The organism is Rhizobium binae, from assembly GCF_017357225.1.
In the GTDB taxonomy this organism is placed as follows: Bacteria; Pseudomonadota; Alphaproteobacteria; order Rhizobiales; family Rhizobiaceae; genus Rhizobium; species Rhizobium binae.
Map to the genome: position 1 here is coordinate 1,920,161 of NZ_CP071604.1, position 56,047 is coordinate 1,976,207.

Consider the following 56,047-nt stretch of genomic DNA (forward strand, 5'->3'; position numbering starts at 1 on the left):
CAACTCTTTCCCGACCTGCGGCATCAATTTTACGGCCCAGGAAATCATGGGGCAGACCAAAGAGAACCAATAGCAGCCTTCCTCGGATATGGTTGCGGGTGTTCGCACCCGCAATCTTGGCCACGACAGGGCGAACGGAGGCTGGGCGCATGACTTTGTCCGAACCGATTTTCCGCATGGAAGGCATATCGAAGCGGTATGGCGGAGCCGTCGCGCTTAAGGATGCCAATATCGCCATTCGGCCAGGGGCGATTCATGCCGTCCTTGGCGAGAACGGCGCCGGCAAGTCCACACTGATCAAGATCATGGCGGGCGTCGTGGCGCCGGACGAAGGGCGCATGCTGCTTGATGGCAAGGAGGTTACCTTTGCCTCGCCGGCGGCCGCCAATGCCGTGGGCATCGTCTGCGTTTTCCAGGAGCTTTCGCTCATTCCCGATCTGTCTGTCGCCGACAACATTGTCATCAGCCATCCGCCACAGAGGTTCGGTATGATAGACCGGCGCAAGCAGCGCAAGATCGCCGAGGAAGCGCTGGCTCGTGCCGGCGCGTCCGATATCCATCCGTCGGTACTGGTCAAAGAGCTACCCTTGTCTCGGCGGCAGATGGTGGAGATTGCCAAGGCACTTGCCCGTAAGCCGCGATTGATGATCCTCGACGAGGCAACATCGGCGCTGACGCAGGCGGATGTCGAAAAGGTCTTCGCCGTACTGAAGCGCCTGCGCGCCGAAGGGATGGCGCTGATCTACATCTCTCACCGCATGCACGAAATTGCCCAACTGGCCGATGACTGCACGGTTTTCCGCAACGGCCGTAGCATCGAATCCTACCCCGCGGGCACCAAGAGCGATCAGCAGGTAGTCGAACTGATGATCGGTCGTGAATATACCAATGTCTTCCCGCCGAAGCCCACGCATCCACTGGAGAAGAAACCGATCCTTTCCTGCCGCGATCTTTGCTGGGGCGATCGGCTGTCGGGCATCACTTTCGACATCCGGCCCGGCGAGATCATCGGCCTCGGCGGACTGGACGGGCAGGGGCAGCGCGATTTGCTGCTGGCCTTCTTCGGCGTACTGCGTGACCTGAAAGGGGAGATCGCGATCGACGGCATGCCGGTCAGACTGAAGAGTCCCCGTCAAGCCAAGTCTGACGGCATATCCATGGCGTTGATCCCCGAGGACAGGAAAACCGAAGGGTTGATGCTGTCGATGACCGTGCGCGAGAACCTCTCCATCGCAGCCCTCGACCGCATATCGCGCAGTGGCGTCATTGATCGGACGACCGAGCGTCGCGAAATCGACGAACTGTTCAAGCTTCTGGCAATCAAGGCTGCGACGATCGACATGCCCGTTGCCGGCCTTTCCGGCGGCAACCAGCAGAAGGTGGTCATTGCCAAATGGCTGATGAACCGGCCGCGCATTATCCTGCTCAACGATCCGACGCGCGGCATAGACGTCGGCACAAAGCAGGAAATCTATCTGCTGCTGCGCAAGCTTGCGGATTCCGGAGCGGCGATCATCTTCTACTCCACCGACTATGACGAACTGATCGGATGCTGCGACCGGGTACTCGTCATGTATGATGGAAGCATTGTCCGCGAGCTTGAAGGCGCCGATATCAACGAACATGAGTTGATCGGCGCCGCGCTCAATATCGGCGGCGACTACGCACAACAAAAGGCAGCGCCATGACCGGACTGGCTTTCGGCGAACGACGGTTTTGGTATGCGCAACAGAAAGGCACGTTGTTTGCCGCACTGCTCTTCGCCACCATGTTCGCTCTCTACGTTTCGAACCACCCGGCGGGTTTTACCCCCAACGTCGTGCAGACGGCATCGAACAAGGCGACGCTGCTTGCGTTTGTTGCGATGGCCCAATGCCTGGTCGTCATCACCGCCGGCATTGACCTTTCAGCCGGCATGGTTTTGGTCCTCTGCAATTGCCTTGCCTCCTGGCTGGTCGTCGGAACGCCGCTGGAGACGGCGGCGGGCATCTTCGTGGTGCTGCTTGCCGGGCTCGGCTGCGGCATGCTGAACGGGCTCATCATTATCTTCGGCCGGCTGCAGCCGATTGTCACGACGATTGCAACTAGCGCGATTTTCTACGGCTTAGCGCTATTGCTGAGGCCGACTCCCGGAGGCTCGGTCAACGAGGATCTGGCCGATGCGTTTACCTCCAAGCTTTTCGGGGTCGTTCCGGCTAGCCTCAGCGTCCTTCTTGCAGTTATCCTCGTCATCTGGATACCGTTCAGCCGCTCGACGATAGGCAGGGCAGCCTATGCCGTCGGTTCGGCCGAGAATGCCGCCTTCATGTCGGCGATGCCAGTCAAGCGGGCAAAATTTGCCGCCTATGCCTTGGCTGGACTTCTTTCGGCAATCGGCGGGCTCTACCTCACCTTTTTCTCGTATACCGGCGAAGCGGCTCTGGCGAGTGGCAACGCCTACACACTCTATTCGATTGCGGCGGTGGTGCTCGGCGGCGTTTCCCTTGCGGGCGGCAAGGGAAGTGCCGTCGGCGCCGTCTTCGGCGCCTTGGCATTTCGAACGATCGGCGATTTGCTGTTCGTGTTCGATTTCGATCCGCTTTGGCAGCCGCTGTTCCAGGGCGTAGTTTTGATGCTGGCGATCAGCATCGGCTGCATCGGCCTTTCACGGGTTCGCAATCGGCTGGAGTGGTTTCAATGAGCGAGGAAGCGTCCTCCATGCGCCAGCTTCGAGTGCCTGCACGCCTGCGCGGCGTCGATCCGGCCGTGGCAACCGCTTTCGGCTGCATTGTCGTGCTTTTGCTCGCAGGATCAATCTATTCGCCGAATTTCCTCTCGCCTGATTATCTGTTGCAGCAGTTGAAGGTGGCTTCGTTCCTCGGCGTCATCGCCACCGGCATGATGGCCGTTATCCTGCTCGGCCAGATCGACCTGTCAGTGCCGTGGATCGTAACGACCGGCGCGATGATGGCCTGTGCTGCGACCGCTTATGGTACGGCAGGCTCGGTGATAGCAATTCCGTTCGGCATCCTCTGCGGCGCCGCGATCGGTCTCGTTAATGGTTTGGCGGTCGGCTATCTCCGCATTCCCTCGATGATCATTACGCTGGCGACCAACGCCGTCGCGCAAGGTCTGATGGTCGTCTACACGGGCGGCTTTTCTCCGCAGGACTCGGCTTCATCGGCCATGCGGTTCCTGGCCACAGGCTACACGGTATCCGGACTTCCTAACGGCGTTCTCGTATGGCTGGCCGTCGGCTTGGCTGCGGTCTTCGTCCTGACACGCACGACATTTGGGCGGTCGCTCTATGCAATCGGGAACCGGGAGCGCGCCGCCTATCTGTCCGGCATCGACACCCGGCGCGTGACCTTGTTAGCTTTCGTCATGTCAGGCGGGCTGAGCGCACTCGGCGGCGTTCTGCTGGCCGGCTATGCATCAAAGGCATCGCAGTCGATGGGTGACGCCTATCTCCTGCCTTCGATTGCCGCCGTGGTCCTCGGCGGGACGCATGTGCTCGGAGGCAAGGGTTCCTACCTCGGAACCGTGGCAGGGGTCATCCTGATCACGCTCCTTCAATCGATCCTTTCGGTGATGCAGATCGAAGAGGCTGGCCGCCAGCTCATCTACGGCGCCGTCATCATCGGCATGCTTCTGCTCTATGGTCGTCAGAAGTTGGCCTGATTCCGTCGGCCCCGCGAAACTCTTCTGCGCGTCGCGGAAGCCGTGTGCAGGCCGACCCTCCTTTCAACCATGTGAGAGACCCGGCCGCGTCTGTTGAGGCGGCCTTGGCAAGATCGATTTTCGCCGCTGCAGTCTCCGAAGCGACGGTAACGTTGGTCTTGTCATCGCGCCGGCGTACCTGGAAAAATAATGCCGGCGCAGGCCGCAAATCGAAAGAGCGTACCTTCGGTTATCGTGGTATATAGCTTAGAGAAATGCAGCGAAAACCGTGGGATGGGAGAGCTTTTCGCTCGCAGCTGATGCTATCCGGACGATTGCAATTTGTCACGACTGCGGCAGGCAGTCCCATGGCCGCCGTCTTGAGATAATGAAAACCAACAACGGCTTTGGAGGGCCGACCATGAGCTTACGTATCAACGATATCGCTCCCGACTTTACCGCCGACACCACGCAGGGACCGATCAGCTTCCATGACTGGATCGGCAACGGCTGGGCCGTGCTGTTTTCGCATCCGAAGAATTTCACGCCGGTCTGCACAACCGAGCTCGGCGCGATGGCAGGCCTGGCGGGCGAATTTTCCAAGCGCGGCGTCAAGATCATCGGCATCTCGGTCGATCCGGTCGAAAGCCATGCCAAGTGGAAGGGTGACATCAAGACGGCAACCGGCTTCGACGTCGACTATCCGCTGATCGGTGATAAGGATCTCAAGGTCGCCAAGCTCTACGACATGCTGCCGGCAGGCGCCGGCGAGAGCTCTGAGGGCCGCACGCCCGCCGACAATGCGACGGTACGTTCGGTGTTCATCATCGGCCCGGATAAGAAGATCAAGCTGATCCTGACCTATCCGATGACGACGGGCCGCAACTTCAACGAGATCCTGCGCGCCATCGATTCCATCCAGCTGACGGCAAAACACCAGGTGGCGACGCCGGCAAACTGGAATCAGGGCGAGGATGTCATCATCACCGCCGCGGTCTCCAACGAAGACGCGATCACGCGTTTCGGTTCCTTCGATACGGTTTTGCCTTATCTCCGGAAGACGAGACAGCCGACGGCCTGACCGGCGCTTTCATGCCTGTCCCGAAGCCGCCGCGGCCATCCAGCCCGGCGGCTCTTTCGCGCCGGCATTGCGGAAATGGGGAAGCGTCGCACCTCGATCAATGGTATCTAAGATGAGCGTCGCGATGATAGTCGAACCTGCTGAGATCCGATGAGAGGGCGAAAGCGTCAGTCCGATAGAGCGAGGAGATCGGCGAAGGCCATGCTTTCGCTCTGTTTCCTGCTTTCCACGACGGACACGCCAAAGGCTCGGCCGGAAGAGAGGGCTGCCGAGCCGGCTTGCCTCTATTCGGGACCCTCGGCCTCGGGATCAGGCGAGACGCTCTGCATCCGCAAGGACAGTTTCAATCGCGATCTCTGCGCCGCGATTGAGCATTTCGCCGAGGCCAACCAGTTGCCGCCGGATTATTTCGCCCGTCTCATCTGGCGCGAAAGCACCTTTCGCCCCGACGCGGTGAGTTTCAAAGGGGCGCAGGGCATTGCGCAGTTCATGCCTGGAACGGCGAAACTGCGCGGTCTCGAAGATAGCTACCAGGTATTGGAAGCCCTGCGGAAATCGGCGCAGTATCTCGACGAGTTACGCGATCGCTTCGGCAATCTCGGCCTTGCCGCCGCCGCCTACAATGCCGGCGAAAACCGCCTCGCCACTTACCTCACCTCGGGCAGATTACCTTACGAGACGCGGAGCTATGTGATGGCGGTCACCGCTCATACGGTCGAGGAATGGAAGGATAAGCCGCCGGAAATTGCGGCAGCCCCGCTCGACAAGGACAAGCCTTTTCTCGATGGCTGCGTGGCCCTCGCCGAAAGGCGGAGGTTGAAGGACCCGCCCTGGCGTCAGGAGGGCAACTGGGCGCCCTGGGGCGTTCAGCTGGCCGCGAATGCCGATGTGGCGGTGGCACGGCGCCTGTTTCTCGATGCCGTGCAGGTTCTGCCTTCGCCTTTGGATGCGGAGCAGCCGCTGATCCTGCGCCAGCGCGACCGCAGCTTCGGTTTCCGCCCGCGTTATGTCGCCCGCATCGCCCGGCAGACGCGTGTGGAAGCCAACGACCTCTGCAACCAGATCCGCCGGCACGGCGGCACCTGTCTTGTTTTCAAGAATCAATAGCCGGCCGGCTAGCTATTCTCGGCGAAAACTCCGCTTGCATGATCTTCGCCCGGCGCAGCATAGTCGGTGCGGATCATGCCAAAGGAGGAACGACGATGCGGGTTTTGATCATCGGGGCGACGGGCCATGTCGGAACCTATCTCGTTCCGCGTCTGGTGGAGGCAGGTCACGACGTCGTCACCATCAGCCGCGGCGCCGCAAAGCCTTATACAGAAAACCGCGCCTGGGCTTCCGTCGACCAGCGCCGGATGGATCGGGCCGAGATGGAGCGGGTCGGCGAATTCGGCAAAGCCGTTCGCGATTTGAAAGCCGATACCGTCATCGACATGATCTGCTTCACACTCGAAAGTGCCGAGCAGCTGGTGACGGCCTTGTCCGGGCATGTCGGCCACTTCCTGCACACCGGCACGATCTGGACACATGGTTACGCCACGACAGTGCCGACACGCGAGGAAGCGCCGAAGTCCCCTTTCGGTGACTACGGTATCCAGAAGGCGGCGATCGAAACCTATCTGCTGCAGCAGGCGAGGCTGCAAGGCTTCCCGGCAACCATCATCCACCCCGGCCATATCGTCGGCACCGGATGGGCGCCGCTCAATCCGGCCGGCAATTTCAACCCGGAGGTCTTCTCGATCCTCGCTCGGGGCGAAACCCTGGCTTTGCCCAATTTCGGCCTGGAGACCGTTCATCACGTCCACGCCGATGACGTGGCAAAGATGTTCATGGATGCAATTGCCCACTGGAACGCGTCGATCGGTGAAAGTTTCCACGCGGTTTCGGAGCAGGCCCTCACCCTTCGCGGTTATGCGGAGGCTATGTCGCGCTGGTTCGGGCGGGAGCCGAACCTCACCTTTGCCCCGTTCGACGCCTGGGCCGAAGGCCAGACGGCCGAGGATGCTAGGGCGACATGGGAGCATGTCGCCCGCAGTCCGAATTGCTCGATTGCCAAAGCCAGACGCCTGCTCGGTTATGCGCCGCGATATACGTCGCTGCAGGCAGTGCAGGAATCGGTCGGCTGGCTTGCCGGGCAGGGGCGGATCACGACCTGATCCCGTCAACTCTTAGAGCCTTTCCTGGTTAGATTGCAGCATTCTGCCGGAGCAGGTTTTCGTTGGAGCAGAGGGATTGGCGACGGGCATCCCCCAAGGTATGTCCGAGCCGATCGCCTCTGATCCTGGCTAGAGACGCCCGGCCCACCGGCCGCACCGCTTCGCCGTGACGAAGCGAGCAGTGCGTCCGGCGATCACTAAGTCTTGCAGATTTGCCGGGCAAATCTGCGGGGGTGGCTGAAACGGACCGGCTGATCGACCGGCCGGCTTGGCCGTGGAGCCGGGCTACGACGCGCACCGGCCGGTCGACCATCCGACTCCGTTTGAGCCACAGAATATTCCAATCTAACCAGGAGAGGCTCTATCGAATCAGGATGGCCCTGAAATCATTGACATTGGTTCCGGTCGGGCCTGTCTCGAAGAGGTCGCCGACGGCAGCAAAGCCCGAATAGCTGTCATTGCCGTCGAGCAGCCGGCGCGCATCGAGCCCGGCGGCGCGAAGGCGCCTGACCGTGCCGCCATCGGCAAAGGCGCCGGCATTGTCCTCCGAGCCGTCGATGCCGTCCGTGTCGGCGGCAAGGAGATGAATGCCTTCCTGTCCGTCGATTGCGAGCGCCACGGCGAGGGCGAATTCGCCGTTGCGCCCGCCCTTGCCGCCCTTGGCCCGAAGCGTCACCGTCGTCTCGCCGCCGGATAGGATGACGACCGGCTTCGAAAAAGGCCTGTTCCGGCCGAGCACTTCGCAGGCGATCGCCGCATGCACCAGCGCCACGTCGCGCGCTTCACCCTCGATCGCATCCGAAAGGATTGCCGGTTCGATCCCTTGCTTTTTCGCCTCGGCGGCCGCGGCCTCCAGCGATACGCCGGCCGACGCAATGATGTGATGCTCGTGCCGTGAAAACACCGGATCGTCCGGCCGCGGCGCATCGGCTTTCGGCGAGTTCAGATGATCGAGGGCAGCCTGCGGCAGCTGCAATCCGTATTGTCTGATAATATCGAGGGCTTCGTGCCGAGTTGAACCGTCGGGCACCGTCGGTCCGGAGGCGACATGGGCGGGATTGTCGCCAGGGATGTCGGAAACGATCAGGCTGACCACCTTCGCTTTCGTCGCCGCGGCAAGTCTGCCGCCTTTGATGGTGGAGAGATGCTTGCGCACGATATTCATCGCCGAGATCGGCGCGCCCGAAGCCAGCAGTATTTCATTGAGTGCGATCTCGTCTTCAAGGGTCAGCCCCTCCGGCGGGGCGGGTAGCAGTGCCGAGCCGCCGCCGCAGATGAGCGCAATCACCAGATCGTCTTCCGTCAGCCGGGTCACCTTTTCCATCAATCGTCTTGCGGCCGCCAGCCCCGCCGCATCGGGCACCGGGTGGGCCGCCTCGATGATCTCGGTGTGGCGCGTTTCGCAGCCATAGCCGTATCGGGTGACCACCAATCCCTCCAGCGGTCCGTCCCAGACGCTTTCGAGCGCCTGCGCCATCTGCGCTGCGCCCTTGCCGGCGCCGATCACCACGGTTCTGCCTTTCGGCTTCTCCGGCAGGCGGGCCTTTATGCCGGTCAGCGGATCGGCGGCGCGAACCGCCGCGTCGAACAGGCTTTTCAGGAAATCGCGGTGGGCGACGGTCGTTGTCATCATTGGTCTCTGCTGGCTGAGGTGTCGATCACGATGGGGACTGTCGGCGCATCGGCGTGCCGCCGTCAAGGTCGAAGGCAGTGCGATGTGACCAGCTGGCGCCAAGTCTTGCCGTCGAACCGGGCAAACGAATAGAAAGCATTAACCATCGTCCCGTAGACAACACATAGGATCAAAGGAAACCTGTGTTCGATGGCCATTGAAACGACCCGCCGCTCTGCCGCCTCTCATGAAGGCAAGGTTATTGCCTTTGCCTCCGGAACCGGAATCGCCAATATCGAGCGCTGCGCCCGAGAACTCGGCCGTCGTCACGGTGCGGACGCGATCGAATTCTGGAAGGCGGAATGCCGCAGGCTGGCCGACCAGCTGTTGGCCGCGGGCATTGCGGAGAGCGACGTCCGGCAGCAAGTGCTGGAGTTTCAGCAGGATGTCCAGATCGAGCTCGTCCTTAGCCATCAAAAGCGGGCCGTCACCAGATCTCAAAAACGTTGATGTTGCCGCCCGAAAATATGCGGCCGTTCAGGAAAATAATATAAAACAACAAGTTAAACCGTGCTTCATGGCTGAATTCCGCGCTGTGCGCCTGAGTGGCAATCTGGCGAATTGAGGATGCCGTCGGCCGCCTGGAACGACCGGGAACTTCCGCGCAGATGTGGCGTTGATGTTGTCGATTGACAGCATTGACGCTGCGGGAGCCTTCTTAAATGTCCAACAAATCCAACTTCTTCTCTTCCTTCGCAACCGCCGTCGCCGAGTTGTCCGGGAGGCCGTTCACCTTTGTCGCGGCGCTGATGCTCGTGCTGGTCTGGGCGGTTTCCGGTCCCTTTTTCGACTATTCCGAAACCTGGCAGCTGGTGATCAACACGACGACCACAATCATCACCTTCCTGATGGTGTTTGTGTTGCAGAATAGCCAGAACCGCGACGGAAAGGCTCTGCAGGCCAAGCTCGATGAGCTCATTCTGACGAGCCAGGCTGCCAATAAATTTGTCGGTATCGAAAAGCTGGACGAGGGCGAACTCCGAGAGATGAGCAATGCCCTTGCTGAAAAGGCCGAGCACATCGAGGAGAAAGCGGAAGAAAAATCCGCCGCAGAGACCTCAATATAAACGCATCTCTCTCACGCCCGCTTTCTCCGAAATCTCGTCTTGATGATGCTGCTGGCGCATGCCTTCGACCGCCTCGGCGTCTTTCTTTTCGGCCGCAATCCAGTGGTTTCCTGCCTCGCTCGATCGGATCAGTTCATCGAGCTTGGTGTGAAGCGCCTTCATGTCCCGATTTTGAGAGTGTTGCAGCAGCAGCAAAATAAAGAATGTGACGAGCGTCCCGGCCATGTTTGTCAGCAGAAACCACTGGCGTGGAAAGGAAAAGCTCAGGCCCACCGCCGTCCATGTGACAGCCAATGTGATCAGCGCGACCGGGATCGCACGATGCCCTGTCCAGGACACGACCAGGTCAGAAATCCATCGAAAGCGCCAGCGCATACGGCTCTCCACAGCTCCTGCAGGAGAAGATGGCGCAGATTTGAGCAGTGTCCATTGCTGCGAAAGTCTCGTTTTTTGCGTGTCTTTACGGAATAACCGCCGCCCGCTTTTGTCCTTCAAGGCCAAACCAATCGGTGGCATGCCGGCATGCTGCAAAATCGAGCCATTTCATGAAGGAGGTCGCCGTGATCGCCGCAGCCAAACCGGTTCTGCCACATAAACGGGGGCGCAGCGTCGAGCTCGCCCCCGTCCGATTCGTTCTTAGATCCTGGAGGTAACGATGAGATCTTCCTCTTCGTCGCGTTGCGATCCCCCGAAAGCGGCGGCCGCGGCGGCGATAAAAGCGCCGATCAGAAGTGACAGGGATCCGAGCAGGGCCGTGGTGGAAGCGGCCTTGCGTGCCTCATCGGCAGCTTTCTGGGTGGCGACTTTGGCGTCTTCGATACGCTTCAGCACCGTGTCGACGCGCGCGCGCGCATCGGCCTCGGAAAGGCCGGTCCTCGCAGAGACGATGGTGGCAAGATAGGCCTTGTCGTCATCAGGAATTTGCCCCTCGGCGGCGCCGTTGAGGAGGATGCGTGAGACTTCCGACGTTGCCGCGGCGTCGTTCGATGGCGCCGCCGCACGCGCCTGATCAGGACGCAGCAAGGCGTCGGTGAAATAGGCGGTGGAAAGATCGAGCGGCGATGTTGCCGATGACGCTGCTGCCGTGCCGGCGGTAGCGGCGATCGAGCCGACGGCTTGCGCGGTCGATCCCACCGCCTGTGCGCCGGCGCCGGCGAGCGACGTCAGAGACGACGCCAGGAAACCGGCAACGAAGATCGTCGCCAGAGCCCAGCTTATGAAACCATGGGCGGTGTCACGGAAGAAAATTTCATCGGTGTGGACCGCCGCCCATCTTGTGCGCAGGCGTCCCGTAACATAGCCCCCGAGTGCGGAGGAGAGCCATTGCACGACCACGAGCCAGATCGCCGCCGTGATGCCAAGTGTGCCAAGCGAACTGCTTTGCCCCGACCAGGGCGACACCATCGTCAGCCCGAGCCCGGATCCCAGAAGCAGAAGGATGAGGGTCACGCCGATGGCGGCGGCCGCGCCGCCAAAGATAGGTCCCCATGTCATGGCGGATTTGGAGGATTCAACCGGAGCAGCAACCTCTCCGGGACCTGTCATTGAGACCGACATGATCTGCTCCTATCGCATAAACAAAGCCAGAAGAATGATGATAGGCAGTGGGACACCGAGCAGCCAAAGTAGAATACCGCGACCCATGAGAGACCTCCTGTCAAAGTCGACGTTACGTGGTTGGTGCCACACAACCTTTCTGCACGGTGTTTGTTCCCGGCCGACGCCGGAGTGACCTTGGAACGCGCGGTCTCTTCAATCGCGGGGCAGCGTCTCAAGGAACAGCAGATTGCCGAAACGGGCCGCACCGCCGGCATTTGAGGCGCTTGGCGAGCTCAGCGAGCGAAATCTCCCGGCCACAGCGCCAGGCTACTTTCCGCCGCTCGATGAGCGTTTGGTGCCGGCATGCGCGGCAACAGGCGTAAATGACGGACCACTGCGGTAAGGTCGTCAGCGTTACCGTGTCGATTTCGACAGCATGGTGATCAGGGGGGGGCAGCCCGATGCCGCGACGATGTTTCATGGTCCTTCGACATCGGTCGTCGGCTCCGTCACGCTGCGGCTCATGCCCTTATCGCTGAGGGCAAGCTGAAGTCGCAGATGATGGCAATCCAGCAGCAGCGTCGTAATGGCGGCACGAATGTCGCCATCGTGAAAAGCGACGACTGCGTCGACTTCTCCGCTCAACGCTTCTTCTGCCAATTTCTCAGCTGTCTGCGGACGCACGACCTCGATCTCCTTCACAACTCCAGCCAGGTTTTTGTCTGCCGTCACGCCGATGTTCCTATTATGTTCTAGGTAGCCTCCGAGTCAAGCAGGACTCGCGTTGCCGCAGAGCAGCCAATTGCGGCGGTTCGCACGCAAATGTCTGACGGTGACGAGAATCTGCGCGGCTGGAACTAACGTCGGTTGAGATAGCGCCTATATCTTTAGGCGCAGGATGGTTCGGGGCGCGGCCATGAGTCCTGGAAACTCTCAGGTTATTCCTGGGGGGAAGCTCTCGCGGCTCGGTGAAGTGGGAGAAACATTGATGAACAGATTTCGGGCATTTGCAACCGCCGGAGCAATCGCTCTTGCCGCTATTGCCTCCGCCTGCTCGACGCCGCCGAATTCCTATGGCTCGGCGTCCGGATATCAACCGGGAGACTCGATGAACCCGGCCTGTGCCGACGGCTTCCGACCTGGCGACGGCCGTTCGTGCAGCTATTAGCGGCTGTACCGTGGACGAATGTCGGTTCGGCAATGATTGGCGGCCCGACGGAGCGGAACACTTATCGCTCGTCTCCGTTCCTCTAATCTCACAATAGGAGGAAATAACCATGGATTGGAATCGCGTCGAAGGCAGCTGGAAGCAAATGAAAGGCAAGGTCAAGGAGCAGTGGGGCAAGCTGACGGACGATGACCTTGACGTCATCGATGGCAAGCGCGATCAGCTCGAAGGCAAGATTCAGGAGCGCTACGGCTACGGGAAAGACCGTGCCAGAAAAGATATCGATGACTGGTACAGTCGCCAGACGTGGTAATTGCATGCACCGGGCAGGGGACACCGTCGGTCTCCGGTCCGGTGATTTGGCATGTATGTTTCAATAACGATAAAAGGAGTCCGCCACGGGGTAAGCAGCGGGCTCCAAAAGCTCAGGTGCCGGAATAGGTATGAAGCGGACCAAGCCCCATACTAGGCTCACGTCCGGCATACATCAGCGAATCAATTCGGCTGATCCTGAGTTATGTCGTTATTTGATGAAGCCGATCCAAACGCCCGTGCATACTGCGTCCTGGATCTTCGCTCGAAGACGGTCTCTTCCGGCTTTACCTTTGGCTATGCACTCGGAGAGCGCTGGTTTTTCGTCCGTTTGATTGGCCGGAAAGCTCTCTGGCTACGGTCATTCATTGAATACCTCCCTGCGTCATGAAAATAGAGCCCATCGGCTCCAGGGCACCAGGTATCGGAACAGGACCTAACCACAGATGGGGCACGCAGGGACATCGATCACATCCGCGTACGGGTAAGTGACCTTGGCCTCCGCTGTCGACCCACCATAAGCCTTAACCGGCTCAGATCATGGGTACGGTAACGATCAGAACGCCAATTAACCCAGCTGTAAGGACCGATGTTTCGATAAAAAAGACAACGATTTGCCTCGGAATTAGGCCCGGAAAAAAATGTTGCATGACTTTTCCTCACTGAAAATCAATTCTACGCGAGCACGTATAGCATCATTTGAGGAAGAATATTTTTTTATTTATGAAATACTACATATTTAAGATATGGGATGATTCTTCCCCGATGCTCGGCTTCTATCATCTCGGTGAACTCAGCATCTCGGCGAAAACCTGCTTGCTGATGAAGGTTGGAAGCCAAAGCCCGTATTTCGATCTGCATCGCTGTGTGGAACGATTTCGTAGCTTCCTCCTAAGTGGTCCTTCCTTGCGGCGGTGCATTCGGCCGGCGCGGGTCTCCATCGCCTGCAGCGGGTCGCTAAAGTACGGCTTCATCGTTTTCCCATCACCAAGAAAGCGCTGGCAGTATACGGTGATGAAGGGGAGGGTGCCAGAAGATCCCAGCCGATCGCAGTTATCGACAGGCGTCGAACAGCAGAAAACGCGTTTCAAAAGCGGAGAGGGACGGCGGGGAAGAAAGCGCCTTCTTCGGAATATCCAGGGAAAATAAGGCACTTATCTTGAAAGATGGCTCCCCGGGCCGGATTCGAACCGGCGACCTGTCGATTAACAGTCGAATGCTCTACCGCTGAGCTACCAGGGATCACTGCTTGGCGCGGTGTGAGTGGGCTAATACAAATGCTTGCCCGATTTGCCAAGCGGTTTTTTCAAAAAAATGAAATGAACTTGTATTTGGGCAGCCTATGCCCATCTCTGGCAAATGACAAATTGGAATGATCGTCAGGCCTCGGGCAGTGAGAAACGCAGGGTGCGGACACGGCGCTTCGGCATCGATCACGCAAAACACAGGCTGGTGCTCGGTTCCTGCAGCATCGGCATGCCGCGTTCGCGCATCGGGCGGATGGCAATCGGCGTGGCGCTGGTCTTGTGCGGTTTCCTGGGCTTTCTTCCGATCCTGGGTTTCTGGATGCTGCCGCTCGGCCTCCTGGTGCTCTCGCATGATCTTCCCATAGCGCGCAGGCTTCGGCGCCGGCTGGCAGTCTGGTGGCACAGGCGACGATGGCCGGCCGGGTAACGGTGATCGCCGCAGAGCCCGCGGAACTGGGGATGGCTTTTCGCATTCGTGGTTGATGGAGCGCCAAACGCGCCACTTTCGTCCGGGGTGAGGTAATGAAGGTGTTCTTGATTGTCGTGCTGTCAGCGGCGGCGATTCTTTCGGCGGGGTCCGCCGGAGCCCAAGCCGTCGACAGCCGCGGATTTGATGCCAGCGGTATCTGCCACCGTCCGGAAGGCTGCGTCATCGACCAGGGTCAGGGCGGCGGCTATAGCGGGCCTCGCAACTATCGCAATTTCAACGGCCGCAATGAGCGCGACGGCGAGAACGACCGTGGCCGGGATGATCGTCGCTACCGCTCCCGGATCAGGACCTCGCTTGCGACGGTCAGCGTCGCTGCCTGATTGCGCCTTGCCGGTTGTCGGGATCGAGACGCATGGATCCGGGCGAATGCGGTGCTAATTCGATCTCAGTTCGCTTTCTTCGAAAATACCGCCATGGCCGGTATCGAGGTCGGTCGCCATCAGCAGGCTGCAGGCGGCCAGAAGCAACACCAGCTTCAGCCCGTAGGAGATCATCGAGATCGGGCCTCGACGAGCCGGTGAGACGCGCGATGGCGCGATATAGTACTGGTAATAGAAATGTGGATCGTTCGTTTCCGACAAGTTCTGGTAGACATGCGGCGGAATGTTGGCATGTCGTACTGGCGCGGAGCCAGAGAATTTTACGTGGAGATCGCCGGTTTCGGCGTCGTACGCCGCACGTCCCTGCTTTAATTTGAGGGCAGCCCATTCCATCAGCAGCTCCTATACCCTCCCAAGGCGGAAGATGGCAGGCAGACGTCCGAAGTCAAGGTAAGGGTTCGTTCGAATGGTGTCGTTCGTTCGAAACGGGGAACGATCGCCGAGAGGAAGTCTCATCCCGGCCGCTGCCCGTCCCGCGATGGAAGATGGTCTTCTCGGCTGCCGGGGAACGGCGTTTTTGCAAAATGCCCTCTTGCGATTTTCTTCCGATCATTCTAAACGCTCGCCACGGCTCAGATCGTGAGCAGATGAGGCCTCGTGGCGGAGTGGTGACGCAGAGGACTGCAAATCCTTGTACCCCGGTTCAATTCCGGGCGAGGCCTCCAATATCTCACCAAAGCTGATAAGCATTTGTAGAACCTCGATAGTTCGAGAAGACAACGCCGATCGCAGCCGCCGTTCGGTCCAGCGCGCGTCCGTCCGCACGAGATCGGGGCGGCGCCGTCCGGGCCATGCCGGCGCGCCCGCTCCTCAGGTCGTTTCACCGTCCAGCAACCCGCAGCAGAAGATGCCGATAAGCGCTGCGAGGATGAAGAAATCGAATAGCGTGAGATATTGGAAAATCGCAGACATGGCCTGCTCCTCCTGTTTCCTCCGCTGTAAATCATAGCATGAAGGGGCAGGGGATTCCACGTTTGGGCTGCAGCATCTTGTCCCTGCTGTGGCGCGAAAGAGGCGTCCGCCGGATTCTTTTCGCCGGCTGCTGCCAAGCCTTGAAAGCATCCGTGTCGGGGATTAAGAGACGGGTGACAGGAACCGCTTTCAAGAGCGAGAGGACATGATGGATTTCGAAGCAGCGCGCGCAAAGATGGTCGACAACCAGGTTCGCACGACGGACGTTACCTCGCATTCCGTGCTGACGGCGTTTCTCACGGTGCCGCGTGAGGCTTTCGTGCCGGAGAAGGCAAAGCTTCTGGCCTATGTCGACAACGACGTCGAGATCTCCGCTGCCGCACCGGGCAAACCGGCCCGCTTCCTGATGGAGGCTTCGCCACTCGCCAAGCTGCTGCAACTGGCGGCCATCAGCAAGGATGATTTCGTGCTCGAAGTCGGTTGCGGCACTGGTTACACATCGGCGCTGTTGTCGATCATCGCCGGCTCCGTCATCGCGTTGGAATGCGACGAGGATCTGGCCGCCGAGGCGAAGGCACGGCTTGCCGGCTACGCCAAGGTGGAGGTTGTCACCGGTCCGCTCGAAAAGGGCTACGCTGCCGGTGCTCCCTATGATCTGATCTTCATCAATGGGGCGGTCGAGGAAGTTCCGGCCGCTCTTCTCGGTCAATTGCGCGATGGCGGCCGTCTGGTCACGGTGGAAGGTCATGGCAATGCCGCCCGCGCCAAAGTCTTCGTCGCCGAGCGCGGCGCCATTTCGGAGAATGTCTTCTTCAATGCTTCGGTCAAGCCGCTGCCGGGTTTCGCCAAGGCGCGCGAATTCGTTTTCTGACGCTCTTCTCCTCGGTGAATTCGCAACGGGCGCCGATGGCGCCCGTTGTCTTTTCGGGCGTGCAAACGACGCTGCGACAGGCTGGATCGGCGCATCCGCCCTCAAGATCGATTCCGATCTCCGGGCAGATTCGTTGACGCCGCCGGAAACCCTTCACAAACATAATTTGCCCTGACGCCTTGGCCGCGAATTGCAGACGGCAATCTTTGGGTAACAAAACTGTGCATGGCCGCATTCATTTGATTCGCGATGATTTTTTTCACGTCTGGGGTATTCTAAGGTCGTGGTGATTCGGATGAACGCTCCACACCATCCGGTCGTTGTTTTGGGATAACGGGGATAGATATGGCTCAGCCAAGTGTAGCGCGTGAACCGTCCATGGAAGAAATTCTGGCGTCCATCCGCCAGATTATCGAAAGCAATGAGCCCGGCGCCGGCAAGGCGATTTCCGCATCCCTGCCGCCGGTTTACGGCGCCGAAGAGGACGTAAACGGCTCCGAGATTCATCTGACTGTGGATGACACCTATGCCGGCGTGGAGTTCCCCGAACCGGCCATGCGCTCTTCCGACCCGCGTTTCGTCGCCGCCAATTCAGCCGGGACCGCCCCCGAGACGGAAACGCCGGCGCGCGCTCTGTCGCTTGCCGATGTCGCCGCCCGCGTGCGCGCCGCCTCCGAGCGCAGCGCCGTGCAGGCCGGTCAGGCCCTGCGGGAAATTCCGAGCGGCTTCCGCCAGCCCGAACCGCAGCCGGCCATGGCGCCGGAACCGCCGCGCGCTACGGCGCCGCAGCCGCAGCCGGCCCAGCCTGATTTCCCGGCCTCCGCCCCACCCGTTCCCCCGCTTGGCACCGGGCCGCTGGCCGAGCCAGCGGTTGTCGAAACGCCACCGGTCGCCGTCGCCGAGCAGGTCCCCGTCGTCGAAACGGCGCCGCCTGCCCTGGAGCCCGCTGGCTCGTCGACCCAGCGCTTGTTGCCGAGCGTCGTCGATGAGGTCCAGCCGACGCTTCTCTCCGAAGATGCCGGTCTGCAGATCAGCCGTTCCTTCGAGGAGCTTGCTGCGGCGATTGACGGTGCGGAGCGCCGCTCGCTGGATGAGATCGCAGAGGACATGCTGCGTCCGATGCTGCGCGAGTGGCTTGACGATAATCTGCCGACGCTGGTCGAGCGGTTGGTGCGCGAGGAAATCGAGCGCGTGGCGCGCGGCCCGCGCCGCTAATTGGATTACTTTTTCTTGAAAAAGCCGCTCCGGTCTCTGGGGCGGCTTTTTTATTGACTTGGCCGTGGCCATCCTATTTACAAACGCCCATCCTCGAACCTCGAAATTGGTCAGAAAATGCTCGACAAGACCTATGATTCCGCTGCCGTCGAACCGAAAATCGCCGCCAAATGGGATGAAGCGGACGCTTTCCGCGCCGGCGCGAACGCCAAGCCCGGGGCCGAGACCTTCACCATCGTGATCCCGCCGCCGAACGTCACCGGTTCGCTGCACATGGGTCACGCGTTGAACAACACGCTGCAGGACATCCTGGTGCGCTTCGAGCGCATGCGCGGGAAGGACGTTCTCTGGCAGCCGGGTATGGATCACGCCGGCATCGCAACCCAGATGGTCGTCGAGCGCAAGCTGATGGAGCAGCAGCTGCCTGGCCGCCGCGAGATGGGCCGCGAAGCCTTTATCGACAAGATCTGGGAGTGGAAGGCGGAATCGGGCGGCCTGATCTTCAACCAGCTGAAGCGCCTGGGCGCCTCCTGCGACTGGTCCCGCGAACGCTTCACCATGGATGAAGGACTGTCACAGGCCGTTCTTGAGGTTTTCGTCACGCTCTATAAGGAAGGTTTGATCTATAAGGACAAGCGCCTGGTCAATTGGGATCCCAAACTGCTGACGGCGATCTCCGACATGGAAGTCGAGCAGCACGAGGTGAAGGGTCATCTCTGGCATCTGCGTTATCCGCTGGAGCCGGGTGTCACCTATCAACACCCGATTGCTTTCGACGAGGAAGGCAAGCCGACCGAATTCGAGACGCGCGACTACATCGTCGTTGCGACGACGCGGCCGGAGACGATGCTCGGCGATACCGGGGTTGCCGTGAACCCCGAAGACGGGCGTTACAAACCGATCGTGGGCAAACATGTCATCCTGCCGATCGTTGGCCGCAAGATTCCGATCGTCACCGATTCCTATGCGGATCCGAGCGCCGGCACGGGCGCGGTAAAGATCACACCTGCCCATGATTTCAATGACTTCGATGTCGGCAAGCGCACCAAGCTGCGCGCCATCAACGTTATGAACGTCGACGGCACCATCGCCATCAAGGATAATGAGGATTTCCTCGAGGGCCTCGACAATCCCGCCGCACTCCACGGCGCCTGGGACCGCCTGGAAGGCCAGGATCGGTTCTATGCCCGCAAGGTCATCGTCGAGATCTTCGAAGAGGCCGGCCTGCTCGACAAGATCGAACCGCATAAGCATATGGTCCCGCATGGTGACCGAGGCGGCGTGCCGATCGAGCCGCGGCTGACAGAACAATGGTTTGTCGATAACAAGACATTGGGGCAGCCCGCCCTGGAATCTGTTCGCGAGGGAAGAACCCGGTTTATTCCCAGGAACTGGGAAAACACCTATTTCAACTGGCTGGAGAACATCGAGCCGTGGTGCATTTCCCGCCAGCTCTGGTGGGGACACCAGATTCCCGCATGGTATGGTCCCGACGGTCAGGTCTTCGTCGAAAAGACCGAGGAAGAGGCGCTACAGGCGGCGATCCAGCACTACCTCTCTCACGAAGGGCCGATGAAGGCCTATGTCGAGGACCTGCTCGAAAACTTCAAGCCCGGCGAAATCCTGACGCGTGACGAGGACGTCCTCGACACGTGGTTCTCCTCTGCGCTCTGGCCTTTCTCGACTCTCGGCTGGCCCGACGAGACGCCGGAACTTGCACGCTATTACCCGACGAATGTTCTGGTCACCGGCTTCGATATTATTCCGTTCTGGGTGGTTCGCATGATGCAGATGGGTCTGCATTTCATGAAGGACGATAATGGCGATCCGGTCGAACCCTTCCATACCGTCTACATTCACGCACTGGTGCGCGACAAGAATGGGCAGAAGATGTCGAAGTCGAAGGGCAACGTCATCGACCCCCTGGAACTGATCGACGAATACGGCGCCGACGCGCTGCGCTTCACTCTGGCGATCATGGCCGCGCAGGGCCGCGACGTGAAGCTCGATCCGGCCCGCATCGCCGGCTACCGCAATTTCGGCACCAAGCTCTGGAATGCCACGCGCTTTGCCGAGATGAACGGTGCGAAGAGCGATCCGCATTTCGTGCCGGAGGCGGCCGAACTCACCATCAACCGCTGGATCCTGACGGAACTTGCCCGCACGGAACGTGACGTTACGGAAGCGCTCGAAGCCTTCCGGTTCAACGATGCCGCCGGCGCGCTTTACCGTTTCGTCTGGAACGAGGTTTGCGACTGGTATCTCGAACTTCTGAAGCCGGTCTTCAGCGGTGAGGACGCGGGCGCCAAGGCCGAAGCCCAAGCCTGCAGCGCCTATATTCTCGAAGAGATCTACAAGCTGCTGCATCCCTTCATGCCCTTCATGACCGAAGAGCTCTGGGCGCATACGGCAGGTGAAGGCAAAGAGCGCGACACGTTGGTCTGCCATGCCGAATGGCCGTCGCCGTCCTATGCCGACGATGCGGCTGCCGACGAGATCAACTGGCTGATCGACCTCGTTTCCGGCATCCGCTCGGTGCGCGCCGAAATGAACGTGCCGCCATCGGCAACCGCGCCGCTCGTCGTCGTCAAGGCCAACAACCTGACGCGCGAAAGGCTGTTCCGCCACGACGCCGCCATCAAGCGGCTCGCGCGTGTGGAGGCGATATCGCTGGCCGACGATGCGCCCAAGGGTGCAGCTCAGATCGTCGTCGCCGAGGCCACCGCCTGCCTGCCGCTCGGCAATCTGATCGACCTCTCCGCCGAGAAGGCCCGTCTCGAAAAGGCGATTGCCAAGATGGAAGGCGAGATGTCGCGCATCGACGGCAAGCTCTCCAACGAGAAGTTCGTCGCCAACGCCAATCCTGAAGTGGTCGAGGCCGAGCGCGACCGCCTCGAGGAACTGAAGGGTCAGATGGCCAGCTTGAAGATCGCCCTTTCCAGGGTGAGCGAAGCAGGATAAATTTCGTCGGCCATTTTGGTAAGTTATTTCAAAGACGCGTCCGTCCTCGGGCGCGTCTTTTGTCTTCCGGGCGGCCACGTGATTCGGTCTGAAAACGCCTGATTTCAGACGCTGAGCCTGTGGATTGTGGCTCTGCCGGCATCCCAAGGGCGAAAACTGCCACTGTTGTCGGATTGATACAGCTTCCGCGATGTTTGGAATGAAAGCCCAAAATCTCGACTGAAACCTGATGGTTTCGGAATAAAATTTTATTAACCAGATTTTTTGACGTGTCCGTCAATTTCTTTACGTAAGTTGGCCGCTGCAATGCCCGGAAGCGCTGCCGTGGGGCGCGTTGCCATGTCAGGCGACCACTTACTAGAGTGGTGTCACATCAATTGCTGGAGTGGGGGAGACACAATGGCATCGCGTATGTTTTCCAAGGGCGTAACGTCGCTCGTTCTTCTTTCGTCGCTCGCATCGCCGTCCTTCGCCGGCGGTCTGGAGCGTGGCGGATACAATATCGACCTTCTTTTCGACAATTCGCGGTTCGCCGTCCAGTCCGGCGCGGTCTATGTCATGCCGCAACGCAAGCTGAAGAACGTCAGCGACACCGATGTCACCGACGGCCTCGGCACCAATGGCATCGGCGGCGGTTCGACCACGGCGGACGATACCGAGGACTACTGGGTCCCCTATCTCGGGGTGAAGGTCGGTTTCGGCGACGCCATCGACTGCATGGGCGATTATTCGACACCTTTCGGCGCGCACACCAATCCCGGCGCTAACTGGCTGGGCGTCAACGATAACATCGAGACCAAGATCAGCACCCGCAACTACGGCCTCACCTGCTCCTATCGTTTCGATATGGGCCCCGGCCAGCTTCGTCTGATCGGCGGCGGCTTCTATCAGACGGTCGAGGGTTTTAAGACGCGCCTCGTCGCTCCGATCACGGGGGCGGCCGCGCTGATCTATGACGGCACCGGCCGTCTGGAACTTGCCGACCAAGCCATGGGATGGCGGGCGGGCATCGCCTATGAGATCGAGGAATATGCTTTCCGCGCCAGCCTAGTCTATAACAGCAAGGTCAAGTATGACGATCTCAGCGGCACGGTCGACCTGACGGAGGTGCCGAAGGCCGTCAATCCCGCCAATCCTTACCTCGGCGTCGTGACGCCGGTCTACGGCTCGGCCGAGGCGCCCGATTCCGTCGAGCTCAAGCTGCAAAGCGGCATTGCGCCCGACTGGCTCGCCTTCGGTTCGGTCAAGTGGACGAACTGGAGCGTGCTGCAGTCGATCGCCTTCTGCCCGAAGGCCACCAAGGGTGTCGTCGCCTGTACCGCCAACAGCCAACTCACCTCGCTCGACCTGTTCTATCGCGACGGCTGGACGATTGGCGGCGGCGTCGGCCACAAGTTCAACGAACACTGGGCGGGTGCCGTCAGCTTGACCTGGGATCGAGGCACGAGCCAGGGCTATGGCGCCCAGACCGACACATGGACGCTCGGTGCAGGTGTTTCCTACACCCCCGTCGAGAATGTCGAATGGCGTCTGGCCGGCGCGCTCGGCATCATGACGGGCGGGGATTCCGGCACCTACGTCTATAACGGGCGGACTTACGGCAACGACGTCTCCTATTCCTTCGGCGACGATCTGGTTGCGGCCCTCTCGACCAGCGTAAAAGTCAAGTTCTGATCTTGTGGTCCAAGTAGAAGTCTTAAAGCCCGGCAGTTCGCCGGGTTTTTCTTTGGCAATCGGCAAGACAAGTCGACGGTCTATTTTGTGACGATTCAGCAACACTTTTTTACGACGTTTGGCGTATGATGGCTCCGGGGGCAATTTGTCTATTTCCCGCCACAAAGAGAGCGCAGCGCTATTGGCAGACGAGAAGACGGCAGACGTAGGGTGCGTGTAAAGAGTAGCATGGGTCGATTTTTTTCCGGCAACAGCAGGTCATGCGGCGCGATCGGCGACAGTCGTTCAATTGCCGCCGTTTCGCTTTTTGGACAAGGCTGTTCCGGCAGTGGATCCGGCCTTTCAACGACGTTGTCGATCTGTCCAATGCCGGATTTTTCGACCTCTGCGCCTGAGCGGCGCGGCTTTGGCGGAGAAGCCGATACAGGTTTCGTCACATTTGCTGTTTACGAAAGTAATAAAGGCGGGAAGGCGGATGCCGCGCCTGCCGAAGGAATGCCAGACAGGTTGCAACCGAGCCATGCCGGGAGCCGGGTGGTTCGAGATGACATACTGAAAATTCGGCCTTTCGGAAAAGGCCACTGGGCTGGATGCGACGCGGGCAAAGGGGCCATGGAACTCACCGCGGGATCGCTCGCCTCGAATGAATACATCCACCGTCTGCCCGGCGCCGGCGCCGGCTGCGTGCGATGAACGAAAGAAATCGGTTGAAATGGTAACGTCCGAGTTCAAATTGTTCAAATTCATGCTGATGAGCATGGGGATAGCGCTGGCAATGTCCGGCCCGGTTCGCGCTTTCGACATCAAGAGCGACGTCAGCAAGGAATCCGGTCCCTTCGACCTCTTCAAGTTCGGCTTCAAGGCCTATAAAAACGGACAGAAGGAGGAGGCGGTCGAAGCTTACAAATACGCCGCCGAAAAGGGCCATACCGGTTCGCGTTGGGCGCTCGCCAATATGTATGCTGACGGCGACGGTGTCACCCAGGATGATTTCGCAGCCTTCAAGATCTACAGCGAGATTGCCCAGCAGGGTGTCGAACCCGGCTCGGAAGACACAGGCTTCTTCGTCAACGCGCTTCTCTCGCTCGCCAATTACTACAAGCACGGCATATCCGGCAGCCCGGTCAAGATCGATCTCACCCAGGCACGTCAGCTCTATTTTCAGGTGGCCTCGACCTTTGGCGTCCCCGAAGCGCAGTTCCAGCTTGCGCAGATGATGCTGGCCGGCGAGGGCGGCAATGCCAGCCCGCAGCAGGCGAAGAAATGGTTGAACCAGGCCCGCAAGAGTGGCCATCCCGGCGCCATGGCGGTTTTCGGAAATATTCTCTTCGACGAAGGCCAGACGGCCCGCGGCCTCGCGCTGATGACCGCCGCGCTCGATCGCTGCAAGCCGAAAGACTGCAGCTGGATGGAAGCGCTGCAGGAGCAGGCTTTCTCGGTTGCCAACGAGGCCGACCGCCGCACGGCGGTATCGCTCTCGCACGCCATCGCGAGCGGCTCCGACGACTAAAGCCTGGCATGCAGGCCCCTGTCGCGCGCTTGCGGTGACGCGGTGCTAGGGCTGCGGACGTCAGGCCGCTAAATCGAAATAGGCGATGACAGGAACGTGGTCGGACGGCTTTTCCCACGCCCGCACATGTTTTTCGATCGCCGCGGACGTCATCCGGTCGGCAGCCTCCGGTGAGAGCAGCAGGTGGTCGATGCGGATGCCGTTGTTCTTCGGCCACGCACCTGCCTGATAGTCCCAGAAGGAATAGAGCCGCGTCGCATCCGTCGTCGCACGCACCGCATCGGTCAGCCCGAGATTTTCGAGCCTGCGGAATGCCTCCCGCGTCTGCGGCAGAAACAGCGCGTCGTTTTCCCAGGCCTTGGGGTCGAAGCAGTCGTGCGGCTCGGGGATGACGTTGTAGTCGCCGGCAAGCACCAGCATCTCCTCATAGGCGAGGCGCTCTGCCGCGAAGCTCCGCAGACGCTCCATCCAGGCGAGCTTATAGGGATATTTCTCCGTTTCGACGGGATTGCCGTTCGGCAGGTAGATGCAGCAGACGCGCAGGATGCTGGTATCCGGCAGCGTGAACACCGCCTCGAGGAAACGCGCCTGTTCGTCCAGCGCATCACCGGGCAGGCCGCGGTTGACTTCGGAGGGCGAACTCTTGGAGAGAATCGCCACCCCGTTGAAGCCCTTCTGGCCGTGCGTCTCGACATGATAGCCGAGCGCCTCGATCTCCAGCCTGGGAAAACCCTCGTCGATCGTCTTGATCTCCTGCAGGCAGACGATATCGGGATCGGAATCCTTGAGCCATTGCGTCAGATTGTCGATGCGCGCCTTGACGCCGTTGATGTTCCAAGTCGCAATCTTCATCTCTTCGTCCTGTTCCGCTTCGTGCGCTTCTTTTATCGTGGTCTTTCACAACTGGACAAGACGATAAACCGGTCGAAGACAGTTCTTCGGCCGGTTCATTGGGACAGTGCGATGCGCCTGGATATTCAGATCGAGAAGCTGGTGCCGCAGCCGCAGCTTGCGACCGCATTCGGGTTCTTGATCTGGAAGGATTGACCAAGCAGATTGTCGACGAAGTCGATCTCCGAGCCCGCCATATAGACGAGCGACAGACTGTCGATCAGCACTTTAGCGTCGTTCTTTTCGACGATGATGTCATCGTCGGCCGCGCTGTCGGCAAGGTCGAACTTGTAGGAAAAGCCCGAACAGCCGCCGCCTTCGACCGAAACGCGCAGCGCACTCTTGCCTGCCTCCGCGCCGATGATCGCAGCGATACGCTTTGCCGCGGCATCTGAAAGGGTTACACTCGTATCCGTCATGTTTCCTCCTGCCGGGGTCAAGATCCGGAGAGAATGGGTTTTGGCACTGAAATGTTCAAATGCCTGATATCAAAAGAACTTAACATGACCTTCGCGAAAATGCCATGATGTGCGAAACGGTCGCTGGTCGCCTCTTTGCCGTTTCCTCGGGCTATAGGTATGAAGAGGGCAACGCGGCGTCAATGGGCAGATGCGGCAATGGGCAGAATGACGGTGAAGAATGACGATTGACAGGCGGGCTTTAGGTTTCGGCGGCAGCGAAAGGGCAGTCTATGCAGCAGACCCCTGGACGACGCGTGGTCGTCTCTATCCGGAAGACGACAGCCCGACGCGCTCGGATTTCCAGCGCGACCGCGACCGCATCGTCCACACGACGGCCTTTCGCCGGCTAAAGCATAAAACCCAGGTCTTCATCGCCCAGGATGGCGATCACTACCGCACCCGGCTGACGCATACGATCGAGGTCGCGCAGATCGCCCGCGCGCTTGCCCGCGCCCTGAAGCTCGACGAGGATCTGGCCGAGGGCGTGGCGCTGGTGCACGATTTCGGCCACACGCCGTTCGGTCATACCGGCGAGGACGCATTGCACGAAGTGCTGCTGCCCTATGGCGGCTTCGACCACAATGCGCAATCGCTGCGCATCGTGACCAAACTCGAGCGGCGTTATGCCGAATTCGACGGCATCAACCTGACATGGGAAAGCCTCGAAGGCCTCGTCAAGCACAATGGCCCGCTGCTGACGCCGGATGGTGTGGGCACACGCGGCCCTGTTCCGCAGCCGATCCTCGATTATTGTGAACTACACGATCTGGAGCTTGCGACCTACGCCAGCCTCGAGGCCCAGGTTGCGGCGATCGCCGATGACATCGCCTACAATACCCACGATATCGACGACGGCCTGCGCTCCGGATACCTGACCTTCGACATGCTGGAGGAAATCCCGTTTCTGGCTGGGTTGATGGCCGAGGTGAGGGCGCGATACCCGCATCTGGAGCCGAGCCGCTTCACTCACGAAATCATGCGCCGGCAGATCACCCGCATGGTCGAGGATGTGATCAGCGTCGCGCAGCAGCGTCTTTCAAGTCTTCGCCCTGAGAGCGCAGCCGACATTCGCGCTGCCGACCAGGTCATCGCGACTTTCTCCGACGCGATGGCCGAAACCGACAGGCAGATCAAGGCGATGCTCTTCAAGCGAATCTACCGCAATCCCGATATCATGCGCATCCGCGCCGGCGCTGCTCAGATCGTCACCGACCTCTTTGGCGCCTACATGGCCAGCCCCAAGGAGATGCAAAGCCATTACTGGGTCGATCATATCGCCGGCCTCGCCGATGCGCCGAAGGCTCGCCATGTCGGCGACTATTTGGCCGGCATGACCGACACCTATGCAATCAGTGCCCACAGGCGATTGTTTGACCACACTCCGGATTTGCGATAGGCAGCGGTCGCCCGCCGAAGGCCCATTTGCGCCTTTGGCACAGCCTATGCATGGAAGAGTGCGATGAACCTTTTTACCGACTTCGAAGCCAGGATTAAAACCGCCCTTGAACAGATCGACCTGGTCAGGGAAAAGCGATCCGAGCTCGATTTCGGCCGCATCACCGTCGAGCCGCCGCGCGATGCGAGCCACGGTGACGTTGCGACCAACGCCGCGATGGTGCTGGCAAAGCCGCTCGGGTCCAATCCTCGCGCGCTTGCCGACGTCATCATCGCCAAGCTCAAAGAGGATGCCGACGTCGCCGATGTCTCGGTCGCCGGTCCCGGCTTCATCAACATTCGTCTCGCCGTCGGCTATTGGCAGCGGCTGCTCGCCTCGATTATCGCCTCCGGCACCGACTACGGCCGCTCGACCCTCGGCGCAGGCCGCAAGGTCAACGTCGAATATGTCTCAGCCAATCCGACCGGTCCGATGCATGTCGGCCATTGCCGAGGCGCCGTCGTCGGCGACGCGCTCGCCAACCTGCTCGCTTTCGCCGGTTACGGCGTCGAGAAGGAATACTACATCAATGACGCCGGCTCGCAGATCGATGTGCTCGCCCGCTCGGTCTTCCTGCGTTATCGCGAAGCGCTCGGCGAAAGGATCGGCGAAATTCCCTCGGGTCTCTACCCCGGCGATTATCTCGTGCCCGTCGGCCAGTCGCTTGCCGCCGATTACGGCGTGCGGCTGCACAACATGCCAGAAGAGCAATGGATGCCGATCGTCAAGGATCGCACGATCGACGCGATGATGGCGATGATCCGCGAAGATCTGGCGGCGCTGAATGTCCATCACGATATCTTTTTCTCCGAACGCACGTTGCACGCCAATGGCGCGGCCGCGATCCGCACGGCGATCAACGACCTGACCTTCAAGGGTTACGTCTACAAGGGCACTCTGCCGCCGCCGAAGGGCCAGCTTCCCGAGGATTGGGAGGATCGTGAACAGACTCTGTTCCGCTCGACCGAGGTGGGCGACGACATGGACCGGCCGCTGATCAAGTCGGACGGCTCCTATACTTATTTCGCCGCCGACGTCGCCTACTTCAAGAACAAGCTCGACCGCGGCTTCGACGAGATGATCTATGTGCTCGGTGCCGACCATGGCGGTTACGTCAAGCGCCTGGAAGCGGTTGCGCGTGGCGTTTCGGACGGTAAGGCGAAGCTGACGGTGCTGCTCTGCCAGCTCGTCAAGCTCTATCGCAACGGCGAACCGGTGAAGATGTCGAAACGTTCCGGCGATTTTGTCACGCTCCGGGAGGTTGTCGAGGAAGTTGGCCGTGATTCGGTCCGCTTCATGATGCTTTACCGCAAGAATTCCGAACCGCTGGACTTCGATTTCGCCAAGGTGACGGAGCAGTCGAAGGACAATCCTGTTTTTTACGTGCAGTATGCGCATGCCCGCTGTATGTCGGTCTTCCGGCAGGCGAGGGAGGCTTTCCCCGGCCTCGAAGTTTCGTCTGAAGATCTTGCGAAAGCCGTTGCTGGCATTGGCGATCCGGCCGAATTGCAGCTCGTCGCCAAGCTCGCCGAATTCCCCCGTGTGGTCGAAGCAGCGGCCCAGTCGCAGGAGCCGCATCGGATCGCTTTTTACCTCTACGACCTCGCCAGTTCGTTCCACGCGCACTGGAACAAAGGTAAAGATCAGACGGAATTACGATTTGTTAATGATAAAAACCGAGAATCAAGTATTGCCAGACTTGGGCTGGTGTACGCCGTCGCTTCGGTTTTGAAGTCGGGACTTGCCATTACAGGCACTGCCGCACCTGACGAAATGCGATAACGTCACCATTTCCCCACAATGCGCTGGCATTTGAGCGTTGGCGTTTGCGAGTGGGATAGGCATGGCTGAGAAACAACTTGCGTATGATACGCGCGGAAAAGACGATCTGTTTGCGGACGACGATCCGTTGGCTGAGCTTGCTCGTATCGTCGGCTTCGAACCGCGTGTTGCAGCGAATACGGTAAGAGAAGCCGCACGGCGCGAGCCCGCCCTCGATCTTGAGGACGAGCTTGGGCGTGAATTCGACCGTTACGATTCGCCGCGTCCACTCGCCGAGCTCGACCATCCGGCCGAGCCCCTTTCCGATGGCCTCGCGCCTGAAGATTATGTCGAGCCCGTTCTCGATGCCGCCCCCGCCATGGAAAGCGCGCAAGCGCCGGAGCCTGTCTCGGTTGCTCCTGTCGCCGCTGAAGAGGCAGTGCACCCTGCAGCACGAAATTGGGACGTTGCCGCTGCCGACCGGCCGGCCGTCCCACAGCAGCTTTCCATTGATCCCGTTTCCGAGGCGCCCTTCCAAGCGGCCTTTGGTGGCGCCCGCGATCTGATCGAAGAGCTCGAATTGTCGATCGGTGCAGCGCCCGTCTCTTCTCTGGCCGAGCCCGCCAAGGCCCCGCAATGGTCTGCCGCCAGCATCAGGCTGCCGCTTGCCAATTTCCATGCTGCCAAACGCGAGGAGCCGGTCGCTCCGCCGAGGGATATGGTCGAGCCTGCCGCCGAAACTGTCGCCGCGCCGGTGGCCGAGGCAGCCGCCGAACCGGTGGCCGAGCCATCGCTCGCCGAGTCCGTGGCGGAAGAGCCGCAGCCTGCGGTCGAGCAGTCGGCGCCCGTCACCGCGGTCGAGCCTGCCGAGGAATTCGCCTCCGCTTCGGCCTCGTTTGGGTTTCCCGCCGAGCTCGATCGTCACGATGAGGCGCTTGCGCCGCAAGAGACTGCTGAAGCCGAAGACTTCGTTGCCGTCGAGGACGAGCTGGAGGAGTTCGGCTCCGACGTCGGTTTCGATCTCGCTGCCGCTGTGGAAGGCGAGATCCAGGCTGATGCCGCCCTGACCGAAGTCGTGCCTGAGGTTCCGCACACCGCCGGCACGTTCGATCTCGATGATCTGCTGGCCGACGTCTCGCGTTATCCGGTGCCGCATCCGGTATTGCAGCGCGCCAATCTGGCGCCTGTGTCGCCGGAGACCGTCGCCGATGCTCCAGTGGCCATCGCCCCAGTTCAGCCCGCGCCGGTCGTTGCTGCGCCGATCCTGTCCGCTCCGGTCGAAATGGCTCCTGCCTATGCCGCCGAGGCGGCAGAGCCGGTCGCGCCCCCGCCTGCCGAAGTCACCGCGCCCCAGCCTGCCGCAACGGCCTATACACGGACACAGCAGCCCGCGCTGGACGCTGATGATCCTTTCGCCGGCCACGATTTCGAACTGGATCTAGCCGGCATCGAGCTGGAGCTTGCCGATCTCGATTTTTCCGAGGCGTCGGAGCCTTCGCCGCAGCCAAAGCCGCAGCCGGCGCCCCCTGCGCCCCAGCAGGCGGCGCCCATGCGGTCCGCACCCGTCTTCGGTGCCGAGCCATCGGCCCCCGCTGCGCCTGTTTCCAACTGGACGCCCGTCGCGGAAGCGCCCGCCGCAGAATCGACCGAAGACCTGCCTTTCGATCCGGCGATGATCTCTGATCCGGAGGAACGTCCGGAGACCGTCGACCACATGCACGTGCCGGCGCTGCCCCCGGTCGAGCAACCTGCTCCGGTCGCGAAAACGGCGGATTTCGATTTCGATCTCGACGCGGAGATCGCGAGCTTTTTTGAACCCGCCAAGCCGCGGGAAGTGCCAGCGTCGCAGCGTGATACCGTTGCGGCGGCCAAGCCGGTCAAGCCGACCATTGCCGACGGCCTCGACGATTTCGAACGGGCGCTGGAGGAGGATTTCCGCCGCAGCGTGCGCGAGCCGGTCGAGCGCCGCGAGACCTCCGAGGTTCACATCGAGTCGGCAAGCCAGGCGGCTGATTTCAGCCGCGCCCGCTCGATGCGCCGGTTGCTTGCCGGGGCTGTCGTGCTCGTAGTCTTCGCCGGCGTCGGTTATGGCGTCTACTCCTCCGTCTGGAACGGCGAGGGGCTTGGGATTGTCGCATCCGGCGAACCGCGCGTGATCACCGCCGACAAGGAGCCGGTCAAAGTCGTTCCGGAAAATCCCGGCGGCAAGACCGTGCCCAACCAGGACAAGGCCGTTTATGACCGCGTCGCGGGATCTGCCGAGGAGCCGAAGCAGAAGGCGCTCGTGTCGTCCGACGAGGCGCCCGTTGATGTCGTCCAGCGGACGCTGACACCGGAAGCGCTGCCCGAGGACGACGAGAACGCCGGCGCCGATGATCGCGTCACGCCGACTGCGGTTGGCGAGACGGAGGATCCGCGTCTGTTGCCGAACCAGACCGCCGCCGATGCGTCCGCAAGCGGCGCCGAGAAGACGCCGTCCGTTTCGCCGCGCAAGGTCCGCACGATGATCGTCAAGCCTGACGGCACCCTGGTTGCCCGCGACGAGATTGCACCGCTCGATCAGCCGGAGCCGGCGACACAGCCTTCCCAGACGGCGCCCGCTGCCCAGCCGTCGGTCACGGCTCAGTCCGCGCCGTCGGCCCCGGCCGTGCCGCCGGTTAGCGGATCGGCTGCAAGCTTTCCGGCAAGCGCCGAGGTCGCTTCCACCGATGCGCGTTCCACAGCGCCGGTCGAATCCGCCCCAGCCCAAGGATCGCCTGCCGTAATCGCCGATGCCCAGACGGCAAATGCTGCTCCGGTCGATGCGCAGGCACGCCCGGTCAAGACGACGATCGCCGATACGGCCCCGGTTCCGATTGCCCGCCCGGTCGATCAGCCCGTCAATGTCGTCGGCACCGTCACCGACAAGGGGAATGTCCGCACGCCGACTCAGGTCGCTTCCGCCACCCCGGCCACTGCCCAGCCGCAGCAGGCTGCATCCACCGGCGGTTACGGCATCCAGATCGCCTCGCTGCCGTCGGAGGACGAGGCGAACAAATCCTATGCCAACCTGTCGAAGAAGTTCGCCGGCGTGCTTGGCGGCCGGGCCCATGAAATCCGCAGGGCCGATGTCGCCGGCAAGGGCACGTTCTACCGTGTCCGCATCCCGGCCGGTTCCAAGGACGAGGCCGTGGCACTCTGCGAACAGTATCGCGCGGCCGGCGGAAGCTGCCTGATCTCCAAGTAGCATCGGGTCTTTGATTTATTTGAAGGGCGGCGGGCCTTCTCGGCCCGCCGCTCTTTTTTGTGCATCGCCTCTGAGCTTGCTCGCATTTGGCGGGACGCCGTCTATGATTCTCAGATGACCGAATCAAAAGCGACGATCCTTGGCTGCAGCGGCCTTTCCCTCACATCCGAAGAGAAGGCCTTCTTCCGGGGCGAACGGCCCTGGGGCTTCATCCTCTTCGGGCGCAACATCTCCGAAGCGGAGCAGATCAGCGATCTTGTCGCCGGACTGCGCGACAGCGTCGGCTGGCATGCGCCGGTGCTGATCGATCAGGAGGGCGGCCGCGTCCAGCGTATCCGTCCGCCGGTTTTTGCCCGTTATCCCTCGGGCCAGACTCTCGGCGATCTTTATCGCCGCTACCCGGCGGTTGGGCTGCGCGCCGCCTGGGCGATGTCGCGGCTGCACGCCTTCGACCTTTCGAAGCTCGGCATCGATGTCGATTGCCTGCCGGTGCTCGACGTGCCGGTCGAAGGCAGCAGCAACGTAATCGGCGACCGCGCTTATGGCGGCGATCCCGAAACCGTCATCGCGATGGGCCGGGCGGCTGCCCAAGGGTTGAAAGCCGGCGGCCTGCTGCCTGTGATGAAGCATATGCCCGGCCATGGCCGCGGTTTTGCTGATTCCCATCTTGAGCTGCCTGTCGTCACCGTCTCGCGCGATGAGCTGGAAGCCCATGATTTCCCGCCCTTCGTTGCGATGAAAGATGAGCTGATGGCGATGACCTGCCACGTCGTCTTCACCGCCATCGACCCGGACAATCCGGCGACGACCTCTCGCAAGGTGATTGACGGCGTCATCCGCGAACATATCGGTTTTACCGGTCTGCTGCTTTCCGACGATAGTTCGATGAACGCTCTGTCCGGCACGATCGGCGAACGTGCGGCGAATATCATTGCAGGCGGATGCGATATCGTGCTGCATTGCAATGGCCATATGGACGAGATGCGGGATGTCGTGGCAAATGTTCCGCGGCTCGACGGCGCGTCGCTCGCCCGTGCGAAAGCGGTGGAAGCAGGCTTCGCCGCGCCGGATGGCGCCGATGAGGCGGAGTTGAGAGCGGAATTCGAAGCGATGTTTGCGATCGTGTGATCGCAGAGGAGCAGGGTGGTGAACACAGTCAAGGGGCCGGAGCGTCCGCAGGCGGCAACGCCCATGGACAAGCTGTGGCAGGACAACGGCGCCGAGCGCGCCAGCCATGAGCCAGCGCTGGTGATCGACGTCGCCGGCTTCGAAGGTCCGCTTGACCTGTTGCTCTATCTCGCCCGCAATCAGAAGGTCGACCTCTCGCGCATTTCGGTACTGGCGCTTGCCGAGCAATATCTGCAGTTCGTCGAAAGCGCCCGGCGGATCCGCATCGAGCTTGCCGCCGATTATCTCGTCATGGCCGCCTGGCTCGCCTATCTCAAGTCGCGCCTGCTCATTCCCCAGCAGATCAAGGATGACGGTCCCTCTGGCGAGGAGATGGCGGCAACTCTCGCCTTCCGGCTGAAACGCCTCGAAGCCATGCGCCAGGCGGCCGAAGGCCTCGTCAACCGCAACCGCCTCGGCCGCGACATCTTCGCGCGTGGTGCGCCCGAGCATATTCCCGACCGGCAGCAGTCGGCTTATGCGGCGAGCCTCTACGATCTCCTGACCGCCTATGCGGCGCTGCGCCAGCGCCATGCCATCACCCAGGTGACGATCGAGAGGCGTAATGTCTGGTCGTTGACCGATGCCCGCGAGCTGCTGACCCAGATGATCGGCGAGGTCGGCGACTGGACCGCGATGGAGCATTATCTGCTGCGTTATCTCACAGCACCCGAGGAACGCGTCACGGCGATCGCCAGCGCTTTTGCCGCCTCGCTAGAGCTGGTGCGCGAGGGCAAGCTGGAAATCCGCCAGGACGGCGCCTTTCAGCCGATATACATGCGCCGCGGTCCCAAACACGCCACGCTGCAGGTGGTGGAGCAGGAGCAGCCGGCTTGATCGATCCAAAGAGCGAAGAGGATTTCGAGGGCGATTTCGAAGACAGGAGCCGCGACCTGCAGGTTGAGATCGAGGCGGAGCGCATCGCCGAGGCGCTGGTCTTCGCCTCCTCGCAACCAGTCTCGGAAGGCTTCCTCGCCGAGCGCCTGCCTGTAAAGACCGATGTGCACGCAATTATGCTGCGCCTGAAGGAGCAATATGCGCCGCGCGGCGTCAACCTCGTGCAGGTCGAGGGCGCCTGGGCTTTCCGCACCGCCGCCGATCTCTCCTTCGTCATCCGCCGCGACGACAACGAGGTGAAGAAGCTGTCGCGCGCTGCTCTGGAGGTGCTGGCGATCATTGCTTATCACCAGCCGGTGACGCGCGCCGAAATCGAGGATATCCGCGGTGTTCAGACCTCGCGCGGCACGCTGGACGTGCTGATGGAAGCCGGCTGGGTACGGTTTCGCGGTCGCCGGCGCACGCCGGGCCGGCCGGTGACATTGGGCACGACGCGTGATTTTCTCGACCATTTCGGCCTGGAAGAGCTGCGCGATCTGCCCGGTCTCGAAGAGTTGAAGGGAGCGGGCTTGCTGTCGGGCCGGATTCCGGCAAACTTCAATATTCCCTCACCGATGAACGACGAATTGACCGAGGACGAGGACCCGATCACCCAGATGGATCTGGAAGAGCTGGGGTTGCTGGCGCCGCGCGGCGCACCCGAAGATTGAGGGGCATGCGTCTTGCTTTTGCCACGCATGGCGAAAACAATGGGGGCCCCCACTTTTCGGCAGGTCAATGGCTTGTCACAAAGGGCGATACCGTGACATTAAGCGCGTTCAGAGGGCTTGATGTTGGAAACGGTGTGGGAAATTCTTACATCAGGGAACATCACAACAGGGAGTAAGCGTAATGGGTTCTTTTGGCATCTACCACTGGCTGATCGTTCTGGCGGTCGTGCTGTTGTTGTTCGGTCGCGGCAAGATTCCCGAACTGATGGGCGATGTCGCCAAGGGCATCAAAAGCTTCAAGAAGGGCATGACGGACGAAGACGCGCCGGAAACGGCAAAGACCGTCGATCACAAGGCCGACGAAACGAAGTAATCAAGTCCGGGAAAAAGCGCAGCCCCCGCGCTTCCCGTCCAGGAGCCTTGCATGTTCGATATTGGCTGGACCGAGCTTTTGGTCATCGCGGTCGTGCTGATCGTCGTTGTCGGTCCCAAGGATTTGCCGCCGATGCTGCGCGCTTTCGGCAAGATGACGCAGCGCGCCCGCAAGGTCGCGGGTGAATTTCGTGCGCAGTTCGACGAAGCGTTGCGCGAAGCCGAGCTTGACGATGTCCGCCAGACGATCAGCGACGCCCAGAAGCTCAACCCGGTCAACAGCCTGCGCGAGGCGATGAACCCGCTTCGCCAGATGGGCAACGAGATCAAGGCCGACCTGCAGAGGACGTCCACCGCTTCGGACAATAAGACCGAAGTGCCGCCGGCTGCAATGTCCACCCCGACGCCGTCGATGAGCCTGCCGGAAACGCCGCCGCTGGTGTCGGCGCCGGAGCCCGCCGCCGCAGCCGTCGCGGCCGATGCGGTTGCCGCCAAGCCAAAGGCTCCACGCAAGCCGCGCGTCAAGGCTGCGGACAAGGCCGGCTTTGCCATTGCCGCGCCCGCGGAAAACCCGCCTGCCGAAAAGCGGAAACGAACGACGGCTGCCAGAAAGCCCGCAACGCCGAAGAAGCCTGCACAGACGAAGAAGAAGGACGAGGTATGAGCGGTGATATCGAAGACAAGCCGCAGCCGTTGATCGAGCACCTGATGGAGCTGCGCACGCGGCTGATCTGGTCGATCGGCGCGTTTTTCGTCGCCTTCATCGCATGCTTCTTTTTTGCCAAGCATCTCTTCAACTATCTGGTCATTCCCTACAAGACGGCGGTGGAGTGGGCCCATCTCGACGTCGAGAAGGCCCAGCTGATCTATACGGCACCGCAGGAATTCTTTTTTACCCAGGTCAAGGTCGCCATGTTCGGCGGCTTGGTGGTCGCATTTCCGATCATTGCCGCCCAGGTTTACAAGTTCGTGGCCCCTGGCCTCTACAAGAACGAGCGCCAGGCCTTTCTACCGTTCCTGATCGCGTCGCCGGTCCTGTTTCTGATGGGCGCGGCACTCGTCTATTTCTTCTTCACGCCGATGGTCATGTGGTTCTTCCTGTCGATGCAGCAGGCGCCGGGGCATGACGAGGTGGCGATCTCGCTGATGCCGAAGGTCTCGGAATATCTGAGCCTGATCATGACGCTGGTCTTCTCCTTCGGCCTCGTCTTCCAGCTTCCCGTCATCACGACCCTGCTTGCCCGTGTCGGCCTGCTGACATCGCAATGGCTCGCCGAAAAGCGCAAGTTCGCCATCGTGCTCGCCTTCGTCGTTGCCGCCGTGCTGACGCCGCCGGACCCGATGTCCCAGATCGGTCTTGCACTGCCGACGATCCTTCTCTACGAGATTTCCATCCATGCGGCGCGACTCGTGGAGCGCCAGCGTGCCCGGCAGGCGCTCGAAAAGGACACCGAATCCGCGGACGTTGCCAAGACGGACAGCGTCTGAGCGGTCATCCGGAAATCCCTTCATGAACGCCCTCTCATCCGGTCGAAGCCCGTTCAGGCTTTGGCCGGGTCACTTCTGTTGCAACGACTGGAACGACGATGCTCGATATCAAATGGATCCGTGAGAATCCCGAAGCGCTCGATGCCGCCCTTGCCAAGCGCGGTGCGGAGCCTCTGGCCCAAAGTCTCGTCGCCCTCGATGAAAAGCGCCGCTCCGCCGTGCAGAAGGCGCAGGACATGCTGTCCCGCCGCAATCTCGCCTCCAAGGAGATCGGTGCGGCGATGGCCCAGAAGAACGGCGAACTCGCTGAGAAGCTGAAGGTCGAGGTCGCCGAGCTGAAGACGCTTCTGCCGGCAATCGAGGAAGAAGAACGGCAGCTGACGGCTGAACTCAACGACGCGCTGTCGCGCATCCCGAACATACCTTTCGACGACGTGCCGGTCGGAAAGGACGAGCACGATAATGCCGTCACCCGCATCGTTGGCGAAAAGCCGCGCTGGAACCATACGCCGAAGGAGCACTTCGAAATCGGCGAGGCGCTCGGCTATATGGATTTCGAGCGCGCCGCCAGGCTCTCCGGTTCGCGTTTCACGGTTCTCACAGGGCCGCTCGCCAAGCTCGAGCGCGCGCTCGGCCAGTACATGATCGATCTCCACACCCGCGAGCACGGCTATACCGAAGTCAGCTCGCCGCTGTTGGTTCGCGCTGAAGCACTGTTCGGCACCGGAAATCTGCCGAAGTTCGAAGAGGATCTCTTCAAGACGACGGACGACCGCTATCTCATCCCGACGGCTGAGGTGACGCTGACCAATCTGGTGCGCGAGGAAATCCTCGACCAGGAAAAGCTGCCGCTGCGCTTCACCGCCTTGACCCCGTCCTTCCGCTCGGAAGCGGGTTCGGCCGGCCGCGACACGCGCGGCATGCTGCGCCAGCACCAGTTCTGGAAATGCGAGCTCGTTTCGATCACCGATGCCGAGAGCTCCATTATCGAGCATGAACGGATGACCGCCTGTGCGGAGGAGGTGCTGAAGCGCCTCGGTCTGCATTTCCGCACGATGACGCTTTGCACCGGCGACATGGGCTTCGGCTCGCGCAAGACCTACGATCTCGAAGTCTGGCTGCCGGGGCAGAATGCCTTCCGCGAAATCTCTTCCTGCTCGGTTTGCGGCGATTTCCAGGCCCGTCGCATGAATGCGCGCTACCGCGGCAAGGACGACAAGACCAACAGGTTCGTGCACACGCTGAACGGTTCGGGCACCGCCGTCGGCCGCTGCCTGATCGCTGTCCTCGAAAATTATTTGAACGAGGATGGTTCCGTCACGATTCCGGACGTTTTGCTGCCTTATATGGGCGGATTGACCAAGATCGAACGGGCGGCCTGAGGCGATGCGCATCCTGCTTACGAATGACGACGGCATTCATGCAGAAGGCTTGGCTGCGCTGGAACGGATCGCCCGCACGCTGTCGGACGACGTCTGGATCGTGGCGCCTGAAACTGACCAGAGCGGTCTTGCCCATTCGCTGAGCCTCTCCGAACCTCTGCGGCTGCGCAAAATCTCCGACAAGCATTTCGCCTTGCGCGGAACGCCGACCGATTGCGTCATCATGGGCATCCGGCAAGTGATGGACATCAAGCCCGATCTCGTTCTCTCCGGCGTCAATTCTGGCTCGAACGTCGCCGACGACGTGACCTATTCCGGCACGATCGCCGGTGCCATCGAAGGCACGATGCAGGGCGTGCGCTCCTTCGCGCTCAGCCAAGCCTATCTCTATGAAGATGGCGCACGGATCGTGCCCTGGGAAGTCTGCGAGGCGCATGCCCCGGCTCTTCTGGAAAAGCTGATGGATCTGGACCTGCCGGAGGGCACGTTCCTCAATCTCAATTTCCCGAACTGTCGTCCCGGCGAGGTCGATGGCGCCGAAGTCACCATGCAGGGCAAGCTCGCCTTCAATCTGCAGGTCGATGCCCGCTCCGACGGCCGCGGCTTTCCCTATTACTGGCTGAAGTTCGGCGAACGCGCCGGCGCCTTTATCGAAGGCACCGATATTCACGCTCTGAAGCACAACAAGATTTCGGTAACACCTTTGAAACTGGATTTGACCGATTATTCCGTGACTGACCGCGTGGCGCGGGCCCTGGGATACGGAGCACAGGTTTGACGGCAAGACTGGCGGAGAAGGAGGGCTTTGCGGCGCTCGTCCTCAGATTGCGTTCCGAAGGCATTTCCGACCTCGATCTGCTGACGGCGGTCGAGCAGACGCAGCGCTCTCTGTTCGTGCCGGCGCAATTTTCCGACGATGCCTATTCGAGCCGGACGATCCCGATCGAATGCGGATCCTTCCTCGAAGGCATCGATTTTGCCGTCCGCATCCTGCATCACCTGAAGCTCAAGCCGGGCCAGCGGGTCCTGGAAATCGGCACCGGCAGCGGTTTCACCGCCGCCGTCATGGGACGCCTGGCCGAGCGTGTGCTGTCGGTCGACCGCTACAAGACGCTGACGTCAGCGGCGCAGCGGCGCATGGAATCGCTTGGCCTGCGCAACGTCGTCATCCGACATGCCGACGGCAGCGCCGGCATGCAGGGCGAGGGCACCTTCGACCGTATCCTGGTGACGGCGGCGTTCAATGCGATGCCGCGCTTTTATACCGACCAGCTCGTATCCGGCGGCTCGATGATCGCGCCGCTGATGATTTCCGAAAACGAATGTCGCATGGTGCGGCTGACGAAAACCGGCAGCCGTTTCGAGCGCGAGGAACTGTTCGAAGCACCTTATCTGCCGATCGTTCCGCGTCTTGCCTCGCTGCTGTAGGCACTGCGATTTTTCACCCGTAAGCTATGGTTATCAACTTCTCAAAAATATCGCACTGATTCCAGCATCTTAACCGCGTGGTAATACTAACGCGCTTTAATAGACTCACAAATGGTTGCGTTCTCAGTGGGTCGAGTCATGCGTTTCAGTCTTTCGCCGAAGTTCGGGAAGTCGGCCGGTAATCTTCTGGTTGTGGGTCTGCTGGCAAGTGCCGCAACGGGCTGCAGTTCCGATGTGACACGGTTTGGTGGTTTGTTTTCCTCCTCCGGGCAGGACCAGATCACCACAAGTTCCATCCCGCGCCGGGGCGGCGTGCAGGGTGATCCGGTGCCGCGCGCCGATCTCGGCGGTTCGGCTGTCGCCAGCCAGCCCGCTTACGGCGGCAATAATGCGCTGAACCAGCCCTATCCGGCGAACCCGGGTTACGAGCCGATCCGTCCGTCCAGTGCCCGTCTCGCTTCCTCGCCGGTCTCGATACAGCGTTCCGAGCTTGCTGCGCCGACGGCTGTCACGCCATCCCGTCAGCGGGAAAAGGAAGTGGCGCTCGCCCAGCCGTTCCCGGCTTCGCCGCAGGCTGGAAAGCCGCGGCTCGTAGCGCCGGCTGCACCAAAGGCAACGCCCGATTCGCTGACGACCGGCACCACGCCGAAGATTTCCGGCTGGTCCTCGACCAATGCGCCTTCCGTGACGCTGCGCCCGGGCGAAAACATCGCCACGCTGTCCCGTCGCTTTGGTGTTCCGGAAAAGGAAATCCTGCGCATCAACAATCTGAAGACGGCCTCTGCCGCCCAACCCGGCCAGGCGATCCTGATCCCGACATTCAATGGCGGCAATGCCGCCAAGGCGGCATCGCAGGCGGCAGATCTTGCCAAGCCCGGCAATATGCCGGAGCCGGTCAAGGCGCCGGAGCAGAAGGTCGCCGTCGTCCCCGGCGCCAATTCCGTCCGCGACAAGACCATGGCGAGTGCCGATCCGGCCGCAAGGGTTCCCGCCGGCGCCGGCAAGGATCCGAAGACGCCTGCCGGCACCTATGTCGTCAAGCAGGGCGATTCGCTGGCAAAGATCGCCAAGGCGACGGGCGCCAATATCGACGATCTCAAGGCCGCCAACAATCTTTCGGCGAGCTCGCTGCGAGTCGGCCAAGCGCTGAAGATCCCGAACGGCAAAGCCGACACGATCAAGACCGCCTCGATCGCGGCTGAAAAGGTCGGTTCGAAGCCGGCTGATCCGGCGCCTGCCCAGCAAACGGCTTCCGTTCAGCCTGCGCCCTATAAGGCGCCGACCGCCACCCAGACCGTCGATGATGTCGAGAAGAAGGCCGACGTCAGCTCCGACGCGCCGGAATCGACCGGCATCGGCAAATACCGCTGGCCGGTGCGCGGCCAGGTCATTGCCGCCTACGGCGCCAACGTCAACGGCAACCGAAACGACGGCATCGATATCTCGGTACCGCAGGGCACGCCGATCAAGGCCGCCGAAAACGGTGTCGTCATCTATGCCGGCAACGGCCTGAAGGAACTCGGTAACACGGTTCTCGTCCGTCACGACGACGGCACCGTCACCGTCTATGGCAATGCCGACACGCTGAGCGTTGCCCGCGGCCAGAAGATCCAGCGCGGTCAGACCGTCGCCGTCTCCGGCATGAGCGGCGACGTCAAGCAGCCGCAGGTCCATTTCGAGGTGCGCAAGGACGCGTCCCCGGTCAACCCGATGACTTTCCTGGAATAGTTAGAGCGTACCAGGAAGCGCAAAAGCCCGGCCCCCCCGCCGGGCTTTTGTCATTTTGGACCGTCTTGTATCGAACCGTGGGCTGTCTACGCCCGGTCGATATGAACGCGCATGCGCCCCGCCAGATCCTGGATGTATTGCCAGGCAACGCGGCCCGAGCGCGCACCGCGCGTTGTTGCCCATTCCAGCGCCTCGGCATGAAGCATGTCGCGTGCGAGTCCGAGCTTGAAGTGATCGGCATATCCGTCGATCATGCCGAGATAGTCTTCCTGGCTGCATTTATGAAATCCGAGCCAGAGGCCGAAACGATCGGACAGCGAAACCTTCTCCTCGACGGCTTCCGACGGATTGATCGCCGTCGACTGTTCGTTTTCCATCATGTGACGCGGCAGCAGATGGCGCCGGTTCGACGTGGCGTAGAACAGCACATTGTCCGGCCGGCCTTCGACGCCGCCATCGAGCGCCGCCTTCAGCGACTTGTAGGCGGTGTCGTCGTGATCGAAGGAGAGGTCGTCGCAGAAGACGATCAGCCGGTACGGCGTGTCCTTCAGCAGGTCGAGCAGGTTGGGAAGGCTGGCAATATCCTCACGGTGAACTTCGACCAGCTTCAGCGCGACGCCGCTTTCGCGGCTGACATCCTCGTGCACGGCCTTGACCAGCGATGATTTGCCCATGCCGCGCGCACCCCAGAGCAAAACGTTGTTGGCCGCATAACCTTCGGCGAAACGCACCGTATTTTCGTGCAGGATATCGCGCACGTGGTCGACGCCGCGGATGAGCTTCAGCGCCACCCGGTTGGGTTTCTTGACGGGTTGCAGATGCTGACGCAGCGGCGCCCAGACGAAACAGTCCGCAGCGTCCCAGTCGTTGACGGCGGGTGCCGGTCCGGCAAGACGCTGGACGGCATCAGCGAGCCGTTTCAGCTCGCCAAGCAGGGCGGTGTTGATATCCTCGGTCATCGCAAGCTCCTGATTTCCTGCTGCGGCAATCCGCTTTATCTTTCGATGCGGGGTAGCATGGCATTTTGCCGCCGGAAAGGTTATGAGGCAGCGGAATCGGTACTGTTTCCGGCTGTTTCTGTTGCATTCATCGAAGCGGCAACTATAGTCCGGCAACCTGAAAAATGAGGCGGGGATCCGCCGCCAAGCCTGAGGAGTTTAGCATGTTCATCACCCCGGCATTCGCCCAGAGTGCGACCGATACCGCAACCGGTTTCGGCGGCTCCGGTTTCGAAATGATCATTCTGTTCGTGCCGCTGATGGTCGTCTGGTACTTCCTGCTGATCCGTCCGCAACGCGCGCAGGCCAAGAAGCGCGAGGAAACCCTGAAGGCGATCCGTCGCGGCGACCAGGTCGTGACCGGCGGCGGTCTCGTCGGCAAGGTGACGAAGGTCGTCGACGACAAGGAAGTCGAAGTCGAGATTGCCGACGGCGTGCGCGTGCGCATCGTCCGCAGTGGCATTTCGGAAGTTCGGGTCAAGGGTGAACCTGTCAAGGCCGACGCGGCGTAACAAGCGATAGCGGCAAACCGCCGGATCGGAAGATCGTCGAGAGATGTTGCATTTTTCCCGCTGGAAAACACTTCTGATTTGGCTGGTTGCGTTTGCGGCCGTCGTCATCGCTGCGCCCAATCTGCTGAGTGAGGCACAGCGTGCCTCGCTGCCGGGCTGGCTGCGAAACGATCGCGTAGTGCTCGGCCTCGATCTGCAGGGCGGTTCGCATATCGTTCTGAAGGTCGAGCGTTCCGATATCGTCAAGGATCGCCTGGAAGAGGTAGTCGCGAATGTTCGCAACGCACTGCGCGGCGCCGGCATCCGCTATACCGGGCTCACAGGCAACGACCAGACCGTCACTGTCCGGATCACCGATCCTGCTGAGACGCAGAATGCGGTCGATCGCCTGAAATCCCTGACGACGACCAGTGGAGATTCTGCGCCCGGGCTCGCGCTGCAGCAGGGCGGCGAAGGGCAGCTTTCGTTGCAGATTTCCGACGCCGGCATTACCGCTGACGTTGCCTCCGCCCGGACCCGGTCGCTTGATATCGTCGGCCGCCGCATCGCCGGATTCGGCTACGAGAATTTCCTCGTTCGCCCCGACGGCGACGACCGGATCACCGTGCAGGTGCTGGGATCGGTCGATGCGGAGCGGCTGAAGAATCTCCTCAACCAGCCGGCCAAGCTTTCGTTTCATCTGATCGACGAAAGCATGTCGGGGCAGGAGGCGCTGAGCGGCCGCTGGCCGGCGACATCGCAGGTGCTCTATTCGCTGGACGATCCGCCGGTTCCCTATCTCGTCGATCGCACGGCTTTCGCCAACGCCGGCAACATGGTCGATATCCAGCCGGTCGTCGATCCGCAGACCCAGGATACCTCCATTGCCTATCGTTTCGATGCGGCAGGCACCAAGCGGTTGGCTGAGGTGACAGGACAGAATATTGGCAAGCACCTTGCCATCGTCTTCGACGATCAGGTCATGTCGGCACCGGCCATCGATGCCGCGATCACCAATGGCGAGGGTCGGATTTCTGCGAATTTCTCCGAAGACGGTGTTCGCGACCTTGCCGTGATGCTGCGCGCCGGCGCCCTGCCGGCGACGCTGACGAGCGTCGAGGAGCGCAGCGTCAGCCCGACCTTCGGCGGCGAATCCATCGTCTCCGGCCTTGTTGCCGGCCTCGTCGCCGTCGTGCTGGTCGCAGCACTGATGATCGCGCTCTACCGCATCCTCGGCGTCATTGCTGTCGTTTCGCTCTTCTTCAATCTGATCCTTATAATCGCGGCGCTCAGCCTTGCCGGCGCAACGCTCACCTTGCCCGGCATTGCCGGCATCGTGCTCATCGTCGGCATGGCGGTCGATTCGAACGTGCTGATTTACGAGCGCATCCGCGAAGAAGAGAAAACCGCCCATTCCCTTGCCGAGGCCGTCGGTCGCGGTTTCTCGCGAGCCTTTTCGACGATCGTCGATGCGAATGTCACGATCTTCATCGCGGCGGTCATTCTCTTTTTCCTCGGCAGCGAATCCATTCGTGGTTTCGCCGTGACGCTGGCAGTCGGCATTCTGACGACCGTCTACACGGCATTCACGCTGACGCGCTCGATCGTCGCCGTCTGGCTGGCGCGACGCCACCCTCGGCACCTGCCGACGAGCGGTCTCACCCATCTCTTCGAGCACGCCAATATCCGGTTCATGGGGATCCGCCGCTATGTCTTCACGGCCTCGGCGGCGATCTCGCTGATCGCCATGGCCGCCTTTGCCACCGTCGGCCTGCAACTCGGCATCGATTTCACCGGCGGCTCGCTCATCGAGGTGACTGCGAAACAGGGCAATGCCGACATCGCCGATCTCGGATCGCGCCTCAACGATCTCAATCTCGGCGAGGTCGGGGTCGAACGCACCGGCGGCCCGGCGAACGCGCGGATCCGCATCGCGTCCCAGGGCGGCGGAGAGAATGCCGAGCAATCGGCAGCGACGCTGGTGCGCGGCGAGTTCGAGGCGGATTATGATTTCCGCCGCGTCGAAGTCGTCGGCCCCGCCATCTCGGGCGAGTTGACGATGATGGCGACGCTGGGCATCGCTGCTGCGCTCGCGGCAATCCTGCTCTACATCTGGATCCGCTTTGAGTGGCAGTTCGCCGTCGGCGCCGTCGTCGCAACGCTGCACGACGTCATCATCATGCTGGGGCTTTTCGTGCTGACCGGCATCGAATTCAATCTGACGAGTATCGCCGCGGTGCTGACGATTGTCGGCTATTCCCTGAACGACACCGTCGTCGTCTATGACCGGATGCGCGAGAACCTGAAGCGATACACGAAGATGCCGCTGCCGATCCTGATCGATGCCTCGATCAACCAGACATTGTCGCGCACCGTCCTGACGGCCGCGACGACGCTGCTTGCCTTGCTGGCGCTCTACCTGTTCGGCGGCGACGTCATGCGCTCTTTCGCCTTTGTGATGCTCTTCGGGGTCGCTCTCGGCACTTTCTCTTCGATCTATATCGCCGCTCCCGTGCTGATCGTCTTCCGGCTGCGGCCGGAGAGCCCCGACGGGAGGGAGAGCAACAAGACGGATGCCGGTGTAAAATCCGGCACGGTGGTTTGAAAACATGGCAAAAGGCATAGAAATCCGCGCTGCGCATTTTCCCGGGCGCGCTCCGATCGACACTTACGGCAATGGCGGTTTCCGTTTTGCCGACATGTCGCATCGCGGCTCGATCCTTTGCCTGCCTTCCGGCATTCACGGCTGGGACATGGACATATCGAAGCCGCTGTCGCCTGAAAATTTTCGCCGCGTGCTGGAAGAGGCCACCGATATCGAGGTTCTGCTCGTCGGCACAGGAACCGAGCTTCGCCGTCTGCCTGAGGAATTGAAGCAGGCGCTGAAGGCGCGCGGCATCGCCTCTGACCCGATGAGCACGGGTGCCGCAGTGCGCACCTTCAACATCATGCTCGCCGAGCAGCGCGCCGTCGCGGCGGCATTGATTGCGGTCTGACGATGGCGGAAGAAAATATCGCGACGAACCAGGATATCTGCCTGGCGATGCTGCGCGACAATGATCGCGACCGCTATCTCGCCTGCCTTCTGTCACCGCAGGACAAGCGCGGCGCACTTGCGGCGCTTTACGCCTTCAATGCCGAGCTTGCCCGCGTCCGCGACCTGGTGCACGAGCCGCTGCCAGGCGAGGTGCGCATGCAATATTGGCGTGACCTGCTGGAAGGCAGTGCGCATGGCTCGACGGCGGCCAATCCCGTCGCCGCGACGCTTTTGACGGCGATCGAGACCCACCGCCTGCCGCGCAAGACGCTGGTCGACATGATCGAGGCCCGCACCTTCGACCTCTATGACGACCCGATGGAAACCCGCCTGTCGCTCGAAGGTTATGCCGGCGAGACCGCCTCCGCGCTGATCCAGATTGCAAGCCTTGTGCTTTCGCCGCAGGACGCCCCACGATCGGCGGATGCGGCCGGCCACGCCGGCGTTGCCCAGGCGATTGCCGGCCTGCTGCTTTTGATGCCGCTGCATCGTCGCCGCGGCCAGCTCTATATTCCGCTGCAAATCCTTTCGGCTACCGGGCTCGACCGCGATAGCTTCCTTGCCGGCGAAGACCGGCCGCGCATCTCCGCCGCCGTCGAGGCCTTCGCCGGTCTCGGCCGCGAGCATCTGGCAAAGGCAAGGGGGGCGGGGCCGATTGCGGCAGCCGTGTTTCCGGCCTTCCTGCCGGCGACGCTGGCTGAACCGGTGCTTCTCAAGGCACAGAAACGTGGCGCCCAGCTGTTCGACCGGCCGCTGCAGCCGCCGCAATGGCGCCGGCAGCTCGCAATGGCGCTGGCTGCAGCCCGCAGGAAAATCTGATCTCGGTCAAATTCGCGCAAGTCTCGCGCGCTACAAGGTCTCGACCCTACCCCTTTGAACGGAGACTCGGCGTGGGCATTATCGTCTGGTGCGTTCTTTTCGCCATCGTCATTTTCATTGCCTTCGTAGCAACACGCATGGCTGCCCAAAACAAGGAAGACAGCCTGCACGACACCGGTCTCGCCATCATCGAGTTCGGCCGCGCCTTTCCCAACGAGGCGATCCGCCAGCTGCAGTCGACTGAGAACGGTCAGGCGATCTTCGTGCGTCTCCACGACAACAAGGCTGGCCTGATGCGCAACATGGCGCGCCACTTCTCCTGCCATCTGATCGAGCCCGGCCGTGTGCGCGTGGTAAGCTCGGAGACGGGCAGGGGACTGGCGATCGATTTTCTCGACGCCCCCCATCACAACGGCAAGTTCGAATTCGCCTCGCCCAAGGAGGCGTCCGAAGTCGCGCTCTGGCTGCTCGGTAACTACATCGCTGAGCCGGATAAGGATCTGGCGCCGGGCAATGTCTCCACGGCGATCAAACAGTAGAAGTGCTGCCTAGAGCTGGCCGAGCCAGGCGGCGCAGTCTGCAAGCGCCCGACCTGCGATCAACTGCCTTTTCATGATCGTCTTATCCTTGCCGCGGAAGCGCTTGACGCCCTCGGGCTTGACGATCGAGCCGGGCTCAAGCTCCGGAAACAGCCCGAAATTGATGTTCATCGGCTGGAACGACCGTTTGCCGGGCTCTTCGTCGGTGACGATGTGGCCGCCGGTGATATGACCGAGCAGTGAGCCGAACGCGGTTGTTGCCGGCGGCAGTAAGATCGCTTCGCCCTTGCGTTCGGCGGCGGCGAAACGACCGGCCATCAGCCCGACGCTGGCGCTTTCCACATAACCCTCGCAGCCGGTGATCTGGCCGGCGAAGCGCAGGCCAGGCCGCGATTTCAACGTCAGCGACGGATCGAGCAATGTCGGGGAGTTGATATAGGTGTTGCGATGCAGGCCGCCGAGACGGGCAAATTCGGCATTTTCCAGGCCTGGGATCATGCGGAAGATCTCCGCCTGCGCGCCGTATTTCAGCTTCGTCTGGAAGCCGACCATGTTGTAGAGCGTGCCGAGCGCATTGTCCTGGCGCAGCTGCACAACGGCATAAGCCTTGACCGTCGGATTATGCGCGTTCGTCAGCCCCATCGGCTTCATCGGTCCGTGGCGCAGCGTCTCGCGGCCGCGTTCGGCCATCACCTCGATCGGCAGGCAGCCGTCGAAGTAGGGCGTGCCTTCCCATTCCTTGAAGCCGACAGTGTCGCCAGCGATCAACGCGTCGACGAAGGCATTGTACTGCACCTCGTCCATCGGGCAGTTGATGTAGTCCTTGCCCGTGCCGCCGGGGCCGACCTTATCGTAGCGCGACTGATACCAGCAGATATCCATGTCGATGCTGTCGCGGTAGACGATCGGCGCGATGGCGTCGAAGAAGGCGAGCGAATGCTCGCCGGTCTGCGCCTGGATGGCGCTGGCAAGTGACGGTGCCGTCAGCGGCCCGGTGGCGACGATGGCAAGGTCCCAGTCGCGCGGCGGCAGGCCGGTGATTTCCTCGCGCACGACGGTGATCAGCGGGTGATCGTGGATCGCCTTGGTCACGGCTTCTGAAAAGCCGTCGCGATCGACGGCCAGCGCCCCGCCGGCCGGCACCTGGTGGCGATCGGCGGCAGCCATGATCAACGAGCCCGCCATGCGCATCTCGGCATGGATGACGCCGACGGCATTGCTGGTCGCATCGTCGGACCGGAAGGAATTGGAGCAGACGAGTTCGGCGAGCCCATCGGTCTTGTGCGCATCCGTGCCGCGCACGCCGCGCATTTCATGCAAAATGACGGGAACGCCGGAGCTGGCGATCTGCCAGGCGGCTTCCGAACCGGCAAGCCCGCCGCCGACGACGTGGATAGGAGGATAGGAGATCGTGTTCATTCCGGGCTGATATCATGTCGGCAGACGCGATCCAACACCTGGAATCAAAAACGGCGCCCTGACGGCGCCGTCTTGAAGCATCGTGCCGGTTACCGCTATTAGCGGAACGAGCGGGATGCGATATTGCGGATGTCATAGCGGCTGACGCCGATGTCGGACAGGGTCTGGTTCGACAGGCTGCCGAGTTCGTTGAGTGTACGGCGGTAGCTGAGCCAGCTTTTTGCAATGCGGATCGGGTTCATTGTCATCTTCCTCGAACAAATGTCCGCTGGACGGCGGGACGCCTGTCTCTCTGCGGTTGATGTTTATATAGGCGAAAACCCGCTCATTGTGCAGTGCAATTAAAAGGCGTCTGCCATGCAAATGTGCAATATGATGCTTGAGAAATAAGCGGTGAACATTTTTTGAGCGAGCTGGGGAACCGGTAAGATCCTGCAACCGCGGCGACCGTCGATAGCCGCAAACGAAAACGCCCGCTGCGGTGCAGCGGGCGTTTTAATCTGGGAGGGATCTGCTTGGGAGGAAGCAGAAACCTTTGAATTAACGCGAAGAAGCTTCGCGGGCGACGCGATGGATGTCCGAACGGTCGATGCCGAGGTCATGCAATTCGCGATTGGTCATGCGGCCGAGTTCGGAGACCGTTTGACGATACTTGCGCCAGTTGTTGAAAGAGCGAGTGATGTTCATGTTAAGCCCCTTTCTGAGGGTTTGATCTGCCAGCAGCCACCCATCGGCGCTGACTTCTATTTGATGACCGGAATATATGTTGCGGTGCGAAGAACGAAAACAGCCAAGTTTTCAAGTCACCTATGCGAGATATGCAATGCTTTACACAATCTTACCGCAATCTGGTCAACGAATAGGCAAAGCGACTTGAGCGAATACCCGACCCTTGACGCGGTGAAGGGGTTGCGATGAGGCAATATCCCCGGCTGCGGAGAGTTGCGCGCCGCGTAGGCGTCCGGCAACGCCTCGGGAGACCATCAGTCATTGCGAAGGCCCGCAAAGCGGCGCGATCAAGAACCGCGCGGCTACCGGTTGATGCGAAGTAAAATCGGCGGTCACTGCTTTCTGGCGGCACGGCGCCCTCAGCCTTGGCTGAGCTAACACGTTGAACTTGCGCATTATACTGTCATCAAATAAAACGCCCGCCGGGGGAGGATCCGGCGGGCGCATTATAGTGACTGGCAACTGGGAGGAGGAGTGTTGCCAATCCATCGCAGCGCGCTTGGGAGGAGGAGTGCGCGGCTGCGAATCTCGTCACGGACAAACCATCCGCGGGCGTCCGGCAGTGCCGGGCCGGGGTGCCACCCCCGTGCTTCGATATGCCGATAAATAGTATGACGAATCGATATTTTGCAGTGCAGTATTTACATGAGGGGTATGCGGGAAGTGCATACCTCTCCTTCATATACTCATATTAGCAGAATCGACGTTAGCGGCCGGTTAATATCAGATCCAAATTAGACCAGTGAGGAATTCGCATATTCAGCCCTGAGGCATTTGCGAAGCTGGCTGCTGCGCCTATAAATGATGGAAACCGCAGCGCCGGAGCGAGCGTCGCGGAAGTGAGGGGTGGAAGCATGTATCGCGGCAGATTGGAGCGGGATCTCTCGCTCTGGGTGGGCAAGGGTCTGCTTGGAGAGGAAACGGCCGGCGCGCTTCTTGCCGAATATGACAGCCGCCCGGCCAGCTTCAGCCTCGGCCGGGTGCTGATGGCGCTGGCGGCGGTGCTGCTTGCTGCTGCCGTTCTGCTGGTCGTCGCCTCCAATTGGGAAGCCATTCCGCGCCTTGTCCGCGTCGGCGCCATCCTCGCCCTGATCTGGGCGGTGCATATTGCCGCCGCCCTGATGCTCGCCCGCGGTGCGGCCGCCGCCGCAGGGGGGTTGTTGATCATCGGCGCGATGAGCTTCGGCGGCGCTATTTCGCTGGTCGGGCAGATGTATCATCTCTCCGGCGACGAACAGACGGTGATGTATCTCTGGTTTGCCATCGCCACGATCTCGGCGATCCTGTTCCGTTCGGGCGCGGTGGTGGCCGTTGCGGGCTTTCTCTCCTGGGCGTCCTTCGCCGTATATCTCGAGAACCATCATGCGCATTGGATCGGGCTTGATCCCTGGATGGCACCTGTCATGGCGGTGATCGTCATCGCGTTGGTGCGTTACACGGGCGCTGCGCGGGCTCGCCATCTTGCCTATTTGCTGCTGATCGGCTGGCTTGCATGGCTCTACACGCTTTATGAGGAGATGGCGGTGGCGCTCGCCTTCGCTGTCGGCGGCATGGCCGCCTTGGTGCTGACAGCGTTGCCGCATCCCCGTATCGCGCCCCTGGTCAGGAGTGCCGGCGCGGCTCCGGCTTTTTACAGCTTCCTCGTCGCCGCAATCGGCTTCCTGCTTCTGCATATCGAGATCGAGCAGGGATGGCGGCTGGTGGTGCTCGGTCTGGCGACACTTGCCGCCGCCGTGCTTGCGATCGCGCTGCATGGCAGGAACAATGGTGCCGTGCGTTATCTCGCCTATGCGACTTTTGCCGCGGAGATGCTCTATCTCGCTTCCGTCACCGTCGGTTCGATCCTCGGTACGTCGAGCCTTTTCCTGTTTTCCGGTCTTGTGGTCGCTCTTGTCGCCTGGATTGTCATTCGGCTGGAACGGCGCTTTTCACGGGAGGCGCGCGCATGAGTTCATCGATCGCAAGGCTGCCGTCCGGCAAGGGCTACCTGCTTTCCGCGGTCATCGTCGCCGGCCTGCAGACCATAATCCTGGGCACGATCATTCAGAGCCGGGCGTCGATTCTCAGCAATGGCGCCGAAGTGCTGCTGAAGACGGCCCCGGTCGATCCGCGCGATTTCCTGCGCGGCGATTATGTCGTCCTGAACTACGACATTTCCACGGTGCCGGTGCAGACGGTTTCCGGCGGCATTCCGGCCGAGCCGGGCGAGCGCACGCTGTGGGTCCGGTTGAAGAAGCAGGGGGACGGTTTCTGGACGGTGACCGAATCGTCCTTCCACACGCTCCCGCCGCAGCCGGAGGCGGTGATCCTGCGCAGCCAGCCCTTTTATAGTGGCGGACTGGCTGCGGGCGACAGCATCCGCGTTGAATACGGCATCGAGCGTTATTACGTCCCCGAAGGTCAGGGTAAACCACTCGAGGAAGCGCGCAATGATGGTAACGTCGCTATCGCGGTGCGCGTCTCGCCGGATGGAAGCGCGCAGATCCGCAGCCTGCTCGTCGATGGCAAGCCGGTTTACGACGAACCGCTTTACTGATCCCGCAAGCCTTCGGGGCAGGGGCGCTTTCAGGCCGCAAATCCCCTGTCATTCGCCGTTCATTTTTCCTTTGCCTCGACCAAATCGGGTGATATAGAGACGCCGCGCTCCGGAAGGCCTCATGCGCAGGCATAGGCATGCGGTTCTGTGGACGCGGGTATGGTGAAATTGGTAGACACGCCAGATTTAGGTTCTGGTGCCGCAAGGCGTGGGAGTTCAAGTCTCTCTACCCGCACCAGGCTGTTTGCAGGGGGAGACTAAGAACTTGGTTGTCCCCGAGTGACCGAAGGTTGTTCCGAATACTCGGAAGTGAGTGCCGTTCCCCTTTTGGCGGAATGATACAGGAATTGGGAAAAGCCACGCGCGGCACGCAGCCGGCGTCGTGCTCAAGGAAACGAACGGCGTCTGGGCACGGCCGCCACGACATGAAGGTAGGAAGACATGCAGGTTATCGAAACGCTCGCTGAAGGGCTGAAGCGCGAAATCAAGGTCGTTATCCCGGCCAAGGACATGGAAGACAAGATGAATGAGCGTCTTGCCGATGTGAAGGACAAGATTCGCATCAACGGCTTCCGTCCGGGCAAGGTTCCCGCAGCTCACCTGAAGAAGGTCTATGGCAAGTCGATCATGGCCGAGCTCGTCAACGAGATCGTCCGCGAACAGCCGACCGCCATCCTGTCCAGCCGCGGCGAAAAGTCGGCCACGCAGCCGGAAATCGCCATGACGGAAGACAAGGACGAAGCCGACAAGATCCTCTCCGCCCAGCAGGATTTCGAATTCACGCTTTCCTATGAAGTGCTGCCGCCGATCGAACTGAAGTCGGTCAAGGGCATCAAGGTCACGCGCGAAGTCATCGACATCTCGGATGACGAAGTCAACGAGCAGGTCCTGAAGGTTGCCGAAAGCGCCCGTTCCTACGAGAGCAAGACCGGCAAGGCCGCAAACGGCGATCGCGTCACTATGGATTATGTCGGCAAGGTCGACGGTGAAGCCTTCGAAGGCGGCACCGACCAGGGCGCCGAGCTGGTGATCGGTTCCGGCCGCTTCATCCCTGGCTTCGAAGACCAGCTCGTCGGCGTCAAGGCCGGCGAAGAGAAGACCATCACCGTCACCTTCCCGGCCGACTACCCGGCCAAGAACCTCGCCGGCAAGGAAGCGACCTTCGATATTACGGTCAAGGATGTCGCGGCCCCCGGCGCTGTTGAGATCAACGACGAACTCGCCTCCAAGCTCGGCATCGAATCCGCCGATCGCCTGAAGGAGATCGTCCGCGGCCAGATCGAATCGCAATACGGCTCGCTGACCCGCCAGAAGCTGAAGCGTCAGATCCTCGACCAGCTCGACGAAATGTACAAGTTCGAGACCCCGGCTTCGCTCGTCGACGCCGAATACAACGGCATCTGGAGCCAGGTGAACAACGACCTCGCCCAGTCCGGCAAGACCTTCGAGGACGAAGACACGACCGAAGAGAAGGCCCGTGAGGAATACAAGACGCTTGCAGAGCGTCGCGTCCGGCTCGGTCTCGTTCTCTCCGAAATCGGCGAAAAGGCCGGCGTCGAAGTGACCGAAGACGAGATGCAGCGCGCCATCTACGATCAGCTGCGCCAGTATCCCGGCCAGGAAAAGCAGATCCTTGAATTCTTCCGCAGCCAGCCGGGTGCCGCCGCTTCGATCCGCGCGCCGATCTTCGAAGAGAAGGTCATCGATCACCTGCTGACCGAAATCGACGTCACCGACAAGAAGGTAACGAAGGAAGAGCTGCTCGCCGAGGAGGAAGGTGAAGCCAAGGCCGAAACCAAGAAGGCCGCTCCGAAGAAGAAGGCTGCCGCCAAGACCGAAGCCGCTGAGGCTGGCGAAGGCGAGGAAGCCGCCGCTCCGAAGAAAAAGGCTGCTCCGAAGAAGAAGGCCGCTGACGAGAGCGCCGAATAATCGCATCCAGGTTCAGACGTTTGGAAGGCCCCGTCATCGCGCGGGGCCCTTCTTTTTCGACTATCCGGCACTTCCTGGTTCATCCGCAACAACAAATAGTTGAAATAGAGTATAATTGGATGCAGATTTGCTGGTGGTGGGAGGAACCTGAAAATGACTGCAAAACACGATATGAAGAAACTGGTGGAGGAAATCTATGCCGTGCGCGATCGCGGCGATGTCGAGGCCACGCTGGCGCTGATCGGCGATGATTGTACCTTCCGGATGGCCGGAAATACACGACTGTCGCCTTTTTCGACTGAATTGGGCGGGCACGATTTTCGCCAAGTGATAGCGCAGCTCATCACTGTGTGGGATCTATCCAATATCAACACAACCAGGATCTATGTGGACGAGGACGAAAATATGGTCTTCGCCCATCGCGAAGGCGAGGTCAGACACATTCCGTCGGGCGTCAGCTTTTATACGGAATTCGTCGACAAGATTCATTTCAGCGATGGTAAACCGGTCAAGATCGTCGAATTCGTCGACACGCTGCAAGTGGCCGAGACGAGCCAGATAATCCAAATCGCATAAAGGACCATCACCGTCGGAGCGCCGGGCTTCGACTGTAGTGGCGGCCACCATTTCCGTTCAAAGGCTCTAGCCGCGGTTGCGTGAATTGCAGCTCAATTCGCGCCCCGTGTCAGTTGCGCGACTTTTCTCACATGGCTGACGGCTGCGGTTCCGCCCGATGTCTTGGTGAACAGGTTGAGGGTCTCCTCCTCATCGTCGGCCACGGGCGTCAGAGCCTGATCCATATAGGTCTTCGACTTGGCGTCCCGCGAGATCAGGAAGGCTGAAATCGTCAGGCCGATGATCGTGCCGGCGAGAGAAGCATGTTTGCTGAAAGTTTCCCAGGCAAAGCGCGGCCAGAAGAGCAGTGGATTTTCCCGCGGCAGCTCGGGACGCCGTTCGGATGGCGTCTTCAGGCGCAGAAGGCCGCTTTGCAGCGGATGCACGTTCTCCAGCGGCACAGTGGTTGCAAAGGAGACGAGAACCTTGACGAGCCTTGCGAGCGGCACCCCGGTTGCCACGGCCCGGCGCAGCAGCGTCTTCATATGATCAGGTGAATAATAGAGCGACCATGCCTCGTGGTAGATGTCTTCCCACTCCTGCTTGCTCATCTTCGGGTGCGCAGTGCAGACGTGCTCGACATCATAAATGTTGAGATCGCCATCCATCTCGACGCCCTTCTTCCACAGGACCTGATGGTCCTCGGAACCTGGCAGCGGTGTCAGGATGAAGAATTCGATCACGTCGAGCGGCAGTTCTTCCTGAATGATCGCGATATCGCGGCGGATCGATTCCGGCGTATCGGCCGGGAAGCCCAAGATATAACCGGCAAGCGTCATGATGCCCTGCGCCTTCCAGGCAAGCAGCATCTTGCGGTATTCGGTGATCTTGTTCTGGTTCTTCTTGGCGGCGGTCAGATTGTCCGGATTGACGTTTTCGAGGCCGATGAAGACGCGGGTGACGCCGGCGCGCCGGGATTTTTCGATAAAGTTCGGGATCTTGTGGCAGAGCGTGTCGACCTGGATCATCAGGCCGAGCGGAATGCCGTCCCGTTCCCTGAGCTCTATCAGCCGGTCGAAGATCGCTTCCCAATCCTTGTTGCGGGCGAAATTGTCATCGGTGATGAAGAATTTGTGGATGCCCTGCGCCCAGTTCATCCGCACCAGCTTTTCGACATCGTCGGCCGAACGGAATCGCGATTTTCGCCCTTGGACGTTGATAATGGTGCAGAACGAGCACTGGTAGGGACAGCCGCGCCCGGCATCGAAGCTGGTGCTGAGGCCGAGTGTGCGCTGGATATTGTCCTTGGGCAGGAAGGGAACCGGCGTGCCGCCGATGCCGGGAAGGTCGTTCATGAAATTGTAGAGCGGCTTCAGCTCGCCGCTTGCAGCGTCGCGCAGCACCATATCGAGCCGACCCTCGGCCTCGCCGGCGAACATCGAGATGCCCAAGTCGCGGCAGGCGTCGAGCCCGACCGCCTGGCCGTCGAGCATCGACAGGCAGCCGGACACGTGAAAGCCGCCCATCGAAACCGGCAGGCCGGCATTGCGGAAGGGGCGGGCGATATCGAGCGCGCGCGGATATTGGTTCGATTGGACGCCGACCAGCGCGACCATGCCGAAATTGCCGTGGCGCTTGAACTGGGCGAGCAGCCGGGCGAAATCGATCCGCGTATTGGTCTCGTCGATGACGGTGATGTCGATCGCGGTATCGGGTCCAAGCACCTGGCGCTCGGCGCATTCGGCGGCGATGCCGTAGAGGGCCGCGAGCGAATTGGAAGGGATCATCGCCCGCCACCAGCGGATGACGTAGCCGTCATCGTCGTAATGCGATGGCTTGATCAGGATCAGCTGAAAACGTCTGCGTGCGGCTTCCAAAGCATGGGACAAGAGTATCTATCTTTCTTTAGAAACGTCTGCCCGGAGGCAAAATGGCGTTGAAGGCACAAATCAGGCAAGGCGTATCAATGCGATCTATCGAAGGCGTAGAATCGAACACTGCGCGCAGAAGTTTGGTCGGTGCGCCGTTCTTCAATATACTACACCACATCGAGCAGCAATGCGCGGTGGTCGGAGACCTCGGGCGCCTCGACCACCTCGAACCTCGCAACCTTCACCTCCGGCGTAACCAGCATGTAGTCGGCAAAGCGGCCTTGCTTCAGATAGTAGGAGGTCCGCGTGTCGACAAGACCGTTTCCGGTGACGAGATCGGAAAG

General features: G+C 60.9%; 54 protein-coding genes and 3 tRNA genes (2 of these 57 cut by a window edge). 43 read left to right on the plus strand and 14 right to left on the minus strand.

Features of this window, described 5'->3' with window-relative positions:
* The 7 genes from J2J99_RS09300 to J2J99_RS09330 form a co-directional block, all read left to right on the plus strand.
* Window positions 1-73, plus strand: partial view of a sugar ABC transporter substrate-binding protein gene (locus tag J2J99_RS09300; RefSeq protein WP_168294897.1) — the 3' end only. 1,067 nt of this gene lie to the left of the window's left edge; only the last 73 of its 1,140 coding nucleotides appear in the window; the start codon falls outside the window, past its left edge; the stop codon is at window positions 71-73.
* 76 nt (window positions 74-149) lie between these two features.
* Window positions 150-1,688, plus strand: coding sequence for a sugar ABC transporter ATP-binding protein (locus J2J99_RS09305; protein WP_168294896.1), 1,539 nt, complete (start codon window positions 150-152; stop codon window positions 1,686-1,688).
* The gene (locus tag J2J99_RS09310) at window positions 1,685-2,680 is read left to right on the plus strand and encodes an ABC transporter permease (protein WP_168294895.1); all 996 of its coding nucleotides are present in this window, start codon (window positions 1,685-1,687) and stop codon (window positions 2,678-2,680) included. Before J2J99_RS09305 ends, J2J99_RS09310 begins: the two co-directional genes overlap by 4 nt.
* Window positions 2,677-3,660, plus strand: a complete 984-nt coding sequence (locus tag J2J99_RS09315; protein WP_168294894.1) for an ABC transporter permease — start codon at window positions 2,677-2,679, stop codon at window positions 3,658-3,660. Before J2J99_RS09310 ends, J2J99_RS09315 begins: the two co-directional genes overlap by 4 nt.
* A gap of 400 nt (window positions 3,661-4,060) precedes the next feature.
* Complete coding sequence (locus J2J99_RS09320; RefSeq protein WP_168294893.1) at window positions 4,061-4,720, plus strand: peroxiredoxin; 660 nt, start codon at window positions 4,061-4,063, stop codon at window positions 4,718-4,720.
* A gap of 150 nt (window positions 4,721-4,870) precedes the next feature.
* Complete coding sequence (locus tag J2J99_RS09325) at window positions 4,871-5,827, plus strand: lytic transglycosylase domain-containing protein (RefSeq protein WP_168294892.1); 957 nt, start codon at window positions 4,871-4,873, stop codon at window positions 5,825-5,827.
* Between the two features lie 95 nt (window positions 5,828-5,922).
* Window positions 5,923-6,876, plus strand: coding sequence for an NAD-dependent epimerase/dehydratase family protein (locus J2J99_RS09330; RefSeq protein ID WP_168294891.1), 954 nt, complete (start codon window positions 5,923-5,925; stop codon window positions 6,874-6,876).
* A gap of 361 nt (window positions 6,877-7,237) precedes the next feature.
* Here the strand turns inward: J2J99_RS09330 and J2J99_RS09335 are convergent, their stop codons facing one another.
* Complete coding sequence (locus tag J2J99_RS09335) at window positions 7,238-8,506, minus strand: glycerate kinase type-2 family protein (RefSeq protein WP_168294962.1); 1,269 nt, start codon at window positions 8,504-8,506, stop codon at window positions 7,238-7,240.
* A gap of 192 nt (window positions 8,507-8,698) precedes the next feature.
* On the opposite strand from J2J99_RS09335, the gene J2J99_RS09340 reads away from it, so the two are divergent.
* Together J2J99_RS09340 and J2J99_RS09345 are read left to right on the plus strand one after the other, a co-directional pair.
* Window positions 8,699-8,998 carry a DUF6074 family protein gene (locus tag J2J99_RS09340; RefSeq protein WP_168294890.1) on the plus strand — a complete coding sequence of 100 codons (300 nt, stop codon included), beginning with the start codon at window positions 8,699-8,701 and terminating at the stop codon, window positions 8,996-8,998.
* A gap of 212 nt (window positions 8,999-9,210) precedes the next feature.
* Window positions 9,211-9,615 carry a low affinity iron permease family protein gene (locus J2J99_RS09345; RefSeq protein ID WP_168294889.1) on the plus strand — a complete coding sequence of 135 codons (405 nt, stop codon included), beginning with the start codon at window positions 9,211-9,213 and terminating at the stop codon, window positions 9,613-9,615.
* On the opposite strand, the gene J2J99_RS09350 is transcribed toward J2J99_RS09345, so the two are convergent.
* From J2J99_RS09350 to J2J99_RS09360, 3 genes are all read right to left on the minus strand, one after another.
* Window positions 9,607-9,990: a low affinity iron permease family protein gene (locus tag J2J99_RS09350; RefSeq protein WP_168294961.1), complete on the minus strand. Its 384-nt coding sequence runs from the start codon at window positions 9,988-9,990 to the stop codon at window positions 9,607-9,609. The two genes, J2J99_RS09345 and J2J99_RS09350, sit on opposite strands and share 9 nt — an antisense overlap.
* A 261-nt stretch (window positions 9,991-10,251) precedes the next feature.
* On the minus strand, window positions 10,252-11,172 hold the full coding sequence (locus J2J99_RS09355; RefSeq protein ID WP_168294888.1) for a hypothetical protein: 921 nt from the start codon (window positions 11,170-11,172) through the stop codon (window positions 10,252-10,254).
* Window positions 11,173-11,631: 459 nt separating this feature from the next.
* Window positions 11,632-11,886 (minus strand): hypothetical protein, encoded by a 255-nt coding sequence (locus J2J99_RS09360; RefSeq protein ID WP_246763153.1) that lies wholly within the window; start codon window positions 11,884-11,886, stop codon window positions 11,632-11,634.
* Window positions 11,887-12,142: 256 nt separating this feature from the next.
* Here J2J99_RS09360 and J2J99_RS33925 point away from each other — a divergent pair, with 256 nt between their 5' ends.
* Window positions 12,143-12,322 (plus strand): hypothetical protein, encoded by a 180-nt coding sequence (locus J2J99_RS33925; RefSeq protein ID WP_168294887.1) that lies wholly within the window; start codon window positions 12,143-12,145, stop codon window positions 12,320-12,322.
* A gap of 109 nt (window positions 12,323-12,431) precedes the next feature.
* Complete coding sequence (locus J2J99_RS09365) at window positions 12,432-12,635, plus strand: CsbD family protein (RefSeq protein WP_168294886.1); 204 nt, start codon at window positions 12,432-12,434, stop codon at window positions 12,633-12,635.
* 1,166 nt (window positions 12,636-13,801) lie between these two features.
* On the opposite strand, the gene J2J99_RS09370 is transcribed toward J2J99_RS09365, so the two are convergent.
* Window positions 13,802-13,876: transfer RNA gene (locus tag J2J99_RS09370), tRNA-Asn, on the minus strand.
* A gap of 117 nt (window positions 13,877-13,993) precedes the next feature.
* On the opposite strand from J2J99_RS09370, the gene J2J99_RS33930 reads away from it, so the two are divergent.
* Both J2J99_RS33930 and J2J99_RS09380 read left to right on the plus strand, forming a co-directional pair.
* A complete protein-coding gene (locus J2J99_RS33930) occupies window positions 13,994-14,308 on the plus strand; it encodes a hypothetical protein (protein WP_168294885.1) in 315 nt (104 codons plus the stop codon).
* 95 nt (window positions 14,309-14,403) lie between these two features.
* A complete protein-coding gene (locus J2J99_RS09380; protein WP_168294884.1) occupies window positions 14,404-14,691 on the plus strand; it encodes a hypothetical protein in 288 nt (95 codons plus the stop codon).
* A gap of 54 nt (window positions 14,692-14,745) precedes the next feature.
* Here the strand turns inward: J2J99_RS09380 and J2J99_RS09385 are convergent, their stop codons facing one another.
* On the minus strand, window positions 14,746-15,084 hold the full coding sequence (locus J2J99_RS09385) for a KTSC domain-containing protein (protein ID WP_168294883.1): 339 nt from the start codon (window positions 15,082-15,084) through the stop codon (window positions 14,746-14,748).
* Between the two features lie 258 nt (window positions 15,085-15,342).
* Between J2J99_RS09385 and J2J99_RS09390 the strand changes: the two genes are divergently transcribed.
* The 7 genes from J2J99_RS09390 to exoR all read left to right on the plus strand — a co-directional run bounded on the left by J2J99_RS09390 (window position 15,343) and on the right by exoR (window position 23,894).
* Window positions 15,343-15,416, plus strand: a tRNA-Cys gene (locus J2J99_RS09390).
* 452 nt (window positions 15,417-15,868) lie between these two features.
* A complete protein-coding gene (locus tag J2J99_RS09395; protein ID WP_205918629.1) occupies window positions 15,869-16,534 on the plus strand; it encodes a protein-L-isoaspartate O-methyltransferase family protein in 666 nt (221 codons plus the stop codon).
* Between the two features lie 345 nt (window positions 16,535-16,879).
* A complete protein-coding gene (locus J2J99_RS09400; RefSeq protein ID WP_168294882.1) occupies window positions 16,880-17,749 on the plus strand; it encodes a PopZ family protein in 870 nt (289 codons plus the stop codon).
* Between the two features lie 117 nt (window positions 17,750-17,866).
* Window positions 17,867-20,710: a valine--tRNA ligase gene (locus tag J2J99_RS09405; protein ID WP_168294881.1), complete on the plus strand. Its 2,844-nt coding sequence runs from the start codon at window positions 17,867-17,869 to the stop codon at window positions 20,708-20,710.
* Between the two features lie 399 nt (window positions 20,711-21,109).
* On the plus strand, window positions 21,110-22,384 hold the full coding sequence (locus tag J2J99_RS09410) for an OmpP1/FadL family transporter (protein ID WP_168294880.1): 1,275 nt from the start codon (window positions 21,110-21,112) through the stop codon (window positions 22,382-22,384).
* A gap of 228 nt (window positions 22,385-22,612) precedes the next feature.
* Window positions 22,613-23,077 carry a hypothetical protein gene (locus J2J99_RS09415; RefSeq protein WP_168294879.1) on the plus strand — a complete coding sequence of 155 codons (465 nt, stop codon included), beginning with the start codon at window positions 22,613-22,615 and terminating at the stop codon, window positions 23,075-23,077.
* A 19-nt stretch (window positions 23,078-23,096) separates the two neighbouring features.
* A complete protein-coding gene (gene exoR / locus J2J99_RS09420; protein ID WP_168294878.1) occupies window positions 23,097-23,894 on the plus strand; it encodes an exopolysaccharide production regulator ExoR in 798 nt (265 codons plus the stop codon).
* 60 nt (window positions 23,895-23,954) lie between these two features.
* On the opposite strand, the gene xth is transcribed toward exoR, so the two are convergent.
* Window positions 23,955-24,746, minus strand: coding sequence for an exodeoxyribonuclease III (gene xth, locus J2J99_RS09425; RefSeq protein WP_168294877.1), 792 nt, complete (start codon window positions 24,744-24,746; stop codon window positions 23,955-23,957).
* 125 nt (window positions 24,747-24,871) lie between these two features.
* Complete coding sequence (erpA, locus tag J2J99_RS09430) at window positions 24,872-25,204, minus strand: iron-sulfur cluster insertion protein ErpA (protein WP_004674150.1); 333 nt, start codon at window positions 25,202-25,204, stop codon at window positions 24,872-24,874.
* Between the two features lie 220 nt (window positions 25,205-25,424).
* Between erpA and J2J99_RS09435 the strand changes: the two genes are divergently transcribed.
* The 13 genes from J2J99_RS09435 to J2J99_RS09495 all read left to right on the plus strand — a co-directional run bounded on the left by J2J99_RS09435 (window position 25,425) and on the right by J2J99_RS09495 (window position 40,780).
* Window positions 25,425-26,642: a deoxyguanosinetriphosphate triphosphohydrolase gene (locus J2J99_RS09435; RefSeq protein ID WP_168294876.1), complete on the plus strand. Its 1,218-nt coding sequence runs from the start codon at window positions 25,425-25,427 to the stop codon at window positions 26,640-26,642.
* 63 nt (window positions 26,643-26,705) lie between these two features.
* Window positions 26,706-28,463 (plus strand): arginine--tRNA ligase, encoded by a 1,758-nt coding sequence (gene argS, locus J2J99_RS09440; protein WP_168294875.1) that lies wholly within the window; start codon window positions 26,706-26,708, stop codon window positions 28,461-28,463.
* A gap of 61 nt (window positions 28,464-28,524) precedes the next feature.
* Window positions 28,525-31,668: an SPOR domain-containing protein gene (locus J2J99_RS09445; protein WP_168294874.1), complete on the plus strand. Its 3,144-nt coding sequence runs from the start codon at window positions 28,525-28,527 to the stop codon at window positions 31,666-31,668.
* A 114-nt stretch (window positions 31,669-31,782) separates the two neighbouring features.
* Window positions 31,783-32,796, plus strand: coding sequence for a beta-N-acetylhexosaminidase (gene nagZ, locus J2J99_RS09450; protein ID WP_168294873.1), 1,014 nt, complete (start codon window positions 31,783-31,785; stop codon window positions 32,794-32,796).
* A gap of 18 nt (window positions 32,797-32,814) precedes the next feature.
* Complete coding sequence (locus tag J2J99_RS09455) at window positions 32,815-33,672, plus strand: segregation and condensation protein A (protein WP_168294872.1); 858 nt, start codon at window positions 32,815-32,817, stop codon at window positions 33,670-33,672.
* Entirely contained in the window at window positions 33,669-34,382 is a 714-nt protein-coding gene (gene scpB / locus J2J99_RS09460) for an SMC-Scp complex subunit ScpB (protein ID WP_168294871.1), read from the plus strand. Before J2J99_RS09455 ends, scpB begins: the two co-directional genes overlap by 4 nt.
* A 181-nt stretch (window positions 34,383-34,563) precedes the next feature.
* Complete coding sequence (locus J2J99_RS09465; RefSeq protein ID WP_003558879.1) at window positions 34,564-34,755, plus strand: twin-arginine translocase TatA/TatE family subunit; 192 nt, start codon at window positions 34,564-34,566, stop codon at window positions 34,753-34,755.
* Window positions 34,756-34,806: 51 nt separating this feature from the next.
* The gene (tatB, locus tag J2J99_RS09470) at window positions 34,807-35,418 is read left to right on the plus strand and encodes a Sec-independent protein translocase protein TatB (protein WP_168294870.1); all 612 of its coding nucleotides are present in this window, start codon (window positions 34,807-34,809) and stop codon (window positions 35,416-35,418) included.
* Window positions 35,415-36,242, plus strand: a complete 828-nt coding sequence (gene tatC / locus J2J99_RS09475) for a twin-arginine translocase subunit TatC (RefSeq protein ID WP_016732894.1) — start codon at window positions 35,415-35,417, stop codon at window positions 36,240-36,242. Before tatB ends, tatC begins: the two co-directional genes overlap by 4 nt.
* A gap of 98 nt (window positions 36,243-36,340) precedes the next feature.
* Window positions 36,341-37,624, plus strand: a complete 1,284-nt coding sequence (gene serS, locus J2J99_RS09480) for a serine--tRNA ligase (protein ID WP_168294869.1) — start codon at window positions 36,341-36,343, stop codon at window positions 37,622-37,624.
* Between the two features lie 4 nt (window positions 37,625-37,628).
* Complete coding sequence (surE, locus tag J2J99_RS09485; protein ID WP_168294868.1) at window positions 37,629-38,402, plus strand: 5'/3'-nucleotidase SurE; 774 nt, start codon at window positions 37,629-37,631, stop codon at window positions 38,400-38,402.
* Window positions 38,399-39,052, plus strand: a complete 654-nt coding sequence (locus J2J99_RS09490; RefSeq protein WP_168294867.1) for a protein-L-isoaspartate(D-aspartate) O-methyltransferase — start codon at window positions 38,399-38,401, stop codon at window positions 39,050-39,052. Before surE ends, J2J99_RS09490 begins: the two co-directional genes overlap by 4 nt.
* A gap of 138 nt (window positions 39,053-39,190) precedes the next feature.
* Window positions 39,191-40,780, plus strand: coding sequence for a peptidoglycan DD-metalloendopeptidase family protein (locus J2J99_RS09495; protein ID WP_168294866.1), 1,590 nt, complete (start codon window positions 39,191-39,193; stop codon window positions 40,778-40,780).
* 86 nt (window positions 40,781-40,866) lie between these two features.
* Here J2J99_RS09495 and J2J99_RS09500 read toward each other — a convergent pair whose 3' ends face one another.
* Window positions 40,867-41,739, minus strand: a complete 873-nt coding sequence (locus J2J99_RS09500) for an ATP-binding protein (protein WP_168294865.1) — start codon at window positions 41,737-41,739, stop codon at window positions 40,867-40,869.
* Between the two features lie 203 nt (window positions 41,740-41,942).
* Here J2J99_RS09500 and yajC point away from each other — a divergent pair, with 203 nt between their 5' ends.
* The 5 genes from yajC (at window position 41,943) to J2J99_RS09525 (ending at window position 46,664) form a co-directional block, all read left to right on the plus strand.
* A complete protein-coding gene (gene yajC / locus J2J99_RS09505; RefSeq protein ID WP_168294864.1) occupies window positions 41,943-42,290 on the plus strand; it encodes a preprotein translocase subunit YajC in 348 nt (115 codons plus the stop codon).
* Between the two features lie 43 nt (window positions 42,291-42,333).
* Complete coding sequence (secDF, locus tag J2J99_RS09510) at window positions 42,334-44,874, plus strand: protein translocase subunit SecDF (RefSeq protein WP_168294863.1); 2,541 nt, start codon at window positions 42,334-42,336, stop codon at window positions 44,872-44,874.
* 4 nt (window positions 44,875-44,878) lie between these two features.
* Window positions 44,879-45,265 (plus strand): Mth938-like domain-containing protein, encoded by a 387-nt coding sequence (locus J2J99_RS09515; RefSeq protein ID WP_168294862.1) that lies wholly within the window; start codon window positions 44,879-44,881, stop codon window positions 45,263-45,265.
* Between the two features lie 2 nt (window positions 45,266-45,267).
* On the plus strand, window positions 45,268-46,125 hold the full coding sequence (locus J2J99_RS09520) for a phytoene/squalene synthase family protein (RefSeq protein ID WP_168294861.1): 858 nt from the start codon (window positions 45,268-45,270) through the stop codon (window positions 46,123-46,125).
* A 71-nt stretch (window positions 46,126-46,196) separates the two neighbouring features.
* Window positions 46,197-46,664: a hypothetical protein gene (locus J2J99_RS09525; RefSeq protein WP_168294860.1), complete on the plus strand. Its 468-nt coding sequence runs from the start codon at window positions 46,197-46,199 to the stop codon at window positions 46,662-46,664.
* Between the two features lie 9 nt (window positions 46,665-46,673).
* On the opposite strand, the gene trmFO is transcribed toward J2J99_RS09525, so the two are convergent.
* The 3 genes from trmFO to J2J99_RS09540 form a co-directional block, all read right to left on the minus strand.
* Window positions 46,674-48,083, minus strand: coding sequence for a methylenetetrahydrofolate--tRNA-(uracil(54)-C(5))-methyltransferase (FADH(2)-oxidizing) TrmFO (trmFO, locus tag J2J99_RS09530; RefSeq protein ID WP_168294859.1), 1,410 nt, complete (start codon window positions 48,081-48,083; stop codon window positions 46,674-46,676).
* Window positions 48,084-48,181: 98 nt separating this feature from the next.
* Window positions 48,182-48,325, minus strand: coding sequence for a DUF1127 domain-containing protein (locus tag J2J99_RS09535; protein WP_004678841.1), 144 nt, complete (start codon window positions 48,323-48,325; stop codon window positions 48,182-48,184).
* 298 nt (window positions 48,326-48,623) lie between these two features.
* A complete protein-coding gene (locus J2J99_RS09540) occupies window positions 48,624-48,770 on the minus strand; it encodes a DUF1127 domain-containing protein (protein ID WP_168294858.1) in 147 nt (48 codons plus the stop codon).
* Window positions 48,771-49,666: 896 nt separating this feature from the next.
* Between J2J99_RS09540 and J2J99_RS09545 the strand changes: the two genes are divergently transcribed.
* The 5 genes from J2J99_RS09545 to J2J99_RS09565 all read left to right on the plus strand — a co-directional run bounded on the left by J2J99_RS09545 (window position 49,667) and on the right by J2J99_RS09565 (window position 53,853).
* A complete protein-coding gene (locus J2J99_RS09545) occupies window positions 49,667-50,761 on the plus strand; it encodes a DUF2157 domain-containing protein (protein WP_168294857.1) in 1,095 nt (364 codons plus the stop codon).
* Entirely contained in the window at window positions 50,758-51,348 is a 591-nt protein-coding gene (locus J2J99_RS09550) for a GDYXXLXY domain-containing protein (RefSeq protein ID WP_168294856.1), read from the plus strand. Before J2J99_RS09545 ends, J2J99_RS09550 begins: the two co-directional genes overlap by 4 nt.
* 153 nt (window positions 51,349-51,501) lie before the next feature.
* Window positions 51,502-51,586 (plus strand) — tRNA-Leu (locus tag J2J99_RS09555).
* 203 nt (window positions 51,587-51,789) lie between these two features.
* Window positions 51,790-53,277, plus strand: a complete 1,488-nt coding sequence (gene tig / locus J2J99_RS09560; protein WP_168294855.1) for a trigger factor — start codon at window positions 51,790-51,792, stop codon at window positions 53,275-53,277.
* A gap of 153 nt (window positions 53,278-53,430) precedes the next feature.
* Window positions 53,431-53,853 carry a nuclear transport factor 2 family protein gene (locus J2J99_RS09565; protein ID WP_168294854.1) on the plus strand — a complete coding sequence of 141 codons (423 nt, stop codon included), beginning with the start codon at window positions 53,431-53,433 and terminating at the stop codon, window positions 53,851-53,853.
* Between the two features lie 92 nt (window positions 53,854-53,945).
* Here the strand turns inward: J2J99_RS09565 and J2J99_RS09570 are convergent, their stop codons facing one another.
* Entirely contained in the window at window positions 53,946-55,721 is a 1,776-nt protein-coding gene (locus J2J99_RS09570) for a B12-binding domain-containing radical SAM protein (RefSeq protein WP_168294853.1), read from the minus strand.
* A gap of 149 nt (window positions 55,722-55,870) precedes the next feature.
* Window positions 55,871-56,047, minus strand: the end of a protein-coding gene (locus J2J99_RS09575) for an endonuclease/exonuclease/phosphatase family protein (protein WP_168294852.1). The gene runs 627 nt beyond the window's last position; 177 of the gene's 804 nt are visible here — the last part of the coding sequence; the start codon falls outside the window, past its right edge; the stop codon is at window positions 55,871-55,873.

Excerpts from the sequence above, each read along its gene's own strand:
- J2J99_RS09305 (WP_168294896.1), top strand. The coding sequence starts at position 150 with ATGACTTTGTCCGAACCGATTTTCCGCATGGAAGGCATATCGAAGCGG.
- J2J99_RS09310 (WP_168294895.1), top strand. The coding sequence starts at position 1,685 with ATGACCGGACTGGCTTTCGGCGAACGACGGTTTTGGTATGCGCAACAG.
- J2J99_RS09315 (WP_168294894.1), top strand. The coding sequence starts at position 2,677 with ATGAGCGAGGAAGCGTCCTCCATGCGCCAGCTTCGAGTGCCTGCACGC.
- J2J99_RS09320 (WP_168294893.1), top strand. The coding sequence starts at position 4,061 with ATGAGCTTACGTATCAACGATATCGCTCCCGACTTTACCGCCGACACC.
- J2J99_RS09325 (WP_168294892.1), top strand. The coding sequence starts at position 4,871 with ATGAGAGGGCGAAAGCGTCAGTCCGATAGAGCGAGGAGATCGGCGAAG.
- J2J99_RS09330 (WP_168294891.1), top strand. The coding sequence starts at position 5,923 with ATGCGGGTTTTGATCATCGGGGCGACGGGCCATGTCGGAACCTATCTC.
- J2J99_RS09335 (WP_168294962.1), bottom strand. The coding sequence starts at position 8,506 with ATGACAACGACCGTCGCCCACCGCGATTTCCTGAAAAGCCTGTTCGAC.
- J2J99_RS09340 (WP_168294890.1), top strand. The coding sequence starts at position 8,699 with ATGGCCATTGAAACGACCCGCCGCTCTGCCGCCTCTCATGAAGGCAAG.
- J2J99_RS09345 (WP_168294889.1), top strand. The coding sequence starts at position 9,211 with ATGTCCAACAAATCCAACTTCTTCTCTTCCTTCGCAACCGCCGTCGCC.
- J2J99_RS09350 (WP_168294961.1), bottom strand. The coding sequence starts at position 9,990 with ATGCGCTGGCGCTTTCGATGGATTTCTGACCTGGTCGTGTCCTGGACA.
- J2J99_RS09355 (WP_168294888.1), bottom strand. The coding sequence starts at position 11,172 with ATGTCGGTCTCAATGACAGGTCCCGGAGAGGTTGCTGCTCCGGTTGAA.
- J2J99_RS33925 (WP_168294887.1), top strand. The coding sequence starts at position 12,143 with ATGAACAGATTTCGGGCATTTGCAACCGCCGGAGCAATCGCTCTTGCC.
- J2J99_RS09365 (WP_168294886.1), top strand. The coding sequence starts at position 12,432 with ATGGATTGGAATCGCGTCGAAGGCAGCTGGAAGCAAATGAAAGGCAAG.
- J2J99_RS33930 (WP_168294885.1), top strand. The coding sequence starts at position 13,994 with ATGACAAATTGGAATGATCGTCAGGCCTCGGGCAGTGAGAAACGCAGG.
- J2J99_RS09380 (WP_168294884.1), top strand. The coding sequence starts at position 14,404 with ATGAAGGTGTTCTTGATTGTCGTGCTGTCAGCGGCGGCGATTCTTTCG.
- J2J99_RS09385 (WP_168294883.1), bottom strand. The coding sequence starts at position 15,084 with ATGGAATGGGCTGCCCTCAAATTAAAGCAGGGACGTGCGGCGTACGAC.
- J2J99_RS09395 (WP_205918629.1), top strand. The coding sequence starts at position 15,869 with ATGATGGATTTCGAAGCAGCGCGCGCAAAGATGGTCGACAACCAGGTT.
- J2J99_RS09400 (WP_168294882.1), top strand. The coding sequence starts at position 16,880 with ATGGCTCAGCCAAGTGTAGCGCGTGAACCGTCCATGGAAGAAATTCTG.
- J2J99_RS09405 (WP_168294881.1), top strand. The coding sequence starts at position 17,867 with ATGCTCGACAAGACCTATGATTCCGCTGCCGTCGAACCGAAAATCGCC.
- J2J99_RS09410 (WP_168294880.1), top strand. The coding sequence starts at position 21,110 with ATGGCATCGCGTATGTTTTCCAAGGGCGTAACGTCGCTCGTTCTTCTT.
- J2J99_RS09415 (WP_168294879.1), top strand. The coding sequence starts at position 22,613 with ATGGGTCGATTTTTTTCCGGCAACAGCAGGTCATGCGGCGCGATCGGC.
- exoR (WP_168294878.1), top strand. The coding sequence starts at position 23,097 with ATGGTAACGTCCGAGTTCAAATTGTTCAAATTCATGCTGATGAGCATG.
- xth (WP_168294877.1), bottom strand. The coding sequence starts at position 24,746 with ATGAAGATTGCGACTTGGAACATCAACGGCGTCAAGGCGCGCATCGAC.
- erpA (WP_004674150.1), bottom strand. The coding sequence starts at position 25,204 with ATGACGGATACGAGTGTAACCCTTTCAGATGCCGCGGCAAAGCGTATC.
- J2J99_RS09435 (WP_168294876.1), top strand. The coding sequence starts at position 25,425 with ATGACGATTGACAGGCGGGCTTTAGGTTTCGGCGGCAGCGAAAGGGCA.
- argS (WP_168294875.1), top strand. The coding sequence starts at position 26,706 with ATGAACCTTTTTACCGACTTCGAAGCCAGGATTAAAACCGCCCTTGAA.
- J2J99_RS09445 (WP_168294874.1), top strand. The coding sequence starts at position 28,525 with ATGGCTGAGAAACAACTTGCGTATGATACGCGCGGAAAAGACGATCTG.
- nagZ (WP_168294873.1), top strand. The coding sequence starts at position 31,783 with ATGACCGAATCAAAAGCGACGATCCTTGGCTGCAGCGGCCTTTCCCTC.
- J2J99_RS09465 (WP_003558879.1), top strand. The coding sequence starts at position 34,564 with ATGGGTTCTTTTGGCATCTACCACTGGCTGATCGTTCTGGCGGTCGTG.
- tatB (WP_168294870.1), top strand. The coding sequence starts at position 34,807 with ATGTTCGATATTGGCTGGACCGAGCTTTTGGTCATCGCGGTCGTGCTG.
- tatC (WP_016732894.1), top strand. The coding sequence starts at position 35,415 with ATGAGCGGTGATATCGAAGACAAGCCGCAGCCGTTGATCGAGCACCTG.
- serS (WP_168294869.1), top strand. The coding sequence starts at position 36,341 with ATGCTCGATATCAAATGGATCCGTGAGAATCCCGAAGCGCTCGATGCC.
- surE (WP_168294868.1), top strand. The coding sequence starts at position 37,629 with ATGCGCATCCTGCTTACGAATGACGACGGCATTCATGCAGAAGGCTTG.
- J2J99_RS09495 (WP_168294866.1), top strand. The coding sequence starts at position 39,191 with ATGCGTTTCAGTCTTTCGCCGAAGTTCGGGAAGTCGGCCGGTAATCTT.
- J2J99_RS09500 (WP_168294865.1), bottom strand. The coding sequence starts at position 41,739 with ATGACCGAGGATATCAACACCGCCCTGCTTGGCGAGCTGAAACGGCTC.
- yajC (WP_168294864.1), top strand. The coding sequence starts at position 41,943 with ATGTTCATCACCCCGGCATTCGCCCAGAGTGCGACCGATACCGCAACC.
- secDF (WP_168294863.1), top strand. The coding sequence starts at position 42,334 with ATGTTGCATTTTTCCCGCTGGAAAACACTTCTGATTTGGCTGGTTGCG.
- J2J99_RS09515 (WP_168294862.1), top strand. The coding sequence starts at position 44,879 with ATGGCAAAAGGCATAGAAATCCGCGCTGCGCATTTTCCCGGGCGCGCT.
- J2J99_RS09520 (WP_168294861.1), top strand. The coding sequence starts at position 45,268 with ATGGCGGAAGAAAATATCGCGACGAACCAGGATATCTGCCTGGCGATG.
- trmFO (WP_168294859.1), bottom strand. The coding sequence starts at position 48,083 with ATGAACACGATCTCCTATCCTCCTATCCACGTCGTCGGCGGCGGGCTT.
- J2J99_RS09535 (WP_004678841.1), bottom strand. The coding sequence starts at position 48,325 with ATGAACCCGATCCGCATTGCAAAAAGCTGGCTCAGCTACCGCCGTACA.
- J2J99_RS09540 (WP_168294858.1), bottom strand. The coding sequence starts at position 48,770 with ATGAACATCACTCGCTCTTTCAACAACTGGCGCAAGTATCGTCAAACG.
- J2J99_RS09545 (WP_168294857.1), top strand. The coding sequence starts at position 49,667 with ATGTATCGCGGCAGATTGGAGCGGGATCTCTCGCTCTGGGTGGGCAAG.
- J2J99_RS09550 (WP_168294856.1), top strand. The coding sequence starts at position 50,758 with ATGAGTTCATCGATCGCAAGGCTGCCGTCCGGCAAGGGCTACCTGCTT.
- tig (WP_168294855.1), top strand. The coding sequence starts at position 51,790 with ATGCAGGTTATCGAAACGCTCGCTGAAGGGCTGAAGCGCGAAATCAAG.
- J2J99_RS09565 (WP_168294854.1), top strand. The coding sequence starts at position 53,431 with ATGACTGCAAAACACGATATGAAGAAACTGGTGGAGGAAATCTATGCC.